At 73.2% G+C, this 47214-nt stretch carries 43 protein-coding genes and 2 pseudogenes; 30 read left to right on the forward strand and 15 right to left on the reverse strand.

Features of this window, described 5'->3' with window-relative positions; genetic code table 11:
- Positions 1 to 50: 50 nt before the first annotated feature.
- Entirely contained in the window at positions 51 to 1559 is a 1509-nt protein-coding gene (locus tag ACFV6D_RS17730; RefSeq protein WP_063349097.1) for a peptide MFS transporter, read from the reverse strand.
- A gap of 329 nt (positions 1560 to 1888) precedes the next feature.
- Here ACFV6D_RS17730 and ACFV6D_RS17735 point away from each other — a divergent pair, with 329 nt between their 5' ends.
- Together ACFV6D_RS17735 and ACFV6D_RS17740 are read left to right on the forward strand one after the other, a co-directional pair.
- Positions 1889 to 2563, forward strand: a complete 675-nt coding sequence (locus ACFV6D_RS17735) for a response regulator transcription factor (protein WP_030290974.1) — start codon at positions 1889 to 1891, stop codon at positions 2561 to 2563.
- A 63-nt stretch (positions 2564 to 2626) separates the two neighbouring features.
- Positions 2627 to 3871, forward strand: coding sequence for an ATP-binding protein (locus ACFV6D_RS17740; protein WP_063349098.1), 1245 nt, complete (start codon positions 2627 to 2629; stop codon positions 3869 to 3871).
- A 53-nt stretch (positions 3872 to 3924) separates the two neighbouring features.
- On the opposite strand, the gene ACFV6D_RS17745 is transcribed toward ACFV6D_RS17740, so the two are convergent.
- Complete coding sequence (locus ACFV6D_RS17745) at positions 3925 to 4482, reverse strand: GtrA family protein (RefSeq protein WP_063349099.1); 558 nt, start codon at positions 4480 to 4482, stop codon at positions 3925 to 3927.
- 246 nt (positions 4483 to 4728) lie between these two features.
- Here ACFV6D_RS17745 and ACFV6D_RS17750 point away from each other — a divergent pair, with 246 nt between their 5' ends.
- From ACFV6D_RS17750 to ACFV6D_RS17760, 3 genes are read left to right on the forward strand one after another with little or no spacing between them, the layout of a single operon-like run.
- The gene (locus ACFV6D_RS17750) at positions 4729 to 5868 is read left to right on the forward strand and encodes a 5-(carboxyamino)imidazole ribonucleotide synthase (protein ID WP_380346324.1); all 1140 of its coding nucleotides are present in this window, start codon (positions 4729 to 4731) and stop codon (positions 5866 to 5868) included.
- Positions 5865 to 6401, forward strand: coding sequence for a 5-(carboxyamino)imidazole ribonucleotide mutase (gene purE / locus ACFV6D_RS17755; protein WP_063349101.1), 537 nt, complete (start codon positions 5865 to 5867; stop codon positions 6399 to 6401). The genes ACFV6D_RS17750 and purE overlap by 4 nt, the downstream gene beginning before the upstream one ends.
- Positions 6402 to 6432: 31 nt before the next feature.
- Positions 6433 to 7647: a dipeptidase gene (locus ACFV6D_RS17760; protein ID WP_380560439.1), complete on the forward strand. Its 1215-nt coding sequence runs from the start codon at positions 6433 to 6435 to the stop codon at positions 7645 to 7647.
- 25 nt (positions 7648 to 7672) lie between these two features.
- Here the strand turns inward: ACFV6D_RS17760 and ACFV6D_RS17765 are convergent, their stop codons facing one another.
- Both ACFV6D_RS17765 and ACFV6D_RS17770 read right to left on the reverse strand, forming a co-directional pair.
- The gene (locus tag ACFV6D_RS17765; RefSeq protein WP_380560461.1) at positions 7673 to 8086 is read right to left on the reverse strand and encodes a CoA-binding protein; all 414 of its coding nucleotides are present in this window, start codon (positions 8084 to 8086) and stop codon (positions 7673 to 7675) included.
- 43 nt (positions 8087 to 8129) lie between these two features.
- On the reverse strand, positions 8130 to 9467 hold the full coding sequence (locus ACFV6D_RS17770) for a UDP-glucose/GDP-mannose dehydrogenase family protein (protein ID WP_063349103.1): 1338 nt from the start codon (positions 9465 to 9467) through the stop codon (positions 8130 to 8132).
- Between the two features lie 181 nt (positions 9468 to 9648).
- Between ACFV6D_RS17770 and ACFV6D_RS17775 the strand changes: the two genes are divergently transcribed.
- The 5 genes from ACFV6D_RS17775 to ACFV6D_RS17795 all read left to right on the forward strand — a co-directional run bounded on the left by ACFV6D_RS17775 (position 9649) and on the right by ACFV6D_RS17795 (position 14326).
- Positions 9649 to 10815 carry an acyl-CoA dehydrogenase family protein gene (locus ACFV6D_RS17775; protein ID WP_063349104.1) on the forward strand — a complete coding sequence of 389 codons (1167 nt, stop codon included), beginning with the start codon at positions 9649 to 9651 and terminating at the stop codon, positions 10813 to 10815.
- An 83-nt stretch (positions 10816 to 10898) separates the two neighbouring features.
- Complete coding sequence (locus ACFV6D_RS17780) at positions 10899 to 11381, forward strand: N-acetyltransferase (RefSeq protein WP_063349105.1); 483 nt, start codon at positions 10899 to 10901, stop codon at positions 11379 to 11381.
- Positions 11382 to 11411: 30 nt separating this feature from the next.
- The gene (locus ACFV6D_RS17785; protein ID WP_380560440.1) at positions 11412 to 12080 is read left to right on the forward strand and encodes a class I SAM-dependent DNA methyltransferase; all 669 of its coding nucleotides are present in this window, start codon (positions 11412 to 11414) and stop codon (positions 12078 to 12080) included.
- A gap of 132 nt (positions 12081 to 12212) precedes the next feature.
- Entirely contained in the window at positions 12213 to 13802 is a 1590-nt protein-coding gene (locus ACFV6D_RS17790; RefSeq protein WP_380560441.1) for an alpha/beta hydrolase, read from the forward strand.
- Positions 13803 to 13876: 74 nt separating this feature from the next.
- Positions 13877 to 14326: a MarR family winged helix-turn-helix transcriptional regulator gene (locus ACFV6D_RS17795; RefSeq protein WP_063349108.1), complete on the forward strand. Its 450-nt coding sequence runs from the start codon at positions 13877 to 13879 to the stop codon at positions 14324 to 14326.
- 29 nt (positions 14327 to 14355) lie between these two features.
- Here ACFV6D_RS17795 and ACFV6D_RS17800 read toward each other — a convergent pair whose 3' ends face one another.
- Positions 14356 to 14748 carry a MerR family transcriptional regulator gene (locus ACFV6D_RS17800; RefSeq protein WP_380560442.1) on the reverse strand — a complete coding sequence of 131 codons (393 nt, stop codon included), beginning with the start codon at positions 14746 to 14748 and terminating at the stop codon, positions 14356 to 14358.
- A 148-nt stretch (positions 14749 to 14896) separates the two neighbouring features.
- On the opposite strand from ACFV6D_RS17800, the gene ACFV6D_RS17805 reads away from it, so the two are divergent.
- Complete coding sequence (locus ACFV6D_RS17805; RefSeq protein WP_063349110.1) at positions 14897 to 15391, forward strand: peptidylprolyl isomerase; 495 nt, start codon at positions 14897 to 14899, stop codon at positions 15389 to 15391.
- 125 nt (positions 15392 to 15516) lie between these two features.
- On the opposite strand, the gene ACFV6D_RS17810 is transcribed toward ACFV6D_RS17805, so the two are convergent.
- Entirely contained in the window at positions 15517 to 16134 is a 618-nt protein-coding gene (locus ACFV6D_RS17810) for a hypothetical protein (protein WP_380560443.1), read from the reverse strand.
- 55 nt (positions 16135 to 16189) lie between these two features.
- Here ACFV6D_RS17810 and ACFV6D_RS17815 point away from each other — a divergent pair, with 55 nt between their 5' ends.
- From ACFV6D_RS17815 to ACFV6D_RS17825, 3 genes are all read left to right on the forward strand, one after another.
- The gene (locus ACFV6D_RS17815; RefSeq protein ID WP_380560444.1) at positions 16190 to 16933 is read left to right on the forward strand and encodes an XRE family transcriptional regulator; all 744 of its coding nucleotides are present in this window, start codon (positions 16190 to 16192) and stop codon (positions 16931 to 16933) included.
- Positions 16934 to 16937: 4 nt separating this feature from the next.
- Positions 16938 to 17408, forward strand: a complete 471-nt coding sequence (locus ACFV6D_RS17820; RefSeq protein ID WP_380560445.1) for an NUDIX domain-containing protein — start codon at positions 16938 to 16940, stop codon at positions 17406 to 17408.
- A 346-nt stretch (positions 17409 to 17754) separates the two neighbouring features.
- Positions 17755 to 18312, forward strand: a complete 558-nt coding sequence (locus ACFV6D_RS17825) for a hypothetical protein (RefSeq protein ID WP_380377338.1) — start codon at positions 17755 to 17757, stop codon at positions 18310 to 18312.
- 34 nt (positions 18313 to 18346) lie between these two features.
- Here ACFV6D_RS17825 and ACFV6D_RS17830 read toward each other — a convergent pair whose 3' ends face one another.
- Positions 18347 to 18799 carry a hypothetical protein gene (locus ACFV6D_RS17830; RefSeq protein WP_063349114.1) on the reverse strand — a complete coding sequence of 151 codons (453 nt, stop codon included), beginning with the start codon at positions 18797 to 18799 and terminating at the stop codon, positions 18347 to 18349.
- Positions 18800 to 18840: 41 nt separating this feature from the next.
- Positions 18841 to 19773: an LCP family protein gene (locus tag ACFV6D_RS17835; RefSeq protein WP_244293658.1), complete on the reverse strand. Its 933-nt coding sequence runs from the start codon at positions 19771 to 19773 to the stop codon at positions 18841 to 18843.
- Between the two features lie 935 nt (positions 19774 to 20708).
- Here ACFV6D_RS17835 and ssuE point away from each other — a divergent pair.
- From ssuE to ACFV6D_RS17865, 6 genes are all read left to right on the forward strand, one after another.
- Complete coding sequence (gene ssuE / locus ACFV6D_RS17840; RefSeq protein WP_063349116.1) at positions 20709 to 21263, forward strand: NADPH-dependent FMN reductase; 555 nt, start codon at positions 20709 to 20711, stop codon at positions 21261 to 21263.
- 333 nt (positions 21264 to 21596) lie between these two features.
- Positions 21597 to 22385, forward strand: coding sequence for an ABC transporter ATP-binding protein (locus ACFV6D_RS17845; RefSeq protein WP_380560446.1), 789 nt, complete (start codon positions 21597 to 21599; stop codon positions 22383 to 22385).
- An 18-nt stretch (positions 22386 to 22403) separates the two neighbouring features.
- Positions 22404 to 24971 (forward strand): ABC transporter permease, encoded by a 2568-nt coding sequence (locus tag ACFV6D_RS17850; protein ID WP_380560447.1) that lies wholly within the window; start codon positions 22404 to 22406, stop codon positions 24969 to 24971.
- Positions 24972 to 25171: 200 nt separating this feature from the next.
- Entirely contained in the window at positions 25172 to 27172 is a 2001-nt protein-coding gene (locus ACFV6D_RS17855) for a hypothetical protein (protein WP_380560448.1), read from the forward strand.
- A gap of 236 nt (positions 27173 to 27408) precedes the next feature.
- Positions 27409 to 28449, forward strand: a complete 1041-nt coding sequence (locus ACFV6D_RS17860) for a glycosyltransferase family 2 protein (protein WP_063349120.1) — start codon at positions 27409 to 27411, stop codon at positions 28447 to 28449.
- A 97-nt stretch (positions 28450 to 28546) separates the two neighbouring features.
- The gene (locus ACFV6D_RS17865) at positions 28547 to 29161 is read left to right on the forward strand and encodes a DapH/DapD/GlmU-related protein (protein ID WP_380560449.1); all 615 of its coding nucleotides are present in this window, start codon (positions 28547 to 28549) and stop codon (positions 29159 to 29161) included.
- A 16-nt stretch (positions 29162 to 29177) separates the two neighbouring features.
- Here ACFV6D_RS17865 and ACFV6D_RS17870 read toward each other — a convergent pair whose 3' ends face one another.
- From ACFV6D_RS17870 to ACFV6D_RS17880, 3 genes are all read right to left on the reverse strand, one after another.
- Positions 29178 to 30830 carry an LCP family protein gene (locus tag ACFV6D_RS17870; protein WP_380560450.1) on the reverse strand — a complete coding sequence of 551 codons (1653 nt, stop codon included), beginning with the start codon at positions 30828 to 30830 and terminating at the stop codon, positions 29178 to 29180.
- Positions 30831 to 31022: 192 nt separating this feature from the next.
- A complete protein-coding gene (locus ACFV6D_RS17875) occupies positions 31023 to 32378 on the reverse strand; it encodes an LCP family protein (RefSeq protein ID WP_380560451.1) in 1356 nt (451 codons plus the stop codon).
- 36 nt (positions 32379 to 32414) lie between these two features.
- Positions 32415 to 33206 (reverse strand): TIGR03089 family protein, encoded by a 792-nt coding sequence (locus ACFV6D_RS17880; RefSeq protein ID WP_380429633.1) that lies wholly within the window; start codon positions 33204 to 33206, stop codon positions 32415 to 32417.
- A 104-nt stretch (positions 33207 to 33310) separates the two neighbouring features.
- Between ACFV6D_RS17880 and ACFV6D_RS17885 the strand changes: the two genes are divergently transcribed.
- Positions 33311 to 34423, forward strand: coding sequence for an N-acetylmuramoyl-L-alanine amidase (locus ACFV6D_RS17885; protein ID WP_380491164.1), 1113 nt, complete (start codon positions 33311 to 33313; stop codon positions 34421 to 34423).
- Between the two features lie 19 nt (positions 34424 to 34442).
- Here ACFV6D_RS17885 and ACFV6D_RS17890 read toward each other — a convergent pair whose 3' ends face one another.
- The gene (locus ACFV6D_RS17890; RefSeq protein ID WP_063349126.1) at positions 34443 to 34934 is read right to left on the reverse strand and encodes an SgcJ/EcaC family oxidoreductase; all 492 of its coding nucleotides are present in this window, start codon (positions 34932 to 34934) and stop codon (positions 34443 to 34445) included.
- Between the two features lie 6 nt (positions 34935 to 34940).
- Between ACFV6D_RS17890 and ACFV6D_RS17895 the strand changes: the two genes are divergently transcribed.
- The 5 genes from ACFV6D_RS17895 (at position 34941) to ACFV6D_RS17915 (ending at position 37296) form a co-directional block, all read left to right on the forward strand.
- Positions 34941 to 35906 (forward strand): DNA-3-methyladenine glycosylase family protein, encoded by a 966-nt coding sequence (locus tag ACFV6D_RS17895; RefSeq protein ID WP_380560452.1) that lies wholly within the window; start codon positions 34941 to 34943, stop codon positions 35904 to 35906.
- A gap of 25 nt (positions 35907 to 35931) precedes the next feature.
- Complete coding sequence (locus ACFV6D_RS17900) at positions 35932 to 36186, forward strand: type II toxin-antitoxin system Phd/YefM family antitoxin (protein WP_063349128.1); 255 nt, start codon at positions 35932 to 35934, stop codon at positions 36184 to 36186.
- Complete coding sequence (locus ACFV6D_RS17905; protein ID WP_380560453.1) at positions 36183 to 36629, forward strand: PIN domain-containing protein; 447 nt, start codon at positions 36183 to 36185, stop codon at positions 36627 to 36629. The genes ACFV6D_RS17900 and ACFV6D_RS17905 overlap by 4 nt, the downstream gene beginning before the upstream one ends.
- A 128-nt stretch (positions 36630 to 36757) precedes the next feature.
- Complete coding sequence (locus tag ACFV6D_RS17910; RefSeq protein ID WP_063349130.1) at positions 36758 to 37030, forward strand: type II toxin-antitoxin system Phd/YefM family antitoxin; 273 nt, start codon at positions 36758 to 36760, stop codon at positions 37028 to 37030.
- The gene (locus ACFV6D_RS17915) at positions 37027 to 37296 is read left to right on the forward strand and encodes a type II toxin-antitoxin system RelE/ParE family toxin (protein ID WP_063349131.1); all 270 of its coding nucleotides are present in this window, start codon (positions 37027 to 37029) and stop codon (positions 37294 to 37296) included. The genes ACFV6D_RS17910 and ACFV6D_RS17915 overlap by 4 nt, the downstream gene beginning before the upstream one ends.
- A gap of 4 nt (positions 37297 to 37300) precedes the next feature.
- Here the strand turns inward: ACFV6D_RS17915 and ACFV6D_RS17920 are convergent, their stop codons facing one another.
- The 3 genes from ACFV6D_RS17920 to ACFV6D_RS17930 all read right to left on the reverse strand — a co-directional run bounded on the left by ACFV6D_RS17920 (position 37301) and on the right by ACFV6D_RS17930 (position 40309).
- Positions 37301 to 38593, reverse strand: coding sequence for a coenzyme F420-0:L-glutamate ligase (locus ACFV6D_RS17920; protein ID WP_380560454.1), 1293 nt, complete (start codon positions 38591 to 38593; stop codon positions 37301 to 37303).
- Positions 38594 to 38621: 28 nt separating this feature from the next.
- Entirely contained in the window at positions 38622 to 39581 is a 960-nt protein-coding gene (gene cofD / locus ACFV6D_RS17925) for a 2-phospho-L-lactate transferase (protein ID WP_363377420.1), read from the reverse strand.
- 104 nt (positions 39582 to 39685) lie between these two features.
- Positions 39686 to 40309, reverse strand: a complete 624-nt coding sequence (locus ACFV6D_RS17930) for a cysteine dioxygenase (RefSeq protein WP_380560455.1) — start codon at positions 40307 to 40309, stop codon at positions 39686 to 39688.
- A 623-nt stretch (positions 40310 to 40932) separates the two neighbouring features.
- Here ACFV6D_RS17930 and ACFV6D_RS17935 point away from each other — a divergent pair.
- From ACFV6D_RS17935 to ACFV6D_RS17950, 4 genes and pseudogenes are all read left to right on the forward strand, one after another.
- Positions 40933 to 41205, forward strand: coding sequence for a WhiB family transcriptional regulator (locus tag ACFV6D_RS17935; protein WP_063349134.1), 273 nt, complete (start codon positions 40933 to 40935; stop codon positions 41203 to 41205).
- 217 nt (positions 41206 to 41422) lie between these two features.
- Positions 41423 to 45274, forward strand: coding sequence for a glycosyltransferase family 2 protein (locus ACFV6D_RS17940; protein WP_063349135.1), 3852 nt, complete (start codon positions 41423 to 41425; stop codon positions 45272 to 45274).
- A 6-nt stretch (positions 45275 to 45280) separates the two neighbouring features.
- Positions 45281 to 46528 (forward strand): annotated as a pseudogene (locus tag ACFV6D_RS17945) (DUF5719 family protein); the annotation flags it as partial.
- Between the two features lie 199 nt (positions 46529 to 46727).
- A pseudogene (locus ACFV6D_RS17950) lies at positions 46728 to 47081 on the forward strand (DUF5719 family protein); the annotation flags it as partial.
- Positions 47082 to 47214: the final 133 nt, after the last annotated feature.

Genomic DNA, 47214 nt, shown 5'->3' on the forward strand with positions numbered 1-47214 from the left:
CCGCGGATCTCAGGGATCCGCGGCGGCCCCGGCTCGGGCGGGTGTGGGCGTCAGTGGACGTCGCCCATGAGCGTGACGACCCGCTTGCGGTACGTCGCCAGCGCGATGCCGGCGACGATCGCCATGGCGCCCTGGACCGCGAAGTACCAGGTGCTGCCGACCACCTTGTCGCCCAGCACCAGCTGGAAGATGGCGGCCACGCAGTCGCCGGCGGTGACGGCGAGGAACCAGACGCCGACCATCTGGCTGGCGTACTTGGTGGGGGCCAGCTTGGTGGTGACGGACAGGCCGACGGGGGAGAGGGTGAGCTCGCCGACGGTCTGGACCAGGTAGACCATGGCCAGCCACAGCGGGGTGACCTTGGCGTCGCCGGAGGCGGCGCCCATCGCCGCCATCATGACCAGGAAGGAGGCGCCGATCATCAGCAGACCGAAGGCGAACTTCATGGTGGTGCTGGGGTTCTTCGACCGGCGGGCCAGGGAGACCCAGAGCCAGGCGAAGACCGGGGCCAGCGCCATGATGTACAGCGGGTTGAGCGACTGGAACCAGCTGGACGGGAAGTTGATCCCGAACAGCGTGGAGGCGGTGTGCTCCTTGGCGAAGACGTTCAGCGTCGAGCCGGACTGGTCGTAGATCATCCAGAACACGGCGGCGGCGACGAAGAACCAGATGTAGCCGCTCATCTTGGACTGCTCGTCCGCGCTGAGGTCCTTGTCGCGCTTCACCTTGGCGAACACGAAGACCGGGATCGCCAGGCCGGCGATGGACAGCGGCCAGACCGCCCAGTCGATGGTGAAGTGGCCGGTGGAGACGACGATGCCGTAGAAGACGACCGCCGCGGCCAGCCAGATGCCGGCCTTGCGGAAGATCTTGCGCTTCTCGTCCGCGCCGATCGGCGAGGTCACGATGTCGCTGGTGGGGCTCAGGTGGCGGGTGCCCAGCAGGAACTGGACCAGGCCGAGCGCCATGCCGATGCCGGCCAGGGCGAAGCCCAGGTGCCAGTCGACCTTCTGGCCGACGGTGCCGACCACCAGCGGGGCGAAGAAGGCCCCGAGGTTGACGCCCATGTAGAAGATCGTGAAGCCGCCGTCGCGGCGCGGGTCGTTCGGGCCGTCGTAGAGGTGGCCGACCATCGTGGAGATGTTGGCCTTGAGCAGGCCCGAGCCCACCGCGATGCAGACCAGACCGGCGAAGAACGCGCCGGTGAACGGCACGGCCAGCAGGAAGTGGCCGGCCATGATGATCGTGCCGCCGATCGCGACCGTCTTGCGGGCGCCGAGGAAGCGGTCGGCGATCCAGCCGCCCGGGAGGGCCAGCAGGTAGACCATGGCCGTGTAGACGCTGTACACGGCGCCGGCGGTCGCCAGCTTCATGCCGAGGCCGCCGTCCGTGACGGAGGCGGTCATGTAGAGCACCAGCAGGGCGCGCATGCCGTAGTAGCTGAAGCGCTCCCACATCTCGCTCAGGAAGAGCGTGGCGAGCCCTCGGGGGTGACCGAGGAAGGTCTTGCCGCTGGGCGAGGCCGGGGTGAGGCCGGCTTCCAGGGTGGTAGACGCCATGAGTAGGGGTTCCTTGCCTGACAGCGTCCGCCAAGGGGGGTGGCGGCGGACGTGGACGGAACCACTCTACGTGGCGATATTTAGCGTTATCGGATGACAAAAGCCACGAATCAGGTATGGGAATGGCAAAGTCCGTGACAGATCTGCCCGATCTATCGATGGTAGACGGGCAAATTTCCCTTCAATTTCAAGATTGAAGGCCGGATTCTTCACCGAACGGGCGGTCTGCGACGGCGTGTTGAGCCTGAAGGAGCCCTTGTGTAACGATCACGCTCTGTGAACTACCTCACAAGGCAGTCCGCCATACCCGGGCGGACTACCATCACCACATGACCTGTGTGCTGCTCGCCGAGGACGATCCGGCGATCTCCGAACCGCTCGCCCGAGCCCTGCGACGTGAGGGCTATGAGGTGCTCGTCCGCGAGGACGGTCCGACCGCACTGGCCGCGGGCCTGACCGAGGAGGTCGACCTCGTCGTCCTCGACCTCGGCCTGCCCGAGATGGACGGCCTGGAGGTCTGCCGCCGCCTGCGCGCCGACGGCAAGAGCTGCCCCGTCCTGGTGCTCACCGCCCGCGCGGACGAGGTGGACACCGTGGTCGGCCTCGACGCCGGTGCCGACGACTACGTGACCAAGCCCTTCCGCCTGGCCGAACTGCTCGCCCGCGTCCGCGCCCTGCTCCGGCGCGGCAACGTCGACCAGCTCACCACCGGCGCGCACGGGGTGAAGATCGACATCGAGTCCCACCGCGCCTGGCTCGGCGAGGAGGAGCTCACCCTCTCCGCCAAGGAGTTCGAGCTGCTGCGCGTCCTCGTCCGGGACGCCGGCCGGGTGGTCACCCGCGAGGAGATCATGCGGCAGGTCTGGGACACCACCTGGTGGACCTCCACCAAGACCCTGGACATGCACATCTCCTGGCTCCGCAAGAAGCTCGGCGACGACGCGGCGAACCCGCGCTACATCGCCACCGTGCGCGGAGTGGGGTTCCGGTTCGAGAAGAATTAGCCCCGTACGGAGATCGCGGCCGGGAGTCGGCCGACGAAGCGGAGCACCTCGGGGAGCGGCAGCGTGAAACGCCGGATGATCAACTCGCTGCTGGGCGTCGTCCTGGTGGTGGTCGTGGTGTTCTGCGTGCCGCTCGCCCTGGTCGAGAAGCGCACCATCGTCAACTCGGCCCAGGACCGGGTGGACGCGGCCGCCGTCCGGGTGCTCGCCCTGGTCGAGAACCGGCTCTCCGCGGGTGAGTCGGTCACCGGCCGGGCCTTCGACAACCAGGTCACCGAGGGCAGCTACGTCGAGGTGCAGATCCCCGGCCAGGACGTCGTCTCCAGCGGCGAACGCCTGGCCGGCGGCCACCTGCTGAAGGCCGTCGAACGCGGCAACAGCGGAGAGGTCGTCACCGTCGAGCAGTCCCGCGCGGACGTCGACCACGAGATCGCCAACATGCTGCTGCTGCTCGGCGTGGTCGCCCTGCTGGCCGTCCAGGCCGCCGTGGCGCTCGCCGTCTGGCAGGCCAAACGGCTCGCCCGGCCGCTCACCGACCTGGCCGAGACCGCCGAACGGCTCGGCTCCGGCGACCCGCGCCCCCGCGACCGCCGCTACGGGGTGCCCGAACTCGACCGGGTCGCCGAGGTGCTGGACACCAGCGCCGAGCGGATCGCCCGGATGCTCACCGCCGAACGCCGGCTCGCCGCCGACGCCTCGCACCAGCTGCGCACCCCGCTCACCGCGCTCTCCATGCGGCTGGAGGAGATCACCGCCCTCGCCGAGGAACCGGAGACCGTCAAGGAGGAGGCGACCATCGCCCTCCAGCAGGTCGAACGGCTCACCGACGTCGTCCAGCGGCTGCTCACCACCCAGCGCGACCCGCGCAGCCCCACCGCAGTGGCCTTCGACCTGGACGAGGTGATCAAGCAGCAGGTCGAGGAGTGGGGCCCGTCGCTGCGCGAGACCGGCCGGGTGCTGTCCCTGGAGGGCCTGCACGGGGTCACCGCCGTCGGCACCCCGGGCACCGTCGCCCAGGTGCTGGCCACCCTGATCGAGAACTCGCTGATGCACGGCGCCGGGACGATCACCCTGCGGGTCCGGCCCTCCGGCACCTCGGTGGTGGTCGAGGTGCAGGACCAGGGCGCCGGCGTGCCGCCGGACCTCGGGAACCGGGTGTTCGAACGCGCCGTCAGCGGCCGCAACTCCACCGGCATCGGCCTGGCCGTCGCCCGTGACCTCGCGGAGGCGGACGGCGGGCGGCTCGAACTGCTCTCGCTGAAGCCCGCGGTGTTCGCGCTCTTCCTCGGCCGCAGCCACGCGGACTGAGCCGGGGCGGGCGGGGCCGGGAGTACGGCCGTCCAGGGCGGACGGCCGGCCGGCTATTCGGCCTTGGCGTAGCGGATCTGCTCGGCGGCCAGCATCAGCTCGGCCTGGGCGGCCAGCTCCTGGCCGCTGGTGCCGCTGGTGCCGCTCGCGTCCTGCGCGACCGGCTCGGGCAGTGCCTTGAACACCCAGGTCCGGTACGAGAAGAAGCGGAACACGGTGGCCACCGCGAGGCCGGCCACCTTGGCGCCCAGCTGCTCGTAGTGCGAGTCGAGGCCGAGCACGTACACCGAGAAGCCGAGCACGCCGGTCTCGATCAGCATGCCGATGCCGCTGTACACGAGGAACAGCGTGATCTCCCGCTTGCGCGAGGCGGCGTCGCGGTCCCGGTACAGCCAGTAGCGGTAGCCCAGGTAGTTGGTGGCGATGGCGATCAGCGTCGCCGCGATGTTGGACCGCAGCGAGGCCAGGCCCAGCCCGTTGAGGCACACCCAGAACACGGCGAAGTTGACCACCACGCCGCTCAGGCCGACCAGGCCGAACTTCACCACTTCGCCTGACAGCCCCCGCAGTTTCTGCGAGAGCGAAGGGCTCGAAGCTGCGGACGTCGCCATACCGGGCTGCCTCCATGTGCCTGCGGGTCGAAGAGCGGATCGCGTGGACGCGTCCACCCCTTGAGCCCTGCGTGCACGCACATGATCGGACTGCGCAGACCAGGACCTAGCCGTCCAGGCTACCCGCTTCCACCGAACGGCTCAGCCCCCAGGGCTCCGGGTTGACTGGGACGCCCAGCCCACCCCAGCGGTTCCACCGCCCCCGACCGGCCCGGATATCCTGGCGGGGTGACTTCCCCGGGCAATGTGAATTTTCCAGTGGTGGGCATGATCGGCGGCGGGCAGTTGGCCCGCATGGCACACCAGGCGGGCATCCCGCTCGGGGTCAGGTTCAAACTCCTCGCCGACACGCCCCAGGACTCCGCCGCACAGGTGGTCTCCGACGTCGTCCTCGGCGACTACCGCGACCTCGACACGCTGCGCCGCTTCGCGGCCGGCTGCGACGTGATCACCTTCGACCACGAGCACGTCCCCACCGAGCACCTGCGGGCCCTGGAAGCCGACGGCATCGCCGTCCGGCCCGGCCCGGACGCGCTGGTCAACGCCCAGGACAAGGGCGTCATGCGGGCCAAGCTCGACTCCATCGGCGTGCCCTGCCCCCGCCACCGGATCGTCGCCGACCCGGCCGACGTCACCGCCTTCGCGAACGAGGGCTCCGGCTACCCGGTCGTGCTGAAGACCGTCCGCGGCGGCTACGACGGCAAGGGCGTCTGGGTCGTCGACGGCGAGGAGGACGCGCAGGCGCCGTTCCTGGCCGGCGTCCAGGTGCTCGCCGAGGAGAAGGTCGACTTCGTCCGCGAACTCGCCGCCAACGTCGTCCGCTCGCCCAGCGGCCAGGCCGTCGCCTACCCGGTGGTGGAGAGCGTCCAGGAGAACGGCGTCTGCGCCGAGGTCACCGCCCCCGCGCCGGACCTCGACCCGGCCCTCTCCGACGAGGCCCAGCAGCTGGCCCTGCGCATCGCCGGCGACCTCGGCATCACCGGCCACCTCGCCGTCGAACTGTTCCAGACCAGGGACGGCCGGATCCTCGTCAACGAACTCGCCATGCGCCCCCACAACTCCGGGCACTGGACCCAGGACGGCGCCGTCACCTCGCAGTTCGAGAACCACCTGCGGGCCGTCCTCGACCTTCCGCTCGGCGACCCCCGGCCGCGCGCCAAGTGGACCGTCATGGTCAACGTCCTCGGCGGCGACTACCCGGACATGTACCACGCCTTCCTGCACTGCATGGCCCGCGACCCCGGCCTGCGGATCCACATGTACGGGAAGGACGTGAAGCCCGGCCGCAAGGTCGGCCACGTCAACGTCTTCGGGGACGACCTCGACGACGTCCGCGAGCGCGCCCGCCACGCGGCCGCCTACCTGCGAGGAACGATCACCGAATGACCTCCTCCCCTTCGAGCCCGCTCGTCGGCATCGTCATGGGCTCGGACTCCGACTGGCCCGTCATGGAGGCCGCCGCCCAGGCCCTCGACGAGTTCGAGATCCCCTACGAGGTCGACGTCGTCTCGGCGCACCGGATGCCCCGCGAGATGGTCGCGTACGGCGAGAACGCCCACCGGCGCGGCCTCAAGGCGATCATCGCCGGCGCCGGCGGCGCCGCCCACCTGCCGGGCATGCTCGCCTCCGTCACCCCGCTGCCCGTCATCGGCGTGCCGGTGCCGCTGCGCTACCTGGACGGCATGGACAGCCTGCTGTCCATCGTCCAGATGCCGGCCGGCGTCCCGGTCGCGACCGTCTCGGTGGCCGGCGCGCGCAACGCCGGCCTGCTCGCCGTGCGGATGCTGGCCGCGTTCGACCCCGAACTGACCGAGCGGATGACCGACTTCCAGGCCGAGCTGAACAACCAGGCCACCGAGAAGGGCAAGAAGCTCCGCGCCAAGGTGGCCGGATCCTCCTCCTTCGGCTTCGGCAAGTAACCCCGGCGGCGGGTGGGGTAGAACAGCCGGTATGACTACCGAGCTGGACTCCCCCACCCCGCTGGACCGCGCCAAGGCCCTGCTGCGCACCGCCCCCGTGGTCGACGGCCACAACGACCTCCCGTGGGCGATGCGCGAGCAGGCCGGGTACGACCTCGGCGCGGTCGACCTGGCCGCCGACCAGAGCGACCGTCTGCACACCGACCTCGCCCGCCTCGCGGAGGGCGGGGTCGGCGCGCAGTTCTGGTCCGTCTACGTGCCGACCCGGCTGGCCGGCGACCACGCGGTGAGCGCCACCCTGGAGCAGATCGACTTCGTCCACGCCCTGGTCGAGCGCTACCCCGACCGGCTCCGGCTCGCCCGCACCGCCGACGACATGGAAGCCGCCCGCGCCGAAGGCCGGATCGCCTCCCTGATGGGCGCCGAGGGCGGCCACTCCATCGACTGCTCGCTCGCCACCCTGCGCGCTCTCCACGAGCTCGGCGTGCGCTACCTGACGCTCACCCACAACGACAACGTGCCGTGGGCCGACTCCGCCACCGACAAGCCGGCGGCCGGCGGGCTGACCCGCTTCGGCGAGGAGGTCGTCCGGGAGATGAACCGGCTCGGCATGCTCGTCGACCTCTCGCACGTCTCCGCCGACACCATGCGCGACGCCCTGCGGGTCACCGAGGCCCCGGTCGTCTTCTCGCACTCCTCCGCCCGCGCCGTCTGCGACCACCCGCGCAACATCCCGGACGACGTGCTCGCCCAGCTGCCCGCCAACGGCGGCGTGGCGATGGCCACCTTCGTGCCCAAGTTCATCCTGCCCGCCGCCATCGAGTGGACCCTCGCCGCCGACGAGAACATGCGCGCCCACGGCTTCCACCCGCTCGACACCACCCCGCCCGCGATGGAGCGCCAGCGCGCCTTCGAGGCCGCCAACCCGCGCCCGATCGCCACCCCGGCCACCGTCGCCGACCACCTCGACCACCTGCGCGAGGTCGCCGGCATCGACCACATCGGCATCGGCGGCGACTTCGACGGCACCGCCTTCCTGCCCGACGGCCTGGGCTCGGTGGCCGGCTACCCCAACCTGATCGCCGAACTCCTGCGCCGGAACTGGTCCGAGGCCGACCTCGCCAAGCTCACCTGGCACAACGCCGTCCGCGTCCTGCGCGACGCCGAGTCCGTCGCCGCCGGGCTGCGGGCCGGCCGCCGCCCGTCCATCGCCACCATCGCGCAGCTGGACGGCGTGAAGGGCTGAGATCGGACGGCGCGAAGGGCTGAGGTCAGCCCAGCCGCGGGATCTCGATGGCCGGGCACCTGTCCATCACCATGGCGAGCCCGGCCGTCCTGGTCCGCGCGTACGCGGCCTCGTCGACCACACCCAGCTGGAACCAGACGGCCTTCGCCCCGGCCGCCACCGCCTGGTCGGCCACCTCCCCGGCCAGCGTGCTGTTCACGAACACGTCCACCACGTCGACCGGGAACGGGATCTCGGCGAGCGAGGCGTAGCCGGGCTCGCCGAGGACCGTCTCGGCCTTCGGGTGCACCGGCACGACCCGCTTGCCGTACCGCTGGAGCACCCCGGCCACCCCGTACGCGGCCCGGGCGGTGTTGCCGGACAGGCCCACCACGGCCCAGGTGTCGCCGGTGCCGGTGAGGATCTCGCGAACCGTCGCGTCGTCGCCGTAGCTCGTCATGCCGGTGCCAACGACGACCACGGGCGCCGGATTCCCGCAGGTGTCAGCTGGGGCGGCCGAGCGCGCGGTAGGTCCAGCCGGCGGCGCGCCAGGCGTCGGCGTCCAGGACGTTGCGGCCGTCGAGGAGGCGGCGTTCGGCGACCACGGCACCGAGGACGGCCGGGTCCAGCTCGCGGAACTCGGCCCACTCGGTGAGGTGCAGGACGACGTGGGCGCCCTCGGCGGCCTCCATGGCCGAGTCGGCGTAGGCGAGCGAGGGGAACATCTTGCGGGCGTTGTCGACGGCCTTCGGGTCGTAGACGGTGACCTGGGCGCCCTGGAGCTGGATCTGGGCGGCGACGTTGAGCGCGGGGGAGTCCCGGATGTCGTCCGAGTTGGGCTTGAACGCGGCGCCGAGGACGGCCACCCGGCGGCCCAGGAAGCCGCCGCCGCACTGCTCGCGGGCCAGCTCCACCATCCGGGAGCGGCGGCGCATGTTGATCGAGTCGACCTCGCGCAGGAAGGTCAGCGCCTGGTCGGCGCCGAGTTCGCCGGCCCGGGCCATGAACGCCCGGATGTCCTTGGGCAGGCAGCCGCCGCCGAAGCCCAGACCGGAGTTGAGGAACTTGCGGCCGATCCGCTCGTCGTGCCCGAGCGCGGTGGAGAGCAGCGTGACGTCGGCGCCGGCCGCCTCGCAGACCTCGGCCATCGCGTTGATGAAGGAGATCTTGGTGGCCAGGAAGGAGTTGGCGGCGGCCTTCACCAGCTCGGCGGTCGCGTAGTCGGTGACCAGGAACGGCACCCCGGCCGCGATCGGCTCGGCGTACACCTCGCGCAGCAGCCGCTCGGCACGCTCGCTGTGGGCGCCGACGACGATCCGGTCCGGGCGCAGGGTGTCCTGGACGGCGAAGCCCTCGCGCAGGAACTCCGGGTTCCAAGCGAGTTCGGCGCCCGCGCCGACGGGTGCCAGCGCGGCCAGCCGCTCGGCGAGCCGGCTCGCCGAGCCGACCGGCACGGTGGACTTGCCGACCACCAGAACCGGGCGGGTCAGGTACGGGGCGAGGCCGTCGATCGCGGCGTCGACGTACGACATGTCGGCGGCGAACTCGCCCTTGCGCTGCGGGGTGTTGACGCAGACGAAGTGCACGTCGCCGAACTCCGCGGCCTCCTGGACGGAGCTGGTGAAGCGCAGCCGGCCGGTCGAACCCTCGTGCCCGGCGACGTGCTTGAGCAGTAGCTCGGACAGCCCCGGCTCGTACATCGGGACGCGGCCGGCGGTCAGCGTGGCGATCTTGTCGGGGTCGATGTCCAGGCCCAGCACCTCGAAGCCGAACTCGGCCATCGCGGCCGCGTGCGTGGCACCGAGGTAGCCGGTGCCGATCACGGAGATGCGGAGGGTCACGGGTTCCCCTTTGTGCGGACTCGACCTGTACGGGTGCCTCTGATGCTATCCGCCCCGACGGATCCGGCCTCGATCGCCCGTACGCCGGGGACGCTAGGCAGCCGCAGGTCGGAGCCCTAGGATCTCTACTGAACGGTAGTTAACACCGGATCGACTTCGATCACTGGACGAGGCGGGCATCATGGCGGGCAGCGCAGGGGCGGCTGACTTCGATCTCTTCCGTATCTCCGAGGAGCACGAGATGCTCCGTGAGGCGGTGCGTTCGCTGGCCGAGGCGAAGATCGCTCCGTTCGCGGCTGAGGTGGATGAGCTGGGGCGGTTCCCGCAGGAGGCGTTGGACGCGTTGCGGGGCAGTGATCTGCATGCGGTGCACGTGCCGGAGGAGTTCGGTGGTGCGGGGGCGGATGCGCTGGCGACGGTGATCGTGATCGAGGAGGTGGCGCGGGTGTGTGCGTCGTCCTCGTTGATTCCGGCGGTGAACAAGCTGGGGTCGTTGCCGGTGCAGTTGTCGGGTTCGCCGGAGTTGAAGGCGAAGTACCTGGGGGCGCTGGCGCGGGGTGAGGGGATGTTCTCGTACTGCCTGTCGGAGCCGGAGGCGGGTTCGGACGCAGCGGGGATGCGGACCCGGGCGGTGCGGGACGGGGACTTCTGGGTGCTGAACGGGGTGAAGCGCTGGATCACGAACGCGGGTGTCTCGGAGTTCTACACGGTGATGGCGGTGACGGATCCGGAGCTGCGGTCGAAGGGGATCTCGGCGTTCGTGGTGGAGAAGGGCGACGAGGGGGTGTCGTTCGGTGCGCCGGAGAGGAAGTTGGGGATCAAGGGTTCGCCGACGCGTGAGGTGTACTTCGACAATGTGCGGATTCCTGCGGATCGGATGATCGGTGCGGAGGGGACGGGTTTCGCGACGGCGATGCGGACGTTGGACCACACGCGGGTGACGATCGCGGCGCAGGCGGTGGGGATCGCGCAGGGGGCGTTGGACTATGCGAAGGGGTATGTGAAGGAGCGGCGGCAGTTCGGGAAGGCGATCGCGGAGTTCCAGGGTGTGCAGTTCATGCTGGCGGACATGGCGATGAAGCTGGAGGCGGCGCGGCAGTTGACGTATGCGGCGGCGGCGAAGTCGCAGCGTGGGGACGGGGATCTGACGTTCTTCGGGGCGGCGGCGAAGTGCTACGCGTCGGATGCGGCGATGGAGATCACGACGGATGCGGTGCAGTTGCTGGGCGGGTACGGGTATACGCGGGACTACCCGGTGGAGCGGATGATGCGGGACGCGAAGATCACCCAGATCTACGAGGGGACCAACCAGGTCCAGCGCATCGTCATGGCCCGCAACCTGCCGTAGCCGGACGGCGCCTCGGCCTCGACCGCGCTTCGGCCTCGAAAAGCGGGCGACGGCGGGCGGCCCCGCTTCGTAGGCTGCCCGCCATGTCCTCCGCACTGAGCCTGGCCCGGATCACCCCCGACACCATCGACGCCGCCCTCGCCCTGAAGGTGCGCCCCGACCAGGAGGCCCTGGTCGCGCCGGTGGCGACGTCGCTGGCCGAGGCGTACGCCCACGGGGACACCGCCTGGCCCCGGCTGATCATGGACGGGGAACGGCCGGTCGGCTTCGTGATGGCGTTCTTCGACATCAGGTTCAACCCCGAGCAGCCGGACGACCGCCCCCGCTCCGGCCTCTGGCGCCTGCTCGTCGACGCCGAGCAGCAGCGCGGCGGCTACGGCCGCTTCGCCGTCGAGCAGGTCTGCGCCGAGATCCGCCGCCGGGGCGGCACCCGCGCCACCGTCACGTACGTCCCCGGCCCGGAGGGCCCCGCCGCCTTCTACACCGGCCTGGGCTTCCGCCCGACCGGCGAGACGAGCGGCGACCAGGCGGTGGCGGAGCGGGAGTTGGAGCCGGCCACGTCCTAGAGTCGGCGGTGACGAGTAGGGTGCCGGACCATGACCGAGCCGGACTTCCTCACCACGACCAGGTCGTTCTACGACGCCATCGCCGTCGACTACGCCGACCGCTTCCGCGACGAACTGGCCGGCGAACCGCTGTCCCGGGCGGTGCTCGCGGCCTTCGCCGAGCTGGTCCGCGCCGAGTCGGTCCGTACCGGGCGTGCGGACTGCCCGGTGGCCGAACTTGGCTGCGGCCCCGGCCGGGTGACGCACCACCTGCACGGCCTCGGCCTCGACGTCCGCGGCATCGACCTGTCGCCGCGGATGGTCGAGCTGGCCCGCGCGACGTACCCCGGGCTGGACTTCGCCGAGGGTTCGCTGCTCGACCTCCCGCTGCGCGACGGCGAGTTGACCGGCGCGGTCGCCTGGTACTCGATCATCCACACCCCGGCGGAGCGCCTGCCGGAGGTGTTCGCCGAGTTCGCGCGGGTGCTCGCCCCGGGCGGCCACCTGCTGCTCGCCTTCCAGGTCGGCGACGAGCCGCTGCGGATCGACCAGCCCTTCGGCCACCCGGTGGCGCTGGACTTCCGTCGCCAGCAGCCGGACCGGATCGCGGAGTTGATCCGTGCGGCCGGCCTGCGGCTCACCTCCCGCACGCTCCGCGAGCCGGAGGAGGGCGTGCAGCCGACCCCGCAGGCCTACCTGCTGGCCCGCAAGCCCGCCTGAGTCGTCTGAGCCGCGTGGGGCGGTGGTGACAGCGGCATGACAGTGGTTCCGGTGGGGTGTGAGAGGCCTGACAGCGGGTGCCCCGAACCTTGGTGACTGCACGTCAGTCCACCGAAACGGGAGGCCCTGCCCATGCCCCGACCCCGCCTCACCTCCGCGCTCAGAACCGGTGCCGCCGCGGCCGCCGGGCTGCTGCTGGCCGGTCTCGCCCCGGCCGCCTCGGCGGCGGCCCCGGCGGCGCCGGTGCCCCGGCTGGACTGGCGTTCCTGCGTGCCGGACTTCGACTGCGCCCGCGCCACGGTGCCGATGGACTACCGCGACCCGGCCGGGCGCACCGTCGAGCTGGCCGTCATCCGGCACCCCGCGACCGACCCGGCGCACCGGATCGGCTCGCTGTTCTTCAACCCCGGCGGCCCGGGCGTGCCCGGCACCCAGGCGCTGCCCGCCGTGTACGGGATGCTCCCGGCGCAGGTGCGGGAGCGGTTCGACCTGGTCGGCTTCGACCCGCGCGGCGTCGGCGACTCCACCCTGCCGCAGTGCTTCCCGGACGCGGCGGCCGAGCAGGGCCTGCTCGCCGGGCTGCCGGCCGGCTACCCGGTCGGCGCCGCCCAGGAGTCGGCCTGGGCGACGACGTACGCGCGCTTCGGCCGCCAGTGCGCCGACAACGAGCGGACCGGCCTGCTCGCCCACCTGTCCACCGCCGACACGGCCCGTGACCTGGACCTGCTGCGCGCCGCCGTCGGCGACCGCCGGCTGAGCTACCTCGGCACCTCGTACGGCAGCTACCTGGGTGCCACCTACGCCAACCTCTTCCCGACCCGGGTGCGCGCGATGGTGCTGGACAGCGCCCCCGACCCGGTCGCCTGGTCCACCGGGCGCTCGCCGCAGCAGCGCGCCCTGCCGCCGTTCCTGCGCACCGGCAGCGACCTCGCCGGCGCCCGCACCCTCGACGCCTTCCTCGACCAGTGCGCCGACGCCGGCCCCACCGCCTGCGCCTTCGCGGCGGCGGACCGGGACGTCACCCGCGCCAAGTTCACCGAACTGCTCGACCGGCTCGGCCGGACGCCGGTGACGCTCGGCACCCCGTCGGCGGCGGTCACCTTCGACCAGGCCTCCACCGCCTCCACCGTCCTGCCGATGCTCTACGCCGCCACCCCGGTGCCGAACGCCCCCGGCACCGGCTGGCCGGCGCTGGGCGGACTGCTCCAGCAGCTGTGGACCGCCGCCCCCGACGCCTCGGCGCCGCTGCCGACCGGCGGCCAGCCCAAGCAGGCGCAGACCCTCGGGGCGCTCTGCGCCGACACCGTCAACCCGCCCGCCTCCGGTGCCGACCCGGCCGCCGACACCACCTACCCGGCGCTGTCCGCCCTCGCCCGGGCCCGTGCGGGCGCCACCGGCCCGTACCTGGTCTGGCAGAACCAGCGCTGCGCCGCCTGGCCGGCCGAGGCCGCCCGGGACCGCTACACCGGCCCGTGGAACCGGCCGACCTCCGCGCCGATCCTGGTCGTGGCCCTCGCCGGCGACCCGGCCTGGCCCTACGAAGGCTCCCGCGCGCTGGCCGACACCCTCGCCCGCGGCCGCCTGCTGACCGTCCACGGCTACGGCCACACGGCGCTGGGCAACCCGAGCGCCTGCGCCTGGGACCGCGAGCAGCGGTACCTGGTCAGCGGTGAGCTCCCGCCGCCCGGCACGGTCTGCGAGCCGGACCACCAGGCGTTCTAGCCCTGCCCGGCGGTCCTGGTCGTGCGCGTGCGCGGAATCCGTGCACGCGCACGCACCTCGGTACGATGAACGTCATGAACCGTGCCGACCTCTCCCTGGGCCCGCTGTCCGAGCGGGACCACGCCTTCTACGGCCTAGTCTGGGCCGGCACCACCCTCGCCGCCCAGGTGGACCGCGAGCTCACCCGGGTGCACGGGCTGTCGCTGTCCTGGTTCGAGGTGATGCTCTGGCTCAACGGGCAGCAGGAGCCGGTCGCCGCCTCCGACCTGGGCGCGAAGACGATGCTCAGCCGCAGCCAGGTCTCCCGGGTGGTCGACGCCCTGGCCGCACGCGGCCTGGTGGCCCGCACGCCCTCCGCCTCCGACGCCCGGTCGGTGCGGATCGAACTGACCGGGCAGGGCCGCGCCGCCTTCGCCGAGGCCGACGCCACCCGGCGGGCCGTCCTCGCGCCGGTCTTCACCGACCGGCTCGACGAGGGCGACATCGCGGCCCTGGAGGCGGTCTGGCGCAAGCTGAAGGCCTGAGCCCCGGGCCCGGGGCTACACCGCGTCGGCTACACCGGGTCGGCCTCCGCCGCCCCGGCCCGCGGCCGGCCGGAGGCGGTCGCGATCACCTCGTCCAGCACCTCGCGGGAGCGGAGCAGGTCGGTGACCATCCGGTCGATCCGGTCCCGTTCGGAGGCCAGCTCCTCGACCAGCAGCGGGGTGGCGACCTCGTTCGGGCCGCCGTCGGAGTCGCGCATACAGGGGAGGATCTTGTAGATCGTGCGGCTGTGCAGCCCGGCCGCGAACAGTTCCTGGATCAGCACGACCCGGTCCACCGCCGGCTCCGGGTACTCCCGGTGCCCGCCGTCGGTCCGCCGGGCGGCCAGCAGGCCCTGCTGCTCGTAGTAGCGCAGCGAGCGCTCGCTCACGCCCGTCCGCCGGGCCAGTTCACCGATCCGCATGCCGCCCACCCCGTCGCCGTGACCGCTTGAACCTGACGCCGATGTTAGCTTCCACGGCCCTCGCACCGGCCGGATAACACGGGACCGCCACCTGGCGCCGTGCCGGGGGTGACGCGCGTCGGCCGACGGGTCGTGCCATGATCCCTGCATGGCTTCCAACGTTTTCTTCGACATCGAGATCGACGGCGTTCCGTCGGGCCGCATCGTCTTCAAGCTGTACGACGACGTCGTCCCCAAGACCGCCCGCAACTTCCGCGAGCTCGCGACCGGCCAGAACGGCTTCGGCTACGAGGGCTCCGGCTTCCACCGCGTCATCCCGCAGTTCATGCTGCAGGGCGGTGACTTCACCAACCACAACGGCACCGGCGGCAAGAGCATCTACGGCGAGAAGTTCGCCGACGAGAACTTCCAGGCCAAGCACACCCGCCCGGGCCTGCTGTCGATGGCCAACGCCGGCCGCAACACCAACGGCTCGCAGTTCTTCATCACCACCATCGTCACCGACTGGCTGGACGGCAAGCACGTCGTCTTCGGCGAGGTCGTCGAGGGCATGGACGTCGTGACGGCGGTCGAGAAGCTCGGCTCGCAGAGCGGCCGCACCTCGGCGAAGGTCACCATCGCCAAGTCCGGCATCGTCGAGTAGTCACCGGTTCACCAGTTCGAAACCGCACACCGCCCCGGCCGCGGAAGTCTGATCAGTCGACTTCCCACCCCGGGGCGGTGGCAGTTTTCGGTACGGTTCCGGGCTTGAGGCGGGCGGGACGGCGGTCAGCCTCGGAGCGGTATCGGATTCTCTGGGCTGTCGAGCCACACAGTGTGACTACCGGGTGTGACGGTGAGGCCGAAGCGGTCGAAGCCGGGTCGATCGTGGCGGCACCACCAGTGCCAGGCTGCCTCCACCTCGTCCCAGAGGCTCCGGGGGCCCGACTGCACCACCTCGTAGTCGTGCCGGCCAGGCTCCCAGTCGACGGTGGCCCACGACGTGATGGCCGTGTCGTGCAGCCACAACGTGTACGTGCCATCGGCGTACCGCTCAACCAGCGGGAACACCCCGGGCACCTGCACCCCAACGGCGAACATGGCCAGCCAACTGCCAACGTCGTCCGGGGAGACACCTGTAGTCGACTCGGTCCCGTCCGCCGGCCATGGCCCGGACAGGTACTCCAGGCTGTTCGGCCGGGAGGCGCGCTGCCGACGCAGCCGCATGAAGGCGGACGACCCGACGAACCGGCCGTGCGCGGACGTCGGGTAGTACTCGGCTCGCGAGAGACGACACTGCGCGTCGCCGGCGCTGGTCTTGTCCACCTCCACCGTGACGACGTTGTCCGAACCGAGCCGGTGAGACAGGAGCGCTGCATTCCACCCGGTTCCGGTGCCGACCTCCAACACCCGGCGGTACAACGTCCCTGTAGGAGTCCGGCTTTGCGGGGAGGCAGGCGAGATGCCGAACGAGAGGCTGAAAGCCGTTGTGACGTCGGCTGGTTGGACGTGCGCCGCTCTGGCGGGCAAGGTCGGCGTGGACATCAAGTCGGTTGAGCGATGGGCCAATCAGAACCGGACGCCCAGGTTGGCGACGGCCCGTCTGGCGGCCGAAGCGCTGGGGGAAGACATGTTCGCACTGTGGCCGAGTCTGCGGCAGCCACGTGCCGCAAGGGCGATGAGCCCTGAACTGGTGGCGCTCTACGAACAGCGCGCCGACCTGCCGGTATCCGTCTTCGTGAGCCTGCTCGGGCAGGCCGCCGAACGCATTGACGTGCTTGTCTACGCTGCTGTCTTCCTCCACGAGGCGTACCCCCGGCTGAACGATCTGCTTCGGGAACGCGCTGCCGATGGTTGCGCGGTTCGGATCGCACTCGGCGACGCCGACAGCGGGAACGTCAGTCGGCGCGGAGAGGAGGAGAAGTTCGGTCACGGTATCGAGTCCCGATGTCGGCTTGCCCTCCTGCACTACCGCCCGCTGCTCGGCACGCCGGGGATCGAGATCCGCACCCACGGAACCACGCTGTACAACAGCCTCTACCGGGCGGACGACCAGGTGCTGGTGAACGCGCATGTGTGGGGAGTCAATGCCTTCGGAGCCCCGGTGTGGCACCTGCGCCGGACCGGGTTGGGGACGCTGTTCGACACCTATGCTGCGAGCTTCGACGCAGTGTGGAGCACCGCCCGACCGGTTGAGGAGAGCTGATCACGTGGCACGGACCGAGTTCTACGACGATCCCGACGCGCCCAAACCGAGTCGGCTGGTAGTGGCAGCGTCCGCCGTGGTGACGGACGACGAAGGGCGCATCCTCCTCCAACGACGCACCGACAACGGGCTGTACGCGTTGCCGGGTGGAACGATGGACCTTGGTGAGTCGCTCCCGGGCACGGCCGTTCGGGAGGTCCGCGAGGAGACCGGCTTTGACGTCGAGATCACTGGGCTGGTTGGCACGTACACCGACCCCCGGCACGTGATCGCCTACTCGGACGGCGAAGTCCGGCAGCAGTTCAACGTCTGCTTCACCGCGCGCATCACGGGCGGGGAACTGCGGATCTCGGATGAGTCCACGGACGTCCGGTTCGTGGCGCCGGGCGACATCGAAGGGCTGCCGATGCACCACACTCAGCGCCTCCGGCTTCAGCACTTCCTGGCGAACAGGGCGATTCCCTACCTCGGCTAGGTCCAATGCCACTGACTTTGCGGTCCTCCGCGCCCCTCCGACCGAGGCATCGCCACAGGTCAGCGGCTCGTGATCGCTGTTAAGTCAGTGGCATTGCGGCTAGGTCTGCCGAGGCGCCGGACGGCGCCCGCACCGAGCGGCGGTTCACCGGCCCCGAGGCGCTGGTCGCCCGACTGGGCCACTTCGGCCTCGGCCGCCTGGCGGAGTGCGGGGGCAGGGTAGCCGGGTGGGTGGGCGGGCGGGCCGGAACCGGGCAATCACTGCGTGCGCCGGCGCGGTCGCTCTAGGCTCTCCGTGCGCGGTCGGAGCCGCGGCGAACTCGACACTCCGGCAAGGTGGTTCACCGATGGAACAGGACGCCGACGACGGCGCGGTGACGTACGAGCAGGTGACGGTGGTCTCGCTCGCCTCGTGCGAGCCGGTCAATCCGGCGCGGATCGCGGTGCGGGTCGCCTGCGAGGTCATGACGGTCAAGCGGGTGGCGGGCTACTGGGTGCGCTGGGACGAGCGCTGGGGGCCGGAGGAGATCCGCCACCACTCGCGCTGGGTGCCGGACGAGGAGTACGTGCGGCCGGGCACCGGCGGGGTGGACGGCGCGCTCACGGTGACGGTGGCCGCGTACTGGACGTACCGGGAGGGCGGCAGCCCGCGCCGGCCGACCACGGAGACCGCGGTGGCCTTCCGGCCGGGCGAGGCCGAGCACGAACTGGTGCTGGAGCGGCCCGATCCGCACCGCCCGGCGGCCCTGACCGTGCACCTGACCGGCGCCCGCTGGCTGGCGGGCGGCGAGGGGCGGCTGATCCACTACGGCTACGCGGGCGCCACCGAGGCTGCCGGCGGCGAGGGGGAGTGGCTGGTCCGCTTCCCCGAGTGCGGCACCGGCCTGCTCCCGCAGGCGGGCTAGGCGACTGCGGTACGGGCCTGCTCCCGTCGGCTGGTCAGGCCGCCGTCCGGGCCCCGTCCCGCAGGCCGACCTTGCGGGCGGGGGCGCCGGCCCAGATCTCGCCGGGCCCGGTGGAGCGGGTGAGCACGGCGTTGGCGCCGATGACGGTGCCGGCGCCGACGGTGAGCACGCCCTCCTTGCACACCACTTTGGCGCCCGCGCACAGCACCGCGCCGTCCTGGACCACCACCCGCCGCATGGCGCTCCGTTCCTGCGGCACCCACGGGTCGGCCCGGCCGATGGTGACCCCGTTGTAGAGCGTCACGCCGGCGCCGAGGGTGGTGTACGGGTGGAGCACCGTGCCGAAGCCGCGGTGGAACACGACGAGCCCGGGCCCGATCTCGCAGGCGGCGGGCACCTCCATGCCGTAGAGCGCGAGCGCCTCCTGGACCAGGCGGCCCAGGAGGCGGTGGCGGCGGCGGTAGACGAGCGCGGTGACGAGTGACATCCACCCATTGTGGCGGCGCGGCTACTTCACGTCACAAGGGGTTACTTGATGTCCGGTACCGCGGTGTCGTTCTTGAAGGCGTCGAAGACCTGCTTGGACTTGGCGGCGTCCCACAGCACCGCCGACTCCCCGGTCTTGGTCCGGTAGTCCGGGTTGCCGATCGGTACGGTCAGGGTCTTGCCGCCGCCGCCGTTGACGTCCTTCATGGCGAGGAAGAGCGAGCCGAGGTCGGTGAGGCCGGCGTCGTCGTCGACGATGAGGGTGCCGAGGGCGGAGTCGACCAGCGGGTAGAAGGTGAACGGGTTCAGCACGGTGCCGGGGGAGGCGGCCTGGTGGGCGAGGGCGCCGAGGAACTTCTGCTGGTTGCGCATCCGGCCGAGGTCCTGGTCGGCCATCTGGTGGCGCTGGCGGACGAAGGCGAGGGCCTGCTTGCCGTTGAGGGTCTGGTCGCCGGCCTTGAGGTCGAGGCCGGAGTCCTTGTCCTTGAGGTCCTGGTCGATGTGCATCTCGACGCCGCCGATGGAGTCGACGATGCCGACGAAGCCGGCGAAGCCGATCTCGGCGTAGTGGTCGATGCGGATGCCGGTGTTCAGCTCGACGGTCTGGACGAGGAGGCGGCCGCCGCCGTTGCCGAAGGCCGAGTTGATCTTCGAGGTGGTGCCCTTGAGGGTCTTGCCGCTGCTGCTCTTGTACTCGGGGATCGGCACCCAGGAGTCGCGCGGGATGCTCATCAGGGTGTTCCCGTTGTCCCCGACGTGCAGGACCATCATCGAGTCGCTGCGCTTGCCCTCGGTGTCGTGACCGGTGTGCAGGTCGTCCTGTTCCGAGTCGGTGAGGCCCTGGCGGCTGTCGGAGCCGACGATCAGCCAGTTGGTGCCCTTGCCGGCCGGCGGGCGGCCGGGGTAGTCGGCGAGCACGTTCTCGTGGTTGAGCTTGGAGTCGGCCCAGAACCAGGTCGAGACGGCGGTGACCATGACGGCGATCAGGAGGCCGAAGACCGACCACTTGACGATCCGGCGCCGCGGCCACCGCTTGGTCTGTATACCGCCCGGCTGGGCGCCGCCCGGGCCCCCGGGCCCACCCGGCCGTCCGGGACCCCCGGGACCGTTAGGACCACCAGGACCACCGGGGCCCCCAGGCCCACCAGGCCCCCCGGGGCGGCCGCCGGGCTGCCCGCCCGGACCCTGCGGCGGGACGCCGCCGAGCCGCGACGGCTCCGGCTGTCGTGGCGCGGGCGCACCCGGCCCGCGCGGGTTCATCGACGACGGCAGCGGCGGCTCGGCCGCCCCGCCGCCCCCGCCGCGCCCGTACGCGCCGCCGTTGCCGCCGCCCCCATACGGGTTCCCGTCTCGGTATGGGTTCCCGCCGTCTCCCGGGCGGCCCTCCTGCCACGTGTTCATGTCGTCGAGGATGCCCGACCCCGCTCGTGCTGACTCCCCCCGGGGTACTCACCAGGTCGCTTGTAGCAGTTTTGATGCACGGGTCGGATCGTTCCGCCGCAACTTCCGCGCGGCCGTACGACGGTGGGGCGGGACGGGACGGGACGGGGCGGCGCGGGCGCCGGGTCGACGTGAGCCCGGTCACCACGCGTCACGTCACCCGCCGTTCAACTGGCGAAACGATTCTTGACCGGTTCGAACGCAGCGTGTTTGCATTTCGGGTATGGATCAGCGTTGGGCACTCACGCGTCGGCGGCACGTCGACCTGCGGCGTGGTGTGGCCTGTTCGCTCTGTCGCGGCTGAAGCGCGCCCACCGGACCACCTCGGCGTCACCCCACCCGCGCCGAGCACCTCATCTCGAACGCGTCGAGCACGTCGAGCACGTCGAAACACCTTCCCGGGCTCCGACCCGCAGCGGTCCTCCTGCGCCGCGTCGCGCCGCCCCCGCCTCCAGCCAAAGGTGAACCCCATGGCCACCGTCCTGTCCGTTTCCGGCTCCCCGTCCGCGACCTCCCGCACCACCCGCCTGCTGCGCCACGTCGACGCCGGGCTGGAGGCCCGCGGCCACCACGTCGTCCCGTTCGAGGCGCGCAGCCTGCCCGCGCACGCGCTGCTGTCGGGCGACTTCGACCACCCGGAGATCGTCGCCGTGACCGAGCTGTTCGCCCGGGCGGACGGCGTCGTGATCGGCACCCCCGTCTACAAGGCCGCCTACTCGGGCCTGTTGAAGGCCCTGCTGGACGTGCTCCCGCAGTACGCGCTGGCCGGCAAGGCCGTCCTGCCGCTGGCCACCGGCGGCTCGCCCGCGCACGTGCTGGCGGTGGACTACGCGCTGCGCCCGGTGCTCAGCTCGATGGGCGCCGGCCACATCACCCAGGGCTGGTTCGTGCTCGACCGCCACATCACCACCAGGGAGGACGGGACGACCCTGGTCGAGCGCGAGACCGACACCCTGCTGGCCCCGGTCGTGGAGGGTTTCGCGCAGGCCTTGGAGCGGCTGGCCGCACCGGCGCTGACCGGCTGAGGAACCGGGGCCCGGACCCCGTACGGGGCGTCCCCGAGACGGGCTGCGGCACCCCCTAGGGGGAGGGGTGCCGCGCCCCGTAGATCCTTGGTTGGGCGGCTTCATTCCGGCGGATGACGAGCGTGCCCGCCGTTGCTCATAACGTTGTGGACGTCCCCGCTCGTGCCGACGAGGGGCGAGGTTCTCCCGGGAGCCGGCGCCCGCCGGGCCCGGTGGGTGGGGTCAACTCCCGGTCGACGACCCTTCCTGCGCCATGCCCGCGTCCTGCGGCATGCCCGCGCACGGAGGGGCCGGCCGGGGTCGACGGTCGGGCCCACTTCTTAGGAGACTCCAGTGACGACGGCAGCCACAGCCGTGTACGACCCCCAGCTTCCCGACGGCGCGCCCGCCGTCGCCGCCGCGGCCCGCCAGGTCAGCAAGGCGTACGGCGCGGGCGAGACCAGGGTCACCGCGCTCGACGCGGTGGACGTCGACATCCAGCGCGGCCGCTTCACCGCGATCATGGGCCCGTCGGGCTCCGGGAAGTCGACCCTGATGCACTGCCTGGCCGGCCTGGACACGGTCAGCGCCGGGCGGATCTGGATCGGCGACACCGAGATCACCGGCCTCAAGGACAAGCAGCTGACCAGGCTGCGCCGGGACAAGATCGGCTTCATCTTCCAGGCGTTCAACCTGCTCCCGACGCTGTCCGCGCTGGAGAACATCACGCTGCCGATGGACATCGCCGGCCGCCGGCCGGACCAGGCCTGGCTGGACCAGGTGGTGGAGACCGTCGGCCTGGCCGGCCGGCTCAAGCACCGCCCGGCGCAGCTCTCCGGCGGTCAGCAGCAGCGCGTCGCGGTGGCCCGGGCGCTGGCCGCCCGGCCCGAGATCATCTTCGGCGACGAGCCCACCGGCAACCTGGACTCCCGGGCCGGCGCCGAGGTGCTCACCTTCCTGCGCCGCTCGGTCGACGAACTGGGCCAGACCATCGTGATGGTGACCCACGACCCGGTCGCCGCGGGCTACGCGGACCGCGTGCTCTTCCTCGCCGACGGCTTGATCGTCGACGAGATGCACGCGCCCACCGCCGACTCCGTCCTCGAACGCATGCGCCGTTTCGACGGCAAGCGGACCAGCTGAGCGGGCGGGACGGGACAGATGCTGCTCAAGACCGCTCTGCGGAGCTTCTTCGCCCACAAGGGCCGCATGGTGCTCTCCCTGATCGCCGTGATGCTGTCGGTCGCGTTCGTCTCCGGCACCCTGGTCTTCTCCGACACCGCGACCAGCACCTTCGACAAGCTGTTCGCCGCGACCGCCTCCGACGTCTCCGTCCAGCCGCCCAAGCCGGCCGAGGACGACGACCAGCAGGCCTCAGACAAGCCGCGGACCGTCCCGGTGGCGGCCGCACAGCAGCTCGCCGCGGTGCCGGGGGTGAAGTCGGCGGTCGGCCAGGTCATGGTCGAGAACGCGACCCTGGTCGACCCGGCCACCAACAAGCTGGTCGGCCCGACCTCCGGTGCGCCGACCCTGGTCGGCAACTGGACCGAGACCCCGCGCAGCGCGGTGCGCCTCACCCAGGGCCACGTCCCGCGGAACGCGGGCGAGTTGGTGCTGGACGCGGACACCGCGAAGAAGGCCGGGCTCGGCCTCGGCGCCAAGCTCCGGGTCGACAACGCCGACGGCCGGCACGAGTTCACGATCTCCGGCATCGCCTCCTTCACCACCACCAACCCCGGTGCGGCGCTGGCCTTCCTGGACACCCCGACCGCCCAGCAGGTGCTGCTCGGCGAGCAGGCGTACACCTCGGTCGAGGCGTTCGGCGACGGCAGCCGCGGCAACGACCGGCTCAAGGCCGACGCCCTGGCCGAGCTGGGCGCCGGCTACCAGGTCAAGACCGCGGCCGAGCAGAAGGACGAGAACACCAAGAGCATCGGCAGCGGCCTCGGCTTCATGAAGAACGCGATGCTCGGCTTCTCGCTCATCTCGGCGTTCGTCGGCTGCTTCCTGATCATCAACACCTTCTCGATGCTGGTCGCCCAGCGCACCCGGGAGATCGGCCTGCTGCGCGCCATCGGCGGCAGCCGCCGGCAGGTGAACCGCTCGGTCCTGGTCGAGGCGCTGATCCTCGGCGTGCTCGGCTCGACCCTCGGGGTCGCGGCCGGTCTGGGCATCGCGGTCGGCCTGATCAAGCTGATGAACGCGATCGGCATGAAGCTCGACGCGGGCGACCTGAAGATCGGTCCGACGGTGTTCCTCGCCGGGTACGCCCTGGGCATCGTGGTGACCCTGGTGGCGGCCTGGGTCCCGGCCCGCCGGGCGAGCCGGATCGCGCCGATGGCCGCCCTGCGCGACCACGGCACGCCGGCCGAGGGCCGTGCCAACCTGGTCCGCACGGTCGTCGGCCTCGTCCTGACGGCGGGCGGCGGCGGTCTGCTGGTGCTGGCCGCGCAGGCGCAGAAGGCGGCCACCGGCGGCCAGTACCTGGGTCTCGGCGTGCTGCTCACCCTGATCGGCTTCGTGGTGCTCGGCCCGCTGCTGGCCACCGCCGTGGTGCGGGTGCTGGGCGCGCTGCTGCCGGCGCTGTTCGGCCCGTCCGGCCGGCTCGCCCAGCGCAACGCGATGCGCAACCCGCGTCGCACCGGGGCCACCGCCGCCGCCCTGATGATCGGACTGGCGCTGGTGATCGGCTCCTCGGTGTTCAGCGCCTCGACGGTCACCTCGGCCAACGCGCAGATCGACCGGTCGGTGGGCGCGGACTACATCGTCCAGGGCGGCCGCACCTCGATCACCCCCGAGATGCTGGACGCCGTCCGCCGGACCCCGGGCATCGACCACGTCACCACCCAGAAGTTCTTCAACCCCAAGCTCCAGCTGCCGGACGGCCGGAGCGCGAAGACCAACCTCACCGCCGCGCCGCCCGCCTTCTTCGGCACCGACTTCCACCTCCCGGTCACCGCCGGTTCGGTGGACGCGATCGGGCGGGGCGAGCTGGGGATCGGCGAGGCCTTCGCGAAGGACCACGGCCTGAAGGTCGGCGACCAGGTGAGCGTCGCCTACGGCAAGGGCCGCACCCAGGTGCTGCCGGTGGGCGCCGTGTTCGCGAAGGGCTCGCTGTTCGGCGACGGCTCCTTCGTCGACTTCGACACCATGGCCAGGGCCGTGCCCGCCGACGAGCAGCCGCCGGTCTGGACGTTCTTCGCCAAGGCCGCCTCCGGAGCCGACGTCGCGAAGACGCTGACCGCCCTGGAGGGCGCGCTCAAGGAGTACCCGCAGCTGACCATCAAGGACCAGGCCGGCTACAAGGAGGTCGTGCAGTCCCAGGTCAACACCCTGCTCTACCTGATCTACGGCCTGGTCGGCCTCTCCATCACGGTCGCCGTGCTCGGGGTGGTCAACACCCTGGCGCTGTCGGTGGTCGAGCGGACCAGGGAGATCGGCCTGCTGCGGGCGATCGGGCTCTCCCGCCGCCAGCTGCGCCGGATGATCCGGCTGGAGGCCGTGGTGATCTCGGTGTTCGGCGCGGTCCTGGGCACCGGGCTCGGGCTGGCCTGGGGCGTCACCGCCCAGCGGGTGCTGCGCGACCAGGGCCTGGCCACGCTTTCCGTCCCGACCACCACGCTCGCGGTGACGCTGGTCGCCTCGGTGGTGATCGGACTGGTCGCCGCCCTCGTCCCGGCCTTCCGGGCCGGGCGGATGAACGTCCTCGCGGCCATCGCGACGGACTGACCGGGGCCGTCGAGACGTACTGACCGGGGCCGTCGCGACGGTTCGACCGCGGCCGTCGCGACGGACTGGCCGGGCGGCGCGGGCCGCAGGACCCGGCGGTGGGGGGCCGCCGAGGGGGGAACGGGGGGCAGGGGCCGGGTGCGGGCAGCACCCGGCCCCTGCGGCACGGGCCGCCCCAGGCCGACTGAGATGATCGTCCGATGTTCGCCCCGGATACCCCGGACGCCCCGCCGCTGCCCAGCGCCGCGCCCCTCACCGCCGGCGCTGCCGCCCGCTGGCGCACCGCCCGCACCGCCTGGCGCCTGGACAGCCGCTGGTTGGCGCTGCTGCCGGCCGCCTTCGTGATCCTGGCCACCGCGGTGGAGCCGACCCCCGGCGACTGCAACGTCCAGGGCGTCTGCCGGGACACCTGGGGCTCCTCGCTGGCCGCCTGGTCGGTGCTCGCCGAAGTGGTCCTGCTGGCCGGCCGGTTCCGCGGCCGGGCGCTGGTCCCGCCGGCCGTCCTCGCGGTGCTCTGGTACGCCCCGCACGGCCTGGTCACCCCGCTCTGCCGCTGGACGGCCGTCCTGCTCCACCTGCTGCTCTCCGCCGCGCTGATCGGCGCCGAGCTCGGCCGCCGCCGCGCCCGCCAGCAGCTCGACGAACTGATGGCCCCGCCCGTCCCCTTCCCCTGGACCGCCGCCGGAGCGCCCTCGCCCGTCCACCCCGACGGCCCGCCGGTGCTGCGCCGCGCGCTCGGCGGCCTGCTGCTCGCCGCCGCCCTGGCGTTCCCGCTGTACGGGCTGTGGGGGCAGGCCCGACAGCAGGCGAGCGCCGAACGGGCCGACCAGGTCACCGGCACCGCGGGCGACACCGACCAGGACGGCGTCCTGACCGTCCGCTTCCACCCACCCGGCGGCGGCCCGGAACGCACCGCCCGGCTGGACGTCTGGTGGGCCCGGCCGCCGCAGCCCGGCGAGCCCGTCCCGCTGCTGGTGGACGGCGACGCCGTCCGCGCCGCCGGCGACGACTACGACCTCACCGGCGCGCTGACCGCCGGCGGCCTGCTCGCCCTGCCCGGCCTGCTGCTGCTCGGCTCGGCCGCCACCGCGAACGCCCGCCGCTCCCGGCCCTCCTTCGCGGGCTCCGCGCCCGCCCTCGCCGTCCGGGTCCGCGCCGACGCCCAGGGCGACCTGCTGGTGCAGCCGCTGGACGGCCCGCCGGACGGCCCCGCGCTCTGGCGGCTGGTCGAGCGCGACCGCTACCGCTGGGCCCGCTACGGCGCCCCGGACGGCGAGGGCCCGGCCTGGGTGCCCGAACACCTGGAGACCGAGGACGACGACGCCGACCACCTCGAACTCGAAGTCTCCTACGACGAGGAAGAGGAGGAGCTCGGGGACGTCTTCGACCGGCTGACCCCGGAGCAGGCCGCCGCCTGGCTCGCCCGCGCCGGCCGGAGCGTGCCGGCCGTGCTGTACCGGGGGCCCGACGGGCCGGAGCAGCAGCTCCTGGTCCGCCCCGGACTGCTGGACCACGACCCGCGCTGGGTGGCGGCCGTGGTCGCCCCCGCCGCCCGGGCCCCGCGGCCGGGGCGGCGCACCGAGGGCTACCGGGAGCGGGACCTGGCCGTCGCCGCCCTGACCGCCGAGACGGTGGCCGCCGCCCCCGCGGCCGGGCCGGACGCCGAACCGGTGCCCGCCCGGCGCTGGGAGATGCCGTTGGCGCTGCGGGCGGTGGCCGGTCCGGTGCCCGCCCTGCTGCTCGCGGGCCTGGTCGTGCTGCTCGGCCGGAGCGGCTGGTGGGGCGGGCTGGTGCACCCGCTCCTGACCGGCACGGTGGCGATCCTCGCCTGCGGCCGCACCCTCTCCTGGCAGATGGTCGCCGACCGGGACGGCCTGCGGATCGCCACCGCGCTGCGCACCCGGACCTTCCGGTGGCAGGAGATCAACGCGGCCGCCGTCCACCGCAACCTGCTCACCGTCCAGCTGCGCTCGGGCGAGGAGGTCACCGTCGGCAGCCGCCCGGCCGCCTGGCTGGCCGGACACTTCGGGGACCGCTACGACCCGGTCGAGCTGGCCCGGGCCGTCGCGACCGCCGCCCACCGGCCGGACCTGCGCCCGCACCGGTCGCTGCCGGACCGGCTGGGCGGCCCGCAGCACCTGCTGAACCGGTTGTCGCTGGCCGGCTACGCGCTCTTCACCATCGTTCACCACCTGCTCTGAACCTGCGCCGAACCTGCACCGAACCCGCGCGGCCGCCGCCGAACCCCGCCGGGGGCGCCCTCCCGGGCTCCGTCCCGTCCTCCGGAAACCGCCCGTTCCGACCCGGCTGCGGGCCCGTACGCGGAGCGGAGTACGGTGGACGTGATCAAGGAGTCCAACCGGGCGTCGCGGGCTGCGAGCAGCGGCCCAGACCGGGACAAGACGGAGACGTGTCCGCACCGGTACGGTTGGCCCCGATGAACACCAAGGCTGCTGAGGAGCTGCCGGCTGTCTCCGTGATCATGCCGGTGCTCAACGAGGAACGACACCTGCGGACGGCGGTCCGGCGCATCCTGGACCAGGAGTACCCCGGGCCGATGGAGGTGGTGATCGCCCTCGGTCCGTCCACCGACCGGACCGCGGAGATCGCGGCCGAACTGGTGGCGGAGGACCCGCGGGTACGGACCGTGCCGAATCCCACCGGTCGCACCCCCGCAGGGCTGAACGCCGCGATCCGCGGCTCGCGCCATCCGATAGTGGTGCGCGTGGACGGCCACGGGCTGCTCACCCCCGGCTACATCACCACCGCGGTCCGGCTGCTCGACGAGATGGACGCCGCCAACGTCGGCGGCATCATGCACGCCGAGGGCGAGACCGAGTGGGAGAACGCGGTCGCCGCCGCGATGACCTCCAAGATCGGTGTCGGCAACGCCGCCTTCCACACCGGCGGCCTGGCCGGCCCGGCGGACACCGTCTACCTCGGGGTGTTCCGGCGCGAGGTGCTGGAGAAGCTCGGCGGCTACAACGAGGAGTTCATCCGAGCCCAGGACTGGGAGCTCAACTACCGGATCCGCCAGGACGGCGGGCTGGTCTGGTTCACCCCGCAGCTCAAGGTGACCTACCGGCCCCGGCCGTCGGTGAAGGCGCTGGCCAAGCAGTACAAGGACTACGGCCGTTGGCGCCGGGTGGTCACCCGCTACCACCGCGGCTCGGTCAACCTCCGCTACCTGGCCCCGCCGACCGCCCTGCTGGCCGTCACCCTCGGGCTGGTGCTGGGCGTCGCCGTCCACCCGGCCCTCCTCGCGGTGCCCGGCGCGTACCTGCTGGGCATCCTCGGCGGCGGGCTGGTCGGCGGCCGCGGCCTGTCCTTCAAGGCCAGGGCGATGCTGCCGGTGGCGCTCGCCACCATGCACCTCAGCTGGGGCTTCGGCTTCCTCACCTCGCCCCGCTCACTGGCCCGCCGGGTGATAGGCAGTGTCGGACCGGCCGCCAAGGACGTGCTCTCCAGGGCGAGTTGACGCCGACCCGGCAGGGTTTGTCCGACAATTCCCGCTGGGTGCGCGAATTGCCGGACAAGCCCTGACGGTCGAGCCCGCGCCGCTATCGTCGGTGCGCATGGCGACAGTTGAGGGCGGGCCCGGCGTGGCCCGGATCGAGCCGAGCGCGGACGTCGACGAACGGGCCGTCATCGGCGCGGGGACGACGGTCTGGCACCTCGCCCAGGTCCGTGAGGGCGCGGTGGTCGGCGCCGAGTGCGTGATCGGCCGCGGCGCCTACGTCGGCCCCGGCGTCCGGATCGGGGACCGGGTCAAACTGCAGAACCACGCGCTGGTGTACGAGCCCGCGCTGGTCGAGGACGGGGTGTTCATCGGCCCCGCCGCCGTCCTCACCAACGACCGCCACCCCCGCGCGGTGACCCCCGACGGTCGGCCCAAGCGTCAACAGGACTGGCACGCCGAAGGGGTGACGCTCCGTCAGGGCTGTTCGATCGGCGGCCGGGTGGTCCTGGTCGCCGGGGTGACGGTCGGCCGTTGGGCGCTGGTCGCGGCCGGCGCGGTGGTCCACCGGGACGTCCCGGACTTCGCCCTGGCCGCCGGCGTCCCGGCCCGCCGGATCGGCTGGGTCGGCCGCGCCGGCGAGCCGCTGCAACCCGTCGGCGACGGCCGCTGGCGCTGCCCCCGCACCGGCGAGCACTATCGGGAGACGGACGGCACCCTCGCGCCGACGTAGGGCCCGGGGCCCCTAGCTACTTGGCGCACGCATCGGTGTCGTCCGCCTGCACCCGCTGGAGGTCCTTCGGCGCCTCGGTCGGGGCCGCCGCCGGAGCGGCGAGGACGTCCTTGCCGAGCACCAGCACCAGCGGGCCCTTCGGATCCGCCTTCGGGTCCGGCCGGATGGTGTCGCCCGGCAGGCCGAGCGCGGCGGCCAGGGCGGCGGCCGCGGCGTCCTGCCCGGTCGGGAAGGACACCGTGGTGGTCGCGGTGACGGGCGCGTCGGGGGCGGTGGTGGCCTTGGCGAAGCCCTTGGTGCGGAGCTTTTCCACGGTGGGCCCCGACTGCCCGCGCGTCCCGCTGCCGTTGCGCACCGTCACCCGGACGTCCTTGGGGTCCACCGTCGGGGCGGCGGCGGTCGGGGCCGCCGGTGCGGTCTCGGGTGCGGCCGTGGCGGCGTCGGCGGGGGCGGCGGTCTCGGTCAGCGAGCGGTCGCCCGCGACCATCGAGAACAGCTGCCCGGCGTCCGGCTGCTTGAGCACCAGCCGGTCCTTGTCCTTGGGGTCGTCCAGGACCGGCACGGTGGCGAAGGTGATGTTCTTGGTGTCCACCTTGCTGAGGTCCAGCGCGAGGTCCTTGAGCTTGTCGACGCTGCCGATCCCGGAGTCCACGGTGAGCGCCTTGGTGGCGGCGTCGGCGAGCTTGTAGAGCTTGCTCGGGCTGGTCAGGGTGTCGTCGCTCTTGATCTTGCGGATCATCGAGCTGATGAACTGCTGCTGGAGCGGGATGCGGGTGAGGTCGCCGCCGAAGCCGACGGCGTGCCGGGTGCGGACGAAGGCCAGCGCCTCGTCGCCCTGGACCACGTGCCGGCCCTTGCTCATCTTCAGGTGCGAGTCCTTGTCGTTGATGTCCTTGGCCGCGCAGACCTCGACCCCGCCGACGGCGCTGGACAGCGTCTTCACCGCCTCGAAGTTGACCTGCACGAAGTGGTCGACCCGGATCCCGGTCATCTTCTCGACGGTCTTCCAGGTGCAGCCCGGGTCGCGCCCCTCCTGGCCGAGGCTGTTGTTGAACATGTCCCGCGCGGAGCCGGGGATCTTCTTGCCGCTGCCGCTCTGGCACTCCGGGATCGGCACCATCAGGTCGCGCGGGATGCTGATCGCGGTCGCGTTGGAGCGGTCCTTGGAGATGTGGAACAGCAGCGTGGTGTCGGCGTGCCCGACGCTGCCCTCGTTGCCGTACTCGCGGCCGAGGCCCTGCCGGCTGTCGGTGCCCAGCACCAGGATGTTGAGCGCGTCCCCGGCGGCCTTGGGCCGTTCCTCCTCGTTGCCCAGCTGGACCTTGACGGAGGTCAGGTTGCTGTTGAAGTGCTGGTACAGGTAGTACGCCCCGCCGCAGCCCGCGACCATCGCCAGGGCACCGGCCCCGGCGGTCCACTTGAGCGCCCGGCGGCGCCGGGTCCGCTTGGCGGCGGCGGCCGCCCGCCGCCGGGAGTCGCGGCGGCCCGGCCCGGGGACGTCGGCGGTCCCGGCCGACTCGGTGGCCGGCGTCTCCTCGGGGGATCTCCGGTCGGCCGTCCGGCGGCGCTGCCCGGGGATGCCGGTTTCCGGGTCGAGGCGGTACTGGCCGGTTTCCGGGTCGCGCGTCCACTGGTCGGCGGGATCGACCTCCGGTTTGTCCTGCTGCACGGGGGTTCCCTACCTCCGACCGGTCACGGCTCCGGCTCGCCCGTTCGGCGGGCCGATCCGGACACACTAGACGAGCCGAACGGCTGAATCGTTCCGGTGTGATCTGCGCCATGTCCAGGTAATGGCCGGGTAAAGTCCCCTGGGTGTGCGGGATTTCCGGAAAACCCGCGCCGACCTGCGGCGCAGCCGCGATCAGTGCTGCGCGCAGGCGTCCACGTCGGCCGTGCGTCCCTCGAAGGTGGGCGAGGCGTCCGCCGAAGGTGACGCCTTCGCCGGAGCCCCCGCGGCCCCCGCAGCCCCGGCCGCCCCGTCCGACCCCGCGCCCGCACCCGCCGCCACCGGACTTGGACTTGGACTCGGGCTCGCGCCCGCCCCGACGCCCGCCCCGGCGCCCGCCCCGGCGCCCGCCCCGGCGCCCGCCCCGGCGCCCGCCCCGGCGACGGCACCCGGCGACGGCGCCGAACCGGGCGGCCGGACGGCGACCGACCGGTCGTCCCGCAGCGCGGTGAACAACTGGGTGGTCTGCGGCTGCACGAACTCGTCCCGGTCCGAGTCGTACCGGTACGGGCGGCGCGGCGCGGTCAGGAGCACCACGTCCGCCGAGGGGATGTCCCGCAGGTCCTGGGTGAGGTCGTACAGCGCCCCGAGCGAGGACAGCCCGCCGTCCGCCTTGACCGAGGAGGTGGCCGCGTCCAGCACCGGCCACAGCCGCGCCGGGTTCAGCAGCACGCCCTGCGACTGCACCTTGCGGATCAGCGCGGCCAGGAACTGCTGCTGACGGCCCATCCGCTGGGTGTCGCTGCCGTCGCCCAGGCTCTCCCGGGCCCGGACGTAGCCGAGTGCCTGCTCGCCGTGCAGGGTCTGCCGCCCGGCGGGCAGGTCGAGTCTGGCGTCCTTGTCGTGGATCGCCTGCGGGACGCACACCTCGACCCCGCCGATCGCGTTCACCATCGTCTTGAAGCCGTTGAAGTCGAGGATCACGTAGTGGTCGATCCGGATGCCGCTGAGCTGCTCGACGGCGCGGATCGAGCAGGCCGCGCCGCCCATCTCGAACGCCCAGTTGAACTGCATCAGCCCGGCCTTGCTGCGGGTGCCGTCGGGCTTCTCGCAGGCGGGGACGGTGACCATGACGTCGCGCGGGATGGAGACCGCCGTCGCGTGCTTCCGGTCGGCGGCCAGGTGCAGCAGGATCGTGGTGTCCGAGCGCTGGGTGCCCGGCTCGCCGCCGTACGAGGAGTTGGTGCCGGAGCGGTCGTCGCTGCCGATCAGCAGGATGTTCTCGGAGCCCTTGGCCCCGGCGGTCCGGCTCGGCCGCTCGGCCTCCAGCCGGGCGAGCAGTCGGTCGGTGGCCGAGTCGGTGCGGATGTTGCCGTCCAGCGTGCGGTAGGCGATCCAGAGCAGTGCCCCGGTGGCGACCAGCAGGAACGCGACGACGCCGGCGGTGATCATCAGCCACCGCCGGCGCCGACGCGGGCGTCCGGGTTCGGAAGGGTGCGCATCCGTCGGGGGCGGGTCGGTCGGGGGGTGCGCGGTGTCGTCCTCGGCCATGGCAGGGATCCCTACCCGCCCGGCCCGACCCGGGGGTTACCCGAGGCGCAGTGTCACCCGTTCGGATTCGGTCCGCTTCTCCCACTGCTCGGGGTCGAGCCCCTGCGAGTTGCGGCACAGCACCACCGAGGCGCCGGACGCCAGCGGCGCCAGCAGACCGGCCTCCAGGCCGGTCCAGTCGTCGAACGAGAAGGTGGACAGCACCCGGTCGCCGGGCTTCAGTCCGAGCCGGGCGGCCCCCTCCCGGGCCAGCGCGACGGTCTGCTCGCCGGTCAGCTTCAGCGGCAGCCCGTCCACGGCGGTCTCCAGCGCGTGGCCGTCCGGGGCGACGGGCGAGTACGGCGCGAAGCGGTCGCCCTGGCCAGGCACCTCGGCGGCGTAGTCGAGGAAGCCGTCGGGGCGCTGCGGGAAGCGTCCGCCGAGCGGGCGCAGGGCCAGGGCCACCCGCTCGCCCTCGCAGGCGTGGGCGGCCGCCAGTCCGTCCGGGCCGCTGACCACCAGGTCGGCGGCGGCCGGGTCGCCGCCGGGCACCACCGCCACCCCGACCGACCAGCAGGCCAGCAGCCAGACGGCGCTCTGCCAGTGGGCGGGGAGCAGCAGTACGGCCCGGTCGCCCGGGCCGGCGTTCAACTCGTCCTGGAGGAGGTTGGCCGTCTTGGCCACCCAGTTGTCGAAGGTCCGGGCGGACAGTTCCACCCGTTCACCGGTGGCGTCGTCGTAGAAGGTGACCAGCGGGGCCGCGGGATCGACCGTGGACGTGCCGCCTCGCAGATATGCGTGCAGCAGTTCGACGGGGGTGCGGGCATCGGCAGCGAAATGCGCAGTCATGGTGCGCCCCAGCCTACGGCCTTCGAGTGGGCCGTCGGGAGGGGTGGCGGACCGGGCGCGAGGCGACGTGGCGAGTGGCCCGATTTGCCGCCACCATCCGGTTTATGCGCCTTTCCCTCCCGGCCGCCGTGCTCGCCGGCTGCACCGTCGCCCTGCTCCTCCAGCCCGCCGCCACCGCCGGCCCGGCCGACCCCGACGGCGTCCGGCGCCGCGGCTCCGCCGGCGGCGGGTCGGTCACCTCGCTGCCGCTCGGCCCCGGCCCGGCTCTGGCGCCGCGCACCACCCGGCCGTTCGAACTCCTCGGCGTCGGCTGGGACGGCCCGGCGGACGCGCTGGCCGGCGGCGCCGTCCGGGTCCGCACCCGGGACGCGGCCACCGGCCGCTGGGGCGACTGGCACGACCTGGAGGCCGACACCGAGGACGGCCCCGACCTCGCCCCGCGCGGCGCCACCGCGCCCCTGTGGACCGGCCGCAGCGACGGCGTCGCCGTCGAGGTGCGCCCCGGCCCCGCCGGGCCCCCGCCTGGCCTGCGGCTCGACCTGGTCGACCCCGGCCAGGGTGCGCCCGCGCCCGCCGCCCGGGTCCTGCCCCGCCGCCCTGCCGACGGCCACCAGGCCCCGCGCCCCGCCATCGTCACCCGGGCCGGCTGGGGCGCGGACGAGTCCCTGCGCGACCAGGCCTTCGAGTACACCGGCCCGGTCCACGAGGTGTTCGTCCACCACACCGCCACCGCCACCGACTACGCCTGCTCCGACGCCCCCCGGGTGATCAGGTCGATCTACCAGTACCACGTTCAGAGCAGCGGCTGGCGGGACATCGGCTACAACTTCCTGGTCGACCGCTGCGGCACCGTCTACGAGGGCCGGGCCGGCGGCGTCGACCAGCCCGTCCACGGCGCCCACACCCTCGGCTTCAACACCGACTCGGCCGGCGTCGCCGCCATCGGCACCTACGTCGGCGACGCCCCGCCCCAGCCCCTCCTGGACGGCCTCGCCGCCATCGCCGGCTGGAAGCTCGGCCTCACCGGCCACCCCGCCGACGGCCGCACCAAGCTCACCTCCGCCTCCGACGCCAGCCGCTACCCCAAGGGCACCGTCGTCGACTTCGACGCCGTCTCCGGTCACCGCGACGCCTTCAACACCGAGTGCCCCGGCAACGCCCTCTACGCCCGGCTCCCCGCCCTCCGCACGGCCGCAGCCCACCTCCAGACCCCCTGACGCACCCCACCGCACCGCCCTACGCCGGCCCCGGCCCCCGCCCGACCAGCCCCCGCAGCTCCGCCGTCAACGCCGCCGCCAGGTCCGGCCGGAGGTCGTAGCGCGCCGGCGTGTTCTGCAGCAGCCCGATCCGCCAGCCCGCCCCGGCGTTCACCGCGATCACCGTCTGCACCGCGTTGAGCGCCGGGTCCAGGTCCTCCGCGGCGTCCGGCACCAGCCCCGCGACGGCGTCCAGTTGCGCCACCCCGGGCCCCAGCGCGCGGACCCGGCGCACCCTGGCCACGTACTCCGGCGTCGCGTGGTCGGCGAAGAGCCGCCCCAGTTCGGCGGCGATCACCGACCGCCCGCAGTGCCGGGTGCCGTCGAAGCCGATCACCTCCCCGTCCTCGGCGAACGGCCCGGCGAAGGCCGAACCGTCCTGCTGGTTCCACCCCTCCAGCGCCCGGTGGTACAGCGCCCGCACCGCGTTCTCGTCCCCGGAGGACAGCTCCGGCAGCCGCGTATCGTTCATATCCCCATGGTCGACGAAGGCGGTGGAGCCGGACAGCGGAGGAGGTGCGCGGCGGTGACGGGCGAGTCGGTACGGCGTTGGCGGCCGGGTTTCCCGCTGGACGTCGCCCGGACGCTGCTGCCGCTGCGCCGGGGCCCCGCCGACCCGGCGTACCGCACCACCGGCGACGGCGCGCTCTGGCGGGCGTCCCGGACCCCGGCCGGGATCGGCACGCTGCGGGTGCTGGCGCGACCGGCGGCCGGCGAGGTGGAGGCGACGGCCTGGGGCCCGGGTGCGACGTGGCTGCTGGAGCGGCTGCCGGTGCTGCTGGGCGCGCAGGACGACCCGGAGGCCCTGGTGCTGCCGCCCGGACCGCTGCGGGACGCCCAGCGCCGCACCGCCGCGGTCCGCCTCACCCGCACCGGGCTGGTCCTGGAGTCCCTCGTCCCGGCGATCCTGGAACAGAAGGTGACCACCGACGAGGCCTACCGCGCCTGGCGCACCCTGCTACGGGACTTCGGCACCGCGGCGCCGGGCCCGGCCGAGGGCATGCGGGTGGCGCCGTCGGCCCGGGAGTGGGCGCTGGTGCCGAGCTGGGAGTGGCACCGCGCGGGGGTGGACCCGAAGCGCTCGGCGACGGTCATGCGCGCCGTCCGGCTGGCGCCCCGGCTGGAGGAGGCCGCCGCGATGGACCACGCCGAGGCCTTCGCCCGGCTCACCGCCGTCCCGGGGGTCGGCCCCTGGACGGCCGCCGAGACCCTGCAGCGCAGCAACGGCGACCCGGACGCGGTCTCGGTCGGCGACTTCCACCTGCCCAACCTGGTCGGCTGGGCCCTGGCCGGCCGCCCCCGCAGCGACGACGCCCAGATGCTCGCCCTGTTGGAGCCCTACCGCCCGCACCGCCACCGCCTCTGCCGCCTCCTGCTGGCGACCACCCCCCACGCCCCCCGCTACGGCCCCCGCCTCACCCCCAACGACCACCGGCGGCGATGAACTACGCCGTAGTACACTGCCTCGCATGGAAGCAACCATGCGGGAGCTGAACCAGCAGACGGCCAGGGTGATAGGAGCCGTCGAGCGGGGCGAGACCGTCACCGTCACCAAGGACGGCAGGCATGTGGCCACCATCCTGCCGCCGAGCCTGGCCGCACCCGTCTACCCCTTCCGGACCGATCCGATGGGGGAGGAGCTCGACGACATGCCGGTCATCCCCGGTGGCGGCGGGCGCATTCTGGCCGACCTCGACCAGCACATGGAAGGATTCGGCAGGTGACCGACGTCGCGGTGGTCGGTGACACCGGCGCCCTGCTCGCCGCATACGCCGGTGAGGAACCCGACCACGACGCCTGCCTGAAGGCCTTGCGTACGGTCGGCCATCTGGTCATCTCGCCGCTGGTGCTGGCCGAGCTGGACCACCTCGCGCACCGGACACTCGGAGCCGCGATGGCGATGCGCGTTCTGGACGACATCATCGACCGATGTGCGATCGGCCGTTTCGAGGTGCCCGAGGTGGGTGCGCACCTTGCCACTGCGCGGGCGGTCATGCGGCAGTACCCGGACCTGAACATCGGCCTGACCGACGCCATCAACGTCGCGCTGGCCGCGGAGTTCAGGACCGACGCCGTGCTGACCGTCGACCGTCGCCACTTCCGTGCGATCAGGCCACTGACCAACCACAAGGCCTTCCGGCTGCTGCCGGACGACCTCGACGGCTGATCCTCACCGCACCTCGATGAAGGTGTCGGCGCCGCGGTCCGGGCGTTCGCGCCTCACCCCCGACGACCACCGGCGGCGCTGAACCGGAAGCGCCGTGCGGTGTACACGTCGATGTGTACGCTGGATGCATGACTGACGCACTGAGCATCCGGGAACTGCGTGCGAACCTCGCCGAGGTGGTCACCCAGGCCGAGGCCGGCGAGATCACCGTGATCACTCGGAAGGGCGAGCGGGTCGGAGCGGTCGTGCCGATCGAGATCCTCGATGCCATCGAGGATGCCGCCGACGAACTGCTCGCCCGTGAGGCCGAGCAGCACCGGAACGATCCCACCGTGACCATGGCCGAGCTCCTGGCCGACCTGTTCGACTCGCCCAAGGACTCCTCCGGGAGCGCTGCGTGAAGTACGCGTTCCGCTTCACCTCGCATGCCAGGCGCCAGCTGCGTGACATCAGCCAGGTCGATGCGATGCGGATCCTCACCGCGCTCACTGTTCTCGGCGAGGACCCTTACGCCGATGGCCCGGATGTCAAGAAGCTGGCGGGTCACGACGGCCTCTACCGCCTCCGCGTCGGCGTCTACCGCGTGGCCTACGAGATCCACGACGGCGTGCTGGTGATCCTCGTGGTGGCCGTTGGCAATCGCCGCGAGATCTATCGCGGTCTCTGAACCGCTACCGCACCTCGATGAAGGTGTCGGCGCTGCGGTCCGGGCGTTCGCGCGGGGGTTCGGCGGGGCGGCCGACGGCGATGGCGCCCATCGGGTCCCAGTCGTCCGGGAGGTCGAGGGCCGCGCGGACGGTGTCGCGGCAGAACATGGTGGACGACACCCAGGCGGAGCCGTAGCCCTCGCCGGTGAGGGCGACCAGGAGGTTCTGCACGGCGGCGCCGGCGGCGACGGTGAACATCTCCCGTTCGGCGGCGGCGCGCCGCTGGTCGGGGTAGTGGTGCGAGCCGTCCATGACGAGGCAGGGCACCACCAGGTAGGGCGCCTCGCGCAGGACGTCGCCGCGGGCGGTGCGGCGGGCGATCCGGGCGTCGTCCCAGCCGTCGAGTTCGCGCAGGTCGCGCTGCCAGGCGGCGAGCATCGCGTCGAGCAGCCGCGTGCGGGCCTGCGCCGTCTCCAGCAGGACGAACCGCCACGGCGTGGTGTGGTGCGGGGCGGGCGCGGTGACGGCGGCGGCGACGGCGCGGCGCACGGCGCCGGGGTCGACCGGGGCGTCGGTGAAGGAGCGGACGGTGCGCCGCAGGGTGACGGCCTGGCGCAGCGCCTCGGAGGTGCCGAGCCGGAACATGTCGTCGACGGCGGAGCGGACCAGCGGCCGGGTGCCGTCGCCGTCCTCGGCGGTGACGAGGTGGCCGAGCCCGCGGACGACGGCGACCGGCACGCCGCTGGTCTTGCCCTTCACCAGGTCGGCGGCGGCGGCGAGTTCGTCGGCGGTGGCGGTGACGGTGAGCGCCAGCTCGTTGCCGTGGCTGTCGGTGCGCCCGCGGTGGTCCTCCAGCACGGACAGCCCGGCGGCGCCGATGGCGACGTCGGTGAGCCCGTTGCGCCAGGGCCGGCCGAAGGTGTCGGTGACGACGACGGCGAGCCGGCGGCCGGTGAGCTGCTGGAGCCGCCCGCGCAGGGCGCGGGCGGAGGCGTCCGGGTCCTCGGGCAGCAGCAGGACGGTGCCGGGGGCGGTGTTGGAGGCGTCGACGCCGGCGGCGGCCATGACGAAGCCGTTGCGGTTCTCGACGATCCGGGCGTGGCCGCGCCGGGCGACCACCCGGACGGTCTCGGCCTCGATCGCGGCCTCGCGGTCGGCGGCGTGCAGCAGCCGGCCCTCGGCCTTGCTGACGATCTTCGAGGTGACGATCAGGATGTCGCCGTCCTGGTACTCGCCGGCCTTGGCGAGCAGCGCGGCGAGGTCGGTCCCGGCGTCGATCTCCGGCAGCCCTTCGACCGGCAGGATCTGCAGGCTCATGCGCCCGCCCCGCTGCGCCCGCGCCCGCTCACTTGCGCACCTGCTCGGCGAGGGCGAGGGCGGCCCGGGCCATCTCGGCGGTGGCCTCGACGTCGGTCATCAGCAGCGGGACGGCCCGGCAGGCGATCCCGGCGGCTTCGACGGCGGCGACCGAGGCCTGGTCGGCGGTGTCGACGAGCCAGCCGTCGATGAGTGCGGAGCCGTAGTTCAGTGCGACCGCCTCCGCGGTGGCCTCGACGCCGACGGCGGCGAGCACCTTGTCGGCCATGCCGCGCACCGGGGCGCCGCCGATGATCGGGGAGAGCCCGACGACGGGGGCGGGGGCGGCGGCGACGGCCTCCCGGATGCCGGGGACGGCGAGGATGGTGCCGATGGAGACGACCGGGTTGGACGGCGGGAAGAGGATGACGTCGGCGGCGGCGAGGGCCTCCAGGACGCCGGGCGCGGGCTTCGCGGTGTCGGCGCCGACCGGGATGATCGCCTCGGCGTCGACGGCGGCGTGCAGCCTGACCCAGTACTCCTGGAAGTGGATCGCCCGGGTGCCCTGCTCGTCGGTGATCCGCACGTGGGTCTCGACCCGGTCGTCGCTCATCGGCAGCAGCCGTACGCCGGGCTTCCAGCGCACGCACAGCGCCTCGGTGACCTGGCTGAGGCTGTAGCCGGCGGTGAGCATCTGGCTGCGGACGAGGTGGGTGGCGAAGTCGCGGTCGCCGAGCCCGAACCACTCGGGGCCGACGCCGTACTCCTTCATCTCGGCCTTGATCGACCAGGTCTCGTCGGTGCGGCCCCAGCCCTGCTCCTCGTGGATGCCGCCGCCGAGGGTGTACATCACGGTGTCGAGGTCGGGACAGACCTTGAGGCCGTAGAGGTGGATGTCGTCGCCGGTGTTGCCGATGACGGTGATCTCGTCCTGCGGTCCGACCGCCGCGAGGAGTCCGCGCAGGAAGCGCGCTCCGCCGATTCCGCCTGCCAGTGCCACGATGCGCATGGGTTCATCCTGCCACGGTCCGACTGCCCGTCAGCCCGGTCGCCGGCCCGGTCGTAGGCCCGGTCGCCGGCGGGTGCGGCGGCCGGGCTGACGCGGGCGGGTGCTCAGTGTGCCTCGGCCTGGGCCTGCGGGTGCTGCTCGGGGACGGCGGTGCCGCCGTACTGGTTCATCTCGGTGAGGCCCGGGGTGTAGAGGTGGATGGAGACGGCGGGTTCGAGCGTGCCGTTGACCACCTCGTGGAGGTAGCCGGAGGAGAAGACCCGCTGCCCGCCGGGGCGCAGGGTGCGGGCTCCCTCGCCGGCGCGGGTGAGCGAGCGCTCGATCAGCTCGCCTTGGACGACGGTCATCACGCCGGAGGACTCGCCGTGGTCGTGGAAGCCGCTGCTCTGGCCGGGCAGCCAGCTGAGCAGCCAGATTTCGTAGCCGGGGCCGGTCTCCAGCCGGGCGTACCAGCGGGTGAGCGCGTCGTAGCGGACCAGGGGCTCCCAGCGGGCGCGGTCGGCGGCGATCTCTCGGATCAGCCGGGCGTGGCCGGCCACGGTGGTGGGGTGGCGGGGCAGGTCGGTGCGGGCCAGGTGCGGGAAGGCGAGCGGGTCGCCGGCGATGGAGACGTCGCTGAGGCCGTCGGTCCAGCCCCGGGCGGGCGCGGTGGGTGTGGCGGGGGAGGGGTTTGGGCGGGCGAGTTTGTTGCGGTCGCGGTTCCGCTTGCGGATGCGGGTCATACGCACGGGAGTCGTCCTCGGAGTGGCGGCTGGTTCGTCGGGGATCAGCCGGATCCGGGATGTCCTGGGACGGGAATCGCGGGCGGCCTCTGTGCTTCCTGGGGGCGGCGCGCGGTGGGACGCGGGCGCCTAGATACAGCAGGAGCAGAGGCGACAACAAGAGTTCACGGCACGGCGGAGCGTGGAACCGCTCCGGGGGCTGGCGAACTCTGACATAGGGGAAAGGAGACCGCATCCGTGGGGCCGGTGTCAAACACAGGGATGCGGCATTCGAGAGGGTTACGCCAAGAAGTTGCCCGGATGGGGTGATAAATCACGCTCTATGTTTCGATGGGAAGATCGCCGGGAAGGCAGGGCGATGACCGGCCTGTGATGGTGACCGAGCGTCACTCGCCGAAGGGTTGTGGCTGGTTCGACGCCGTTCAGGGCTTTCGGATCGAAGGTCCAATGTGTCCGAATATGTACACTATTCGTAACGGCTTGGTGCCGGGGAGTGAATCCTCGCCCCAATACCAGAGCTCGGCTTGACTGAGCCAGAGTGACGCAACTGTAATTTCACTCGTGTCGTCGGCCGCACGAGGCAACGGCAACCACGGGGACGCCAAGTAGGGGCAGAGGAGGCGCGCCACATGAGCGAGCTCTTTGAGCTGTTGATCGGTGACGGCATCGCGGAGGAGGAAGAGGAACTCGGTTGGCAGGAGCGCGCGTTGTGCGCCCAGACCGACCCCGAGTCCTTCTTCCCCGAGAAGGGCGGCTCCACGCGCGAGGCCAAGAAGGTCTGCCTCGCCTGCGAGGTCCGTTCGGAATGCCTGGAGTACGCCCTCGCCAATGACGAGCGGTTCGGCATCTGGGGCGGCCTCTCCGAGCGCGAGCGCCGCCGGCTCAAGAAGAGCGCGGTCTGACCGGGGCGGCCGCCGACCCCCGCTGACCCTTCGACAACCACACGGCAGTACGGGCGCCTCACCGCGGCGGTGGGGCGCTTTCGTGTTCCCTGCCGGCTCTTCACCGGTCCCGCACCGGCACCGCGGACGAAGCCGCCATCCGGAGCCGTTAGTGTGGTGCGCCATCCGGTTGCCGTTCACCGGCTGTGTCCACCGAGAACTGAGGCCCGCGCACTCGATGACCGTCTACAGCCACCAGAGCGGCTTCACCGCTGCCAGGCCGCCCGCCTACCCGCGCCACCTGGTCACCGCGGTGATCGTCTCGCACGACGGGGCCCGCTGGCTGCCGCAGGCCCTCGCCGGCCTGCTCGGCCAGGACCGCCAGGTCCAGCGGGTGCTCGCGGTCGACACCGGTTCCACCGACAACTCTCCGCAACTGCTCGCGGACACCCTCGCCGACTGGCTGCCCGAGAGCGGCCCGCTGCTCCTCGGCCGCCGGGCCGGCTTCGGCACCGCCGTCGCCGAGGCCGTCTTCGGCAGCCCGCCGCTGCGCCCGGAGGACCTGCCGTACCGGCTCGACCCCTCCGGCTACGACCCGGTCACCGGCGGCTGGGACGACTTCGGCGACCCGCTCGCCCAGGAGGACGACCTCGGCCGCGGCGGCCCGCGCGAGACCCAGCCCGTCGAATGGCTCTGGCTGCTGCACGACGACTGCGAGCCGCAGACCGACGCGCTGCGCCGGCTGCTCCAGGTCGCCGACTCCACCCCCAGCGCCGCCGTGGTCGGCCCCAAGCTGCGCAGCTGGTACGACCGCCGCCAGCTGCTGGAGGTCGGCGTCACCATCGCCCGCTCCGGCCGCCGCTGGACCGGCCTCGACCGCCGCGAGCAGGACCAGGGCCAGCACGACCAGGTCCGCCCGGTGCTCGCCGTCTCCAGCGCCGGCATGCTGGTGCGCCGCGACGTCTTCGAGGAACTCGGCGGCTTCGACAAGGCGCTGCCGCTGATGCGTGACGACGCCGACTTCTGCTGGCGGGTCAACGCCGCCGGCCACCGCGTGGTGGTCGCCCCCGACGCCGTGCTGCGGCACGCCGAGGCGGCCAGCCGCGAGCGCCGCGCCATCGACTGCGGCCCCGCCCACCCGCACCGGGTGGACAAGGCCGGCGCCGTCTACACCCTGCTCGCCAACTGCAAGGGCGCGCTCTTCCCCTACGTCCTGCTGCGGCTGGTGCTCGGCACCCTGCTGCGGGCCGTCACCAACCTGCTCGGCAAGGACCCGCGCCAGGCCTTCGACGAGCTCACCGGCCTCGGCCACGAACTCGTCCGCTTCCCCCGGCTGCTGGCCGCGCGCAAGCAGCGCGCCCGCACCCGGGCCGCCGACGCTCTGGACGACCGCACGCTCTTCCCGCCGCCCGGCGCCACCGCCCGGCTCGCCGTCGAGGGCGTGATCGGCTCCCTCGGCATAGGGGGAGGGGACGACACCGGCCGGCACGGCACGGTCGAGGCCGGGCCGGGCGGCGAGGACGACGAGGACCTGGTCGTCGAGCAGTTCACGCTGATCAAGAAGCTGGCCCGGCGTCCGGCGCCGGTGCTGTTCGCGGCCCTGCTGGTGTTCGCCCTGATCGCCTGCCGCGGCCTGTTCGGCAGCGGCGAGCTGTTCGGCGGCGCCCTGCTGCCGGCCACCGACGGCGCCGGCGGCCTCTGGTCGATGTACGCGGACGCCTGGCATCCGATCGGCACCGGCTCCGCCGCCGCCGCGCCGCCGTACCTCGGCGTGCTCGCGGTGCTGTCCTGGGTGCTGTTCGACCACGCCGACCTCGCGCTCACCCTGCTGGTCGTGCTCACCGTGCCGCTGTCGGCGGTCAGCGCCTACCTGGTGTCCCGGCCGCTGCTGGACTCCAAGCTCGTCCGGGCCTGGGCCAGCGCCGCCTACGCGCTGCTGCCCGCCGCGACCGGCGCGCTCGCCCAGGGCCGGATCGGCACCGCCGTCCTCGCCGTGTTGCTGCCGCCGCTGGCCCGCGCCGCCGCGATCGCGGCCGGTCTCGGCATCCGCGACGAGAGCGCCGCCAAGGGCGCCCGCCCGGGGTGGCGGCCGGTCTGGATGACCGTCCTGCTGCTCACCCTGGCCACCTCCTTCGTGCCGTTGACCTGGGCGCTCGCCCTGCCGCTGTGCCTGGCGACGCTGGTCGTCGCGGTGGTCCGCGGCGGTGCCTTCGGCTCGGGCGGCGCCGCGCTGCGCCTGCTCGGCCTGCGCGTCCTGGTGATCCTCGCGCTGCCCGTCCTGGTGCTGGCGCCGTGGTCGCTGTCGGTGCTGGCGCACCCGCAGTGGCTGCTGCTGGAGGCCGGCCTGCCCGGCCTGCACGGCACCGGTGCGAGCGCGGCCGGCCTGCTGCTGGTCAACCCGGGCGGCGCCGGGGTGCCGCCGGTCTGGCTGTCGGCCGGCGTGGTGCTCGCCGCGCTCGCCGCACTGCTGCGCGCCGACCGCCGCCGTGCGGTGCTGTCCGCCTGGGGTGCGGCCGGTGCGGGTCTGGTCTTCGCGGTCGCGGTGGCGGGCACCTCCGTCACCCCGGCCTCCGGCGGCCCGGCGGTGCCCGCCTGGGCCGGCCCGGCCTCGCTGATCGCCGGGATCGCCCTGCTGGCGGCCGCCGCGATCGGTGCCGACGGCGCCAACGCCCGCGTGGCCGGGATCGCCTTCGGCTGGCGCCAGCCGGTGGCCGCGCTGGTGGTGGCCGCCGCGGTGCTGGCCCCGCTGGGCACCGGCCTGTGGTGGGCGCTCACCGGCGCCGGCAAGCCGCTGCACCGGGCCCAGGCCGGCCAGGTGCCCGCGTTCATCGCGGAGGAGGCCGGCACCACCGACCGGTCCCGCACCCTGGTCGTCACCGGCGACCCGGGCGGCGGCGCGGTCCGCTACACCGTGGTCCGCGGTGCGGGCCTGACGCTCGGCCAGGCCGAGTCCACCGTCGACCCGGCGACCGGCACCCAGGACGGCCTGAACAAGATGGTCGGCAGCCTGCTGGCCGGTTCCGGCGCCGACCAGGCCGGTGCGCTCTCCGGCTACGGCATCGCCTACGTGCTGGTCCAGCAGTCGGTGATCGGCACCTACAAGGACGTCCTGGACACCACCCCCGGCCTGGTCAAGGCCAACCAGGACGGCGACTCCGCGCTCTGGCAGGTCACCGGCGCCCCCGCCGTCCGCGCGGTGATCACCGCCCCGGGCGCCGCCCCGGTGGTCGTCCCGGCCGGGGCCCGCGACCTCACCGCCACCGTCCCGGCCGGCCCGGACGGCCGGGTGCTGCGGCTCGCCGAGTCCGCCGCCCCCGAGTGGAAGGCCACCGTGGGCGGCACCGCGCTGGAGTCCGTCACGGTCGACGGCTGGGCGCAGGGCTTCAAGCTCCCGGCCGGCGGCGGCAAGCTGACCGTCACCCGGGAGGACGGCTTCGCGCACACCGGCTGGATCTGGGCCCAGGTGCTGCTCGGCCTGACCATCCTGGTGCTGGCCCTGCCCGGACGCCGCAGCCACAAGGACGACGACCTGCCCGAGGAGGTGGTGGCCGCCGCCGCGCTGGCCGCCGCGGCCCAGGCGCAGGCGCCCGCCCCCGGCAGCCGCCGGGCCCGCCGGATGGCCGAGCGCGGCGAGGGCGGCGAGGACGGCGGGGTGTACGAGGGCCCGCCGGGCGCGATCCCGGCGCAGCCGGCCGGCGAGCCGATGGCCGAGGCGGTCCAGGCGGCCGCCGCCGTCCAGGAGACCGAGCCGTACGCCGACCCGTACCAGACGTACCAGCAGGCCGACCCGTACAGCTACGACCAGTACGCTGCCCAGCAGCCGGTGGCCGCGCCGTACGGCGGCCAGGGGTACGACGGCCAGGGCTACGAGGGCTACCAGCCGCAGGCGTACCCGCAGCAGGGCTACGAGCAGCAGCCGTACCCGCAGGAGCAGCAGTACGGCTACGAGCAGCAGCCCTACCAGCAGACGGAGCACCAGCAGCCGTGGGTGCCGGGGCAGCCGCAGGCCGAGCCCTACTACGACCCCAACGACCCGAACGACCCCAACGGCACGGGCCGGTACCCGCACCAGCACGGATCGGGGAGCTGACCCGCGATGAAGAAGCCCGCATTCAGGAAGAAGTCCGCGCCCGAGGCCGTCGAGCCGACGGAGGCCGCAGAGGCCGCCGAGGCCGGGCAGTCCGGGCCCGCCCCGGCCCAGGCGCCGGAGCCCGCGGCCTCCGCCCGGCCGGCCGGGCGGTCCGGGGGCACCAGGACCACGCAGTCCCTGCTGGCCGCGGCCGTCGTGCTCGCGGCGGTGTTCGGGATCGCCGAGACGCGCCCGCCGGCCGCCCCCGCCAAGGCGGACGGCGGCGTCGCCCCGACCACCGCGCAGGTCGAGCGGACGGCGGCGGTCTGCCCGCAGCCGCTCCAGGGCCTGACCGGCTCGACCACGCTCACCGCCTACACCCCGCCCGGGACGGGCGGCGCCACCGGCGGGGCCGGCTGGCTCTCCGACGCCGCCGCGCCCGCGACTCCGCCGACCACCGCCCCCTCCGCCCCGGCGTCCGGCGCCCCCGCCGCGCCGTCCGGCTCGGCCGCCCCGGCCGCCCCGGACAAGGGCGCCGCGCCCGCCGACGCCCGGCTGACCCTGGCCAAGCCCGGCGCCCCGGCCACCGGCCCGGCCGCCAACGGCGACACCGCGCCCGGCACCGGGGCCGTCGCCACCGGCGCCCTCGCCCCCGGCTTCACCGTCACCCAGACCACCGTGGTCACCGAGCAGCGCGGCCTCGGCCTGTCCGGCCTCACCTGCACCCCCGCCGGGACCAGCTTCTGGTTCGCCGGGGCCAGCACGGCCGGCGACCGGGTCGACTACGTCAGCCTGGTGAACACCGAGTCCTCCGCCGCCGTGGTCGACATCAAGCTGTACGGCGACAAGGGCCTGATCGAGAACGACGCCGCCAACGGCATCACCGTCGCCCCCGGCAGCTCCCAGTCCGTGCTGCTGCCGACGATCAGCAAGGGCGCGGTCAACGACCTCGCCGTGCACGTGGTCGCCCGCAGCGGACGGGTCGGCGCCGCGCTGCACGCCGCCGACGGTGCCAAGGGCGCCGACTGGATCCCGGCCTCGGCCGAGCCGGCGGCCACCCAGGTGCTGCCCGGCCTGCCCGCCGACACCTCCGCCGCCCACCTGGTGGTCTGGGCGCCGCCGGAGGACGACGCCGACCTGAAGATCCAGCTCTCCGGCAAGAACGGCTGGTTCACCCCGGCCGGCAACGAGTCCATCCACATCAAGGCGGGCATGGTGGCCGCCGTCGACCTCGGCAAGGTCACCCGCGACGAGGTCGCCGGGCTGCGGCTGTCGCCCACCGACGACAAACACCCGACCCGGGTCGTGGCCGGCCTGCGGGTCGACCGGGCCGGGGGCGGCGGCAAGAGCGACGCGGCCTGGCTCACCGGCACCGGCCCGGGGGGGGGCCGCGCGGGGGGGCCCCCGGGCGGGGGGGGGCGCCAGGCGCCGCGCGGCCGGCCCCCCCCCCCCCGCCCGGCCCGGCGCCCGCGCCACGGTCGCCGACAACCGGGCCGGCGCGTCCACGCTGTTCCTGACCTCCGCCGGCGACGCCGCCACCGTCCGGGTCACCGCCTCGGCCGGCAGCGGCGGCGGCACCCCGGTGAGCAAGGACGTCCAGCTGCCGGCCGGCGGCACGGTCGCCCTCCCGGCGCCCGAGCCCGGTGGGCTGAACGGCAGCTTCGCGCTCACCGTCGAGACCGTCTCCGGCGGCCCGGTGATGGCCGCCCGGATGCTCTCGCTGCCCGCCAAGGACGTGCCGATGTTCACCATCCAGGCGCTGCGCGACGACCACAGCACCGTCAGGGTCCCGCAGGCCGGCCAGGATCCGGGCGTCGTCCTGCGCTGACCGACCGGACGGGGGGGGGGGCCCCCCCCCCCCGGGCCGGGGGACCGCCCCGCCGCGTGGTCACTGAACGGGCGTGGGGGGGGCGCTGGGGGGGGGGGGCAGTCGCATCACCTCCCCAACCAGCAGACTAAGT

The organism is Kitasatospora sp. NPDC059812, assembly GCF_042732075.1.
Lineage (GTDB): Bacteria > Actinomycetota > Actinomycetes > Streptomycetales > Streptomycetaceae > Kitasatospora.

Bases quoted from the DNA above. Each gene is read 5' to 3' on its own strand.
- cofD (WP_363377420.1), bottom strand. From the start codon at position 39,581: ATGCGCATCGTGGCACTGGCAGGCGGAATCGGCGGAGCGCGCTTCCTG.
- ACFV6D_RS17890 (WP_063349126.1), bottom strand. From the start codon at position 34,934: ATGAACGATACGCGGCTGCCGGAGCTGTCCTCCGGGGACGAGAACGCG.
- ACFV6D_RS17790 (WP_380560441.1), top strand. From the start codon at position 12,213: ATGCCCCGACCCCGCCTCACCTCCGCGCTCAGAACCGGTGCCGCCGCG.
- ACFV6D_RS17900 (WP_063349128.1), top strand. From the start codon at position 35,932: ATGGAAGCAACCATGCGGGAGCTGAACCAGCAGACGGCCAGGGTGATA.
- ACFV6D_RS17940 (WP_063349135.1), top strand. From the start codon at position 41,423: ATGACCGTCTACAGCCACCAGAGCGGCTTCACCGCTGCCAGGCCGCCC.
- ACFV6D_RS17785 (WP_380560440.1), top strand. From the start codon at position 11,412: ATGACCGAGCCGGACTTCCTCACCACGACCAGGTCGTTCTACGACGCC.
- ACFV6D_RS17800 (WP_380560442.1), bottom strand. From the start codon at position 14,748: ATGCGGATCGGTGAACTGGCCCGGCGGACGGGCGTGAGCGAGCGCTCG.
- ACFV6D_RS17830 (WP_063349114.1), bottom strand. From the start codon at position 18,799: ATGTCACTCGTCACCGCGCTCGTCTACCGCCGCCGCCACCGCCTCCTG.
- ACFV6D_RS17875 (WP_380560451.1), bottom strand. From the start codon at position 32,378: ATGGCCGAGGACGACACCGCGCACCCCCCGACCGACCCGCCCCCGACG.
- ACFV6D_RS17765 (WP_380560461.1), bottom strand. From the start codon at position 8,086: ATGACGAGCTACGGCGACGACGCGACGGTTCGCGAGATCCTCACCGGC.
- ACFV6D_RS17815 (WP_380560444.1), top strand. From the start codon at position 16,190: ATGCCGAACGAGAGGCTGAAAGCCGTTGTGACGTCGGCTGGTTGGACG.
- ACFV6D_RS17865 (WP_380560449.1), top strand. From the start codon at position 28,547: ATGGCGACAGTTGAGGGCGGGCCCGGCGTGGCCCGGATCGAGCCGAGC.
- ACFV6D_RS17825 (WP_380377338.1), top strand. From the start codon at position 17,755: ATGGAACAGGACGCCGACGACGGCGCGGTGACGTACGAGCAGGTGACG.
- ACFV6D_RS17855 (WP_380560448.1), top strand. From the start codon at position 25,172: ATGTTCGCCCCGGATACCCCGGACGCCCCGCCGCTGCCCAGCGCCGCG.
- ssuE (WP_063349116.1), top strand. From the start codon at position 20,709: ATGGCCACCGTCCTGTCCGTTTCCGGCTCCCCGTCCGCGACCTCCCGC.
- ACFV6D_RS17850 (WP_380560447.1), top strand. From the start codon at position 22,404: ATGCTGCTCAAGACCGCTCTGCGGAGCTTCTTCGCCCACAAGGGCCGC.
- ACFV6D_RS17880 (WP_380429633.1), bottom strand. From the start codon at position 33,206: ATGACTGCGCATTTCGCTGCCGATGCCCGCACCCCCGTCGAACTGCTG.
- ACFV6D_RS17805 (WP_063349110.1), top strand. From the start codon at position 14,897: ATGGCTTCCAACGTTTTCTTCGACATCGAGATCGACGGCGTTCCGTCG.
- ACFV6D_RS17760 (WP_380560439.1), top strand. From the start codon at position 6,433: ATGACTACCGAGCTGGACTCCCCCACCCCGCTGGACCGCGCCAAGGCC.
- ACFV6D_RS17835 (WP_244293658.1), bottom strand. From the start codon at position 19,773: ATGGTCACCGCCGTCTCGACCTGGTTCTGGGCCGACTCCAAGCTCAAC.
- purE (WP_063349101.1), top strand. From the start codon at position 5,865: ATGACCTCCTCCCCTTCGAGCCCGCTCGTCGGCATCGTCATGGGCTCG.
- ACFV6D_RS17775 (WP_063349104.1), top strand. From the start codon at position 9,649: ATGGCGGGCAGCGCAGGGGCGGCTGACTTCGATCTCTTCCGTATCTCC.
- ACFV6D_RS17910 (WP_063349130.1), top strand. From the start codon at position 36,758: ATGACTGACGCACTGAGCATCCGGGAACTGCGTGCGAACCTCGCCGAG.
- ACFV6D_RS17935 (WP_063349134.1), top strand. From the start codon at position 40,933: ATGAGCGAGCTCTTTGAGCTGTTGATCGGTGACGGCATCGCGGAGGAG.
- ACFV6D_RS17780 (WP_063349105.1), top strand. From the start codon at position 10,899: ATGTCCTCCGCACTGAGCCTGGCCCGGATCACCCCCGACACCATCGAC.
- ACFV6D_RS17860 (WP_063349120.1), top strand. From the start codon at position 27,409: ATGAACACCAAGGCTGCTGAGGAGCTGCCGGCTGTCTCCGTGATCATG.
- ACFV6D_RS17745 (WP_063349099.1), bottom strand. From the start codon at position 4,482: ATGGCGACGTCCGCAGCTTCGAGCCCTTCGCTCTCGCAGAAACTGCGG.
- ACFV6D_RS17795 (WP_063349108.1), top strand. From the start codon at position 13,877: ATGAACCGTGCCGACCTCTCCCTGGGCCCGCTGTCCGAGCGGGACCAC.
- ACFV6D_RS17885 (WP_380491164.1), top strand. From the start codon at position 33,311: ATGCGCCTTTCCCTCCCGGCCGCCGTGCTCGCCGGCTGCACCGTCGCC.
- ACFV6D_RS17920 (WP_380560454.1), bottom strand. From the start codon at position 38,593: ATGAGCCTGCAGATCCTGCCGGTCGAAGGGCTGCCGGAGATCGACGCC.
- ACFV6D_RS17735 (WP_030290974.1), top strand. From the start codon at position 1,889: ATGACCTGTGTGCTGCTCGCCGAGGACGATCCGGCGATCTCCGAACCG.
- ACFV6D_RS17895 (WP_380560452.1), top strand. From the start codon at position 34,941: ATGGTCGACGAAGGCGGTGGAGCCGGACAGCGGAGGAGGTGCGCGGCG.
- ACFV6D_RS17730 (WP_063349097.1), bottom strand. From the start codon at position 1,559: ATGGCGTCTACCACCCTGGAAGCCGGCCTCACCCCGGCCTCGCCCAGC.